Origin of the sequence: Mycobacterium sp. 050272, assembly GCF_039023525.1 — a bacterium.
Taxonomy (GTDB): Bacteria; Actinomycetota; Actinomycetes; order Mycobacteriales; family Mycobacteriaceae; genus Mycobacterium.
In genome coordinates, this window is record NZ_JBCHKV010000025.1 from 1 (window position 1) to 55,902 (window position 55,902).

At 65.1% G+C, this 55,902-nt stretch carries 56 protein-coding genes and 2 pseudogenes; 22 read left to right on the top strand and 36 right to left on the bottom strand.

Features of this window, described 5'->3' with window-relative positions; all coding sequences use genetic code 11:
- On the top strand, positions 1 to 404 hold a 404-nt coding region (locus AAHS21_RS29200), incomplete at its 5' end, for a metallophosphoesterase (RefSeq protein WP_342930864.1).
- A gap of 464 nt (positions 405 to 868) precedes the next feature.
- On the opposite strand, the gene AAHS21_RS29205 is transcribed toward AAHS21_RS29200, so the two are convergent.
- Together AAHS21_RS29205 and AAHS21_RS29210 are read right to left on the bottom strand one after the other, a co-directional pair.
- Positions 869 to 1,765: a pyridoxamine 5'-phosphate oxidase family protein gene (locus AAHS21_RS29205; protein WP_342930865.1), complete on the bottom strand. Its 897-nt coding sequence runs from the start codon at positions 1,763 to 1,765 to the stop codon at positions 869 to 871.
- Positions 1,766 to 1,773: 8 nt separating this feature from the next.
- The gene (locus tag AAHS21_RS29210; protein ID WP_342930866.1) at positions 1,774 to 2,343 is read right to left on the bottom strand and encodes a TIGR03086 family metal-binding protein; all 570 of its coding nucleotides are present in this window, start codon (positions 2,341 to 2,343) and stop codon (positions 1,774 to 1,776) included.
- A 100-nt stretch (positions 2,344 to 2,443) separates the two neighbouring features.
- Between AAHS21_RS29210 and AAHS21_RS29215 the strand changes: the two genes are divergently transcribed.
- A complete protein-coding gene (locus AAHS21_RS29215; RefSeq protein ID WP_342930867.1) occupies positions 2,444 to 3,040 on the top strand; it encodes an ABATE domain-containing protein in 597 nt (198 codons plus the stop codon).
- Positions 3,041 to 3,127: 87 nt separating this feature from the next.
- Here AAHS21_RS29215 and AAHS21_RS29220 read toward each other — a convergent pair whose 3' ends face one another.
- Positions 3,128 to 3,721, bottom strand: a complete 594-nt coding sequence (locus AAHS21_RS29220) for a helix-turn-helix domain-containing protein (protein ID WP_342930868.1) — start codon at positions 3,719 to 3,721, stop codon at positions 3,128 to 3,130.
- An 81-nt stretch (positions 3,722 to 3,802) separates the two neighbouring features.
- On the opposite strand from AAHS21_RS29220, the gene AAHS21_RS29225 reads away from it, so the two are divergent.
- Positions 3,803 to 4,234, top strand: coding sequence for a nuclear transport factor 2 family protein (locus AAHS21_RS29225; protein ID WP_342930869.1), 432 nt, complete (start codon positions 3,803 to 3,805; stop codon positions 4,232 to 4,234).
- Positions 4,235 to 4,544: 310 nt separating this feature from the next.
- Here the strand turns inward: AAHS21_RS29225 and AAHS21_RS29230 are convergent, their stop codons facing one another.
- From AAHS21_RS29230 to AAHS21_RS29240, 3 genes are all read right to left on the bottom strand, one after another.
- Positions 4,545 to 5,726, bottom strand: coding sequence for an oxygenase MpaB family protein (locus tag AAHS21_RS29230; RefSeq protein WP_342930918.1), 1,182 nt, complete (start codon positions 5,724 to 5,726; stop codon positions 4,545 to 4,547).
- Between the two features lie 174 nt (positions 5,727 to 5,900).
- Complete coding sequence (locus AAHS21_RS29235) at positions 5,901 to 6,224, bottom strand: hypothetical protein (RefSeq protein WP_342930870.1); 324 nt, start codon at positions 6,222 to 6,224, stop codon at positions 5,901 to 5,903.
- Positions 6,225 to 6,722: 498 nt separating this feature from the next.
- Positions 6,723 to 6,935, bottom strand: a complete 213-nt coding sequence (locus AAHS21_RS29240; RefSeq protein WP_342930871.1) for a hypothetical protein — start codon at positions 6,933 to 6,935, stop codon at positions 6,723 to 6,725.
- 78 nt (positions 6,936 to 7,013) lie between these two features.
- Between AAHS21_RS29240 and AAHS21_RS29245 the strand changes: the two genes are divergently transcribed.
- The gene (locus AAHS21_RS29245) at positions 7,014 to 7,331 is read left to right on the top strand and encodes a hypothetical protein (RefSeq protein ID WP_342930872.1); all 318 of its coding nucleotides are present in this window, start codon (positions 7,014 to 7,016) and stop codon (positions 7,329 to 7,331) included.
- Between the two features lie 215 nt (positions 7,332 to 7,546).
- Here AAHS21_RS29245 and AAHS21_RS29250 read toward each other — a convergent pair whose 3' ends face one another.
- From AAHS21_RS29250 to AAHS21_RS29270, 5 genes are all read right to left on the bottom strand, one after another.
- Positions 7,547 to 8,179 (bottom strand): class I SAM-dependent methyltransferase, encoded by a 633-nt coding sequence (locus AAHS21_RS29250; protein WP_342930873.1) that lies wholly within the window; start codon positions 8,177 to 8,179, stop codon positions 7,547 to 7,549.
- Between the two features lie 212 nt (positions 8,180 to 8,391).
- Positions 8,392 to 11,367 carry an arabinosyltransferase domain-containing protein gene (locus AAHS21_RS29255; RefSeq protein WP_342930874.1) on the bottom strand — a complete coding sequence of 992 codons (2,976 nt, stop codon included), beginning with the start codon at positions 11,365 to 11,367 and terminating at the stop codon, positions 8,392 to 8,394.
- Positions 11,368 to 11,722: 355 nt separating this feature from the next.
- Positions 11,723 to 12,799, bottom strand: a complete 1,077-nt coding sequence (locus tag AAHS21_RS29260; protein WP_342930875.1) for a hypothetical protein — start codon at positions 12,797 to 12,799, stop codon at positions 11,723 to 11,725.
- A 17-nt stretch (positions 12,800 to 12,816) separates the two neighbouring features.
- Positions 12,817 to 13,731: a cytochrome c biogenesis CcdA family protein gene (locus AAHS21_RS29265; RefSeq protein WP_342930876.1), complete on the bottom strand. Its 915-nt coding sequence runs from the start codon at positions 13,729 to 13,731 to the stop codon at positions 12,817 to 12,819.
- A gap of 1 nt (position 13,732) precedes the next feature.
- Complete coding sequence (locus AAHS21_RS29270) at positions 13,733 to 14,512, bottom strand: thioredoxin domain-containing protein (protein WP_342930877.1); 780 nt, start codon at positions 14,510 to 14,512, stop codon at positions 13,733 to 13,735.
- 335 nt (positions 14,513 to 14,847) lie between these two features.
- On the opposite strand from AAHS21_RS29270, the gene AAHS21_RS29275 reads away from it, so the two are divergent.
- The 5 genes from AAHS21_RS29275 to AAHS21_RS29295 all read left to right on the top strand — a co-directional run bounded on the left by AAHS21_RS29275 (position 14,848) and on the right by AAHS21_RS29295 (position 18,282).
- Entirely contained in the window at positions 14,848 to 15,096 is a 249-nt protein-coding gene (locus tag AAHS21_RS29275; RefSeq protein WP_342930878.1) for a hypothetical protein, read from the top strand.
- A 103-nt stretch (positions 15,097 to 15,199) separates the two neighbouring features.
- Positions 15,200 to 16,090 carry an alpha/beta fold hydrolase gene (locus AAHS21_RS29280; RefSeq protein WP_342930879.1) on the top strand — a complete coding sequence of 297 codons (891 nt, stop codon included), beginning with the start codon at positions 15,200 to 15,202 and terminating at the stop codon, positions 16,088 to 16,090.
- Positions 16,091 to 16,253: 163 nt separating this feature from the next.
- A complete protein-coding gene (locus AAHS21_RS29285) occupies positions 16,254 to 16,742 on the top strand; it encodes a DUF417 family protein (protein WP_342930880.1) in 489 nt (162 codons plus the stop codon).
- 238 nt (positions 16,743 to 16,980) lie between these two features.
- Positions 16,981 to 17,544 (top strand): peroxiredoxin-like family protein, encoded by a 564-nt coding sequence (locus tag AAHS21_RS29290; protein ID WP_342930881.1) that lies wholly within the window; start codon positions 16,981 to 16,983, stop codon positions 17,542 to 17,544.
- A gap of 57 nt (positions 17,545 to 17,601) precedes the next feature.
- Positions 17,602 to 18,282, top strand: coding sequence for a TetR/AcrR family transcriptional regulator (locus tag AAHS21_RS29295; RefSeq protein ID WP_342930882.1), 681 nt, complete (start codon positions 17,602 to 17,604; stop codon positions 18,280 to 18,282).
- 4 nt (positions 18,283 to 18,286) lie between these two features.
- Here AAHS21_RS29295 and AAHS21_RS29300 read toward each other — a convergent pair whose 3' ends face one another.
- From AAHS21_RS29300 to AAHS21_RS29310, 3 genes are all read right to left on the bottom strand, one after another.
- Positions 18,287 to 18,922, bottom strand: coding sequence for an RNA polymerase sigma factor (locus AAHS21_RS29300; protein WP_342930883.1), 636 nt, complete (start codon positions 18,920 to 18,922; stop codon positions 18,287 to 18,289).
- The gene (locus AAHS21_RS29305) at positions 18,916 to 19,218 is read right to left on the bottom strand and encodes a zf-HC2 domain-containing protein (protein WP_342930884.1); all 303 of its coding nucleotides are present in this window, start codon (positions 19,216 to 19,218) and stop codon (positions 18,916 to 18,918) included. The genes AAHS21_RS29300 and AAHS21_RS29305 overlap by 7 nt, the downstream gene beginning before the upstream one ends.
- Before the next feature lie 111 nt (positions 19,219 to 19,329).
- The gene (locus AAHS21_RS29310; RefSeq protein ID WP_342930885.1) at positions 19,330 to 20,232 is read right to left on the bottom strand and encodes a haloalkane dehalogenase; all 903 of its coding nucleotides are present in this window, start codon (positions 20,230 to 20,232) and stop codon (positions 19,330 to 19,332) included.
- An 86-nt stretch (positions 20,233 to 20,318) separates the two neighbouring features.
- On the opposite strand from AAHS21_RS29310, the gene AAHS21_RS29315 reads away from it, so the two are divergent.
- Positions 20,319 to 21,263 carry an SDR family NAD(P)-dependent oxidoreductase gene (locus AAHS21_RS29315; protein WP_342930886.1) on the top strand — a complete coding sequence of 315 codons (945 nt, stop codon included), beginning with the start codon at positions 20,319 to 20,321 and terminating at the stop codon, positions 21,261 to 21,263.
- Here the strand turns inward: AAHS21_RS29315 and AAHS21_RS29320 are convergent, their stop codons facing one another.
- The 3 genes from AAHS21_RS29320 to AAHS21_RS29330 all read right to left on the bottom strand — a co-directional run bounded on the left by AAHS21_RS29320 (position 21,264) and on the right by AAHS21_RS29330 (position 23,530).
- The gene (locus AAHS21_RS29320; protein WP_342930887.1) at positions 21,264 to 22,433 is read right to left on the bottom strand and encodes a redoxin domain-containing protein; all 1,170 of its coding nucleotides are present in this window, start codon (positions 22,431 to 22,433) and stop codon (positions 21,264 to 21,266) included.
- A 181-nt stretch (positions 22,434 to 22,614) separates the two neighbouring features.
- Positions 22,615 to 22,887 (bottom strand): zf-HC2 domain-containing protein, encoded by a 273-nt coding sequence (locus tag AAHS21_RS29325; protein WP_342930888.1) that lies wholly within the window; start codon positions 22,885 to 22,887, stop codon positions 22,615 to 22,617.
- A complete protein-coding gene (locus AAHS21_RS29330; RefSeq protein ID WP_342930889.1) occupies positions 22,880 to 23,530 on the bottom strand; it encodes a sigma-70 family RNA polymerase sigma factor in 651 nt (216 codons plus the stop codon). Before AAHS21_RS29330 ends, AAHS21_RS29325 begins: the two co-directional genes overlap by 8 nt.
- A 128-nt stretch (positions 23,531 to 23,658) precedes the next feature.
- Between AAHS21_RS29330 and AAHS21_RS29335 the strand changes: the two genes are divergently transcribed.
- Complete coding sequence (locus AAHS21_RS29335) at positions 23,659 to 24,201, top strand: peroxidase-related enzyme (protein ID WP_342930890.1); 543 nt, start codon at positions 23,659 to 23,661, stop codon at positions 24,199 to 24,201.
- A 314-nt stretch (positions 24,202 to 24,515) separates the two neighbouring features.
- Here the strand turns inward: AAHS21_RS29335 and ssuD are convergent, their stop codons facing one another.
- The 5 genes from ssuD to AAHS21_RS29360 form a co-directional block, all read right to left on the bottom strand.
- Positions 24,516 to 25,613, bottom strand: coding sequence for an FMNH2-dependent alkanesulfonate monooxygenase (gene ssuD, locus AAHS21_RS29340; RefSeq protein ID WP_342930891.1), 1,098 nt, complete (start codon positions 25,611 to 25,613; stop codon positions 24,516 to 24,518).
- Complete coding sequence (locus AAHS21_RS29345; RefSeq protein ID WP_342930892.1) at positions 25,537 to 26,385, bottom strand: ABC transporter ATP-binding protein; 849 nt, start codon at positions 26,383 to 26,385, stop codon at positions 25,537 to 25,539. Before AAHS21_RS29345 ends, ssuD begins: the two co-directional genes overlap by 77 nt.
- Positions 26,378 to 27,196, bottom strand: coding sequence for an ABC transporter permease (locus tag AAHS21_RS29350; protein WP_342930893.1), 819 nt, complete (start codon positions 27,194 to 27,196; stop codon positions 26,378 to 26,380). Before AAHS21_RS29350 ends, AAHS21_RS29345 begins: the two co-directional genes overlap by 8 nt.
- Entirely contained in the window at positions 27,193 to 28,167 is a 975-nt protein-coding gene (locus AAHS21_RS29355) for an aliphatic sulfonate ABC transporter substrate-binding protein (RefSeq protein ID WP_342930894.1), read from the bottom strand. Before AAHS21_RS29355 ends, AAHS21_RS29350 begins: the two co-directional genes overlap by 4 nt.
- Positions 28,168 to 28,758: 591 nt before the next feature.
- Positions 28,759 to 29,397, bottom strand: coding sequence for a TetR family transcriptional regulator (locus AAHS21_RS29360; protein WP_342930895.1), 639 nt, complete (start codon positions 29,395 to 29,397; stop codon positions 28,759 to 28,761).
- Positions 29,398 to 29,486: 89 nt separating this feature from the next.
- On the opposite strand from AAHS21_RS29360, the gene AAHS21_RS29365 reads away from it, so the two are divergent.
- The 4 genes from AAHS21_RS29365 (at position 29,487) to AAHS21_RS29380 (ending at position 32,473) form a co-directional block, all read left to right on the top strand.
- Positions 29,487 to 29,972 carry a peroxiredoxin family protein gene (locus AAHS21_RS29365; RefSeq protein WP_342930896.1) on the top strand — a complete coding sequence of 162 codons (486 nt, stop codon included), beginning with the start codon at positions 29,487 to 29,489 and terminating at the stop codon, positions 29,970 to 29,972.
- A 103-nt stretch (positions 29,973 to 30,075) separates the two neighbouring features.
- Positions 30,076 to 30,405, top strand: coding sequence for a pyridoxamine 5'-phosphate oxidase family protein (locus tag AAHS21_RS29370; protein ID WP_342930919.1), 330 nt, complete (start codon positions 30,076 to 30,078; stop codon positions 30,403 to 30,405).
- 242 nt (positions 30,406 to 30,647) lie between these two features.
- Positions 30,648 to 31,235, top strand: a complete 588-nt coding sequence (locus AAHS21_RS29375; protein WP_342930897.1) for a peroxiredoxin-like family protein — start codon at positions 30,648 to 30,650, stop codon at positions 31,233 to 31,235.
- Between the two features lie 62 nt (positions 31,236 to 31,297).
- Positions 31,298 to 32,473, top strand: a complete 1,176-nt coding sequence (locus AAHS21_RS29380; protein WP_342930898.1) for an enoyl-CoA hydratase/isomerase family protein — start codon at positions 31,298 to 31,300, stop codon at positions 32,471 to 32,473.
- Positions 32,474 to 33,426: 953 nt separating this feature from the next.
- Here AAHS21_RS29380 and AAHS21_RS29385 read toward each other — a convergent pair.
- From AAHS21_RS29385 to AAHS21_RS29430, 10 genes and pseudogenes are all read right to left on the bottom strand, one after another.
- Positions 33,427 to 34,215 carry an SDR family oxidoreductase gene (locus AAHS21_RS29385; protein WP_342930899.1) on the bottom strand — a complete coding sequence of 263 codons (789 nt, stop codon included), beginning with the start codon at positions 34,213 to 34,215 and terminating at the stop codon, positions 33,427 to 33,429.
- 340 nt (positions 34,216 to 34,555) lie between these two features.
- Positions 34,556 to 34,921: a DUF732 domain-containing protein gene (locus AAHS21_RS29390; protein ID WP_342930900.1), complete on the bottom strand. Its 366-nt coding sequence runs from the start codon at positions 34,919 to 34,921 to the stop codon at positions 34,556 to 34,558.
- 537 nt (positions 34,922 to 35,458) lie between these two features.
- Positions 35,459 to 36,350 (bottom strand): annotated as a pseudogene (locus AAHS21_RS29395) (ATP-binding cassette domain-containing protein).
- A 288-nt stretch (positions 36,351 to 36,638) separates the two neighbouring features.
- Positions 36,639 to 37,523 (bottom strand): alpha/beta hydrolase family protein, encoded by an 885-nt coding sequence (locus tag AAHS21_RS29400; protein ID WP_342930901.1) that lies wholly within the window; start codon positions 37,521 to 37,523, stop codon positions 36,639 to 36,641.
- Between the two features lie 181 nt (positions 37,524 to 37,704).
- The gene (locus tag AAHS21_RS29405; protein ID WP_342930902.1) at positions 37,705 to 37,926 is read right to left on the bottom strand and encodes a hypothetical protein; all 222 of its coding nucleotides are present in this window, start codon (positions 37,924 to 37,926) and stop codon (positions 37,705 to 37,707) included.
- Between the two features lie 1,322 nt (positions 37,927 to 39,248).
- Positions 39,249 to 40,076, bottom strand: a complete 828-nt coding sequence (gene fdhD / locus AAHS21_RS29410) for a formate dehydrogenase accessory sulfurtransferase FdhD (RefSeq protein WP_342930903.1) — start codon at positions 40,074 to 40,076, stop codon at positions 39,249 to 39,251.
- A complete protein-coding gene (locus AAHS21_RS29415) occupies positions 40,064 to 42,412 on the bottom strand; it encodes an FdhF/YdeP family oxidoreductase (protein WP_342930904.1) in 2,349 nt (782 codons plus the stop codon). The genes fdhD and AAHS21_RS29415 overlap by 13 nt, the downstream gene beginning before the upstream one ends.
- A gap of 700 nt (positions 42,413 to 43,112) precedes the next feature.
- A complete protein-coding gene (lpdA, locus tag AAHS21_RS29420) occupies positions 43,113 to 44,510 on the bottom strand; it encodes a dihydrolipoyl dehydrogenase (protein ID WP_342930905.1) in 1,398 nt (465 codons plus the stop codon).
- A gap of 80 nt (positions 44,511 to 44,590) precedes the next feature.
- Complete coding sequence (locus AAHS21_RS29425; protein ID WP_342930906.1) at positions 44,591 to 45,889, bottom strand: 2-oxo acid dehydrogenase subunit E2; 1,299 nt, start codon at positions 45,887 to 45,889, stop codon at positions 44,591 to 44,593.
- Position 45,890: 1 nt separating this feature from the next.
- Positions 45,891 to 48,068: a thiamine pyrophosphate-dependent enzyme gene (locus AAHS21_RS29430; RefSeq protein WP_342930907.1), complete on the bottom strand. Its 2,178-nt coding sequence runs from the start codon at positions 48,066 to 48,068 to the stop codon at positions 45,891 to 45,893.
- 139 nt (positions 48,069 to 48,207) lie between these two features.
- On the opposite strand from AAHS21_RS29430, the gene AAHS21_RS29435 reads away from it, so the two are divergent.
- The gene (locus tag AAHS21_RS29435; protein ID WP_342930908.1) at positions 48,208 to 48,720 is read left to right on the top strand and encodes a VOC family protein; all 513 of its coding nucleotides are present in this window, start codon (positions 48,208 to 48,210) and stop codon (positions 48,718 to 48,720) included.
- Between the two features lie 168 nt (positions 48,721 to 48,888).
- On the opposite strand, the gene AAHS21_RS29440 is transcribed toward AAHS21_RS29435, so the two are convergent.
- The 4 genes from AAHS21_RS29440 to AAHS21_RS29455 form a co-directional block, all read right to left on the bottom strand.
- Positions 48,889 to 50,259 carry a Xaa-Pro peptidase family protein gene (locus AAHS21_RS29440; RefSeq protein ID WP_342930909.1) on the bottom strand — a complete coding sequence of 457 codons (1,371 nt, stop codon included), beginning with the start codon at positions 50,257 to 50,259 and terminating at the stop codon, positions 48,889 to 48,891.
- 73 nt (positions 50,260 to 50,332) lie between these two features.
- A complete protein-coding gene (locus tag AAHS21_RS29445) occupies positions 50,333 to 50,581 on the bottom strand; it encodes a cupin domain-containing protein (RefSeq protein WP_342930910.1) in 249 nt (82 codons plus the stop codon).
- Between the two features lie 2 nt (positions 50,582 to 50,583).
- A complete protein-coding gene (locus tag AAHS21_RS29450; protein ID WP_342930911.1) occupies positions 50,584 to 50,781 on the bottom strand; it encodes a hypothetical protein in 198 nt (65 codons plus the stop codon).
- Positions 50,782 to 50,871: 90 nt separating this feature from the next.
- The gene (locus AAHS21_RS29455; RefSeq protein ID WP_342930912.1) at positions 50,872 to 51,786 is read right to left on the bottom strand and encodes a cupin domain-containing protein; all 915 of its coding nucleotides are present in this window, start codon (positions 51,784 to 51,786) and stop codon (positions 50,872 to 50,874) included.
- A gap of 137 nt (positions 51,787 to 51,923) precedes the next feature.
- On the opposite strand from AAHS21_RS29455, the gene AAHS21_RS29460 reads away from it, so the two are divergent.
- The 6 genes and pseudogenes from AAHS21_RS29460 to AAHS21_RS29485 all read left to right on the top strand — a co-directional run.
- On the top strand, positions 51,924 to 52,802 hold the full coding sequence (locus AAHS21_RS29460) for an NAD(P)-dependent oxidoreductase (protein ID WP_342930913.1): 879 nt from the start codon (positions 51,924 to 51,926) through the stop codon (positions 52,800 to 52,802).
- Positions 52,803 to 52,881: 79 nt separating this feature from the next.
- Positions 52,882 to 53,466: a carboxymuconolactone decarboxylase family protein gene (locus AAHS21_RS29465; protein ID WP_342930914.1), complete on the top strand. Its 585-nt coding sequence runs from the start codon at positions 52,882 to 52,884 to the stop codon at positions 53,464 to 53,466.
- A 554-nt stretch (positions 53,467 to 54,020) separates the two neighbouring features.
- A complete protein-coding gene (locus tag AAHS21_RS29470; RefSeq protein ID WP_342930915.1) occupies positions 54,021 to 54,566 on the top strand; it encodes an Mce protein in 546 nt (181 codons plus the stop codon).
- A complete protein-coding gene (locus AAHS21_RS29475) occupies positions 54,563 to 55,204 on the top strand; it encodes a hypothetical protein (RefSeq protein ID WP_342930916.1) in 642 nt (213 codons plus the stop codon). Before AAHS21_RS29470 ends, AAHS21_RS29475 begins: the two co-directional genes overlap by 4 nt.
- Before the next feature lie 31 nt (positions 55,205 to 55,235).
- Positions 55,236 to 55,511, top strand: a complete 276-nt coding sequence (locus AAHS21_RS29480) for a hypothetical protein (protein ID WP_342930917.1) — start codon at positions 55,236 to 55,238, stop codon at positions 55,509 to 55,511.
- Positions 55,512 to 55,569: 58 nt separating this feature from the next.
- A pseudogene (locus AAHS21_RS29485) lies at positions 55,570 to 55,812 on the top strand (hypothetical protein); the annotation flags it as partial.
- Positions 55,813 to 55,902: the final 90 nt, after the last annotated feature.

Here is a 55,902-nt window from a genome sequence, read left to right on the forward strand (position 1 = left end):
TCGGCATCTACGGCAACCACGACAACGGCACCTACCTCACCACCCTGGACATCACCAACCTCCACCTCACCCCCACCACCATCAACAACACAACGTTCATCGGTCTGGAAGGCTGCGTGCGATACAAACGCCGCGGCCGCGACATTCTCTACACCCAGCAGGAATATGCGGCGATCATTGCCGACATGCCCGCCGCTGACGTACTCGTCACCCACTGCCCGCCAGCGGGCATCAACGACCACTCCGACCCAGCCCACGTCGGCATCACCGCCCTTCGCGACTGGATCGACACGCACAAACCGGCACTACTGATCCACGGTCACACCTACCCAGAAAGCCCTGTGCGCCAGTACCGGTCTACTCGGGTGGAATATGTCCGTGGCGCCGCGATCGTGTCGCTCTAGGCCCCACTGACGCCTTCAGACCAGGATCTCGCCCTCTGCTGGCAACATGGGCCCTGACGAAAACCACTCGGCACCTGGTCTGTGGTGGTGCGCTCGAAGGGTCGGGAACGTGACTTAGCAGATTTGGGAACGTGCAGACTGTCGGCTTGGGAATCAGCCCGCGGTTGGTGCAACCTTTGGCTACCAGTTCGCGCAGCGCCCGGCGGCGGGCACGGCTGGCTGCTGGTGCTCACGCAATCGGCGTTACCCGGGCCAGCAGTCACGCACGTTCAAGCAGCGTGCGGTCGTGATTGATGATCCCGCCAGCGATAGGGCAGATCAGGTGTTCTCCAATGCGGCCGCTACTAATCATTGGTTCGGCGCCCGCAAGGCACGGCTGTGTTTTGGGTGGCGTCCCGCCACTCAGCCGATTTGGAGAGTTCGTCGGGTCGGTCCCCTATTGAACGGATAGTGCGCGCCGGTCGTCAGAACTCGGCACGCAACCCCGGAATGCCCGTCACGACAACGCGCTGAGGCGTGAAGGTGACTCGCCGTCCGGTCTGGCTTTCGTCTCGGGGCATATCGTCGTCCCACACTAACGTGGCTGTGCCGGTTAGTTGCAGCGTTGTCCCCGTGGGGAAGTCGATGAAGAGCAGGGCAGTGGTCGGGTCGACCGCGACATTGCCCAGGCTGTTGAACAGGTTGTTGCCCCGGTAGTCCGGCCACCAGAGGCGATCGTGCTCGATGTGGACGAAGCCGGTCGGCCCGCCTCGATGGGAGGCGTCGTTGCCCGACGTCGGATGGCTCGTGCCCAGGAAGAATGTGTCGGCGCGTTCGATCAGCTGACGGTCCTCCGGGCGCAAGAGTTCGCCAGTGAAAACCGGTGTGCGGTCTGGGCCGGAAGCGTTGGCGGAGAGGCGCAGGTGGCGGTTCCGGATAAATTTCGGGCAGTTGCCGTATGCCTGGTCGACATCGATTGCCAGACCGCCGGAATCAGCCTGGGCCAGAACGCCGTTGATGCGCACTCGGCGTCGGGCGGCGAAGTCGATCACGATCAGCCCAGCGGGCTGGCCGGCCGGTAGGTCGTGCAGCGGGTCGGCGTCGGGAAAGGGGTTCTCGATATGCAGTGTGGTCGGCGTTGCCGCCCGAAGGAACCCGGGTTGTCCCAGCAGCGGTGAGGTCCACAGTCGGCCTGCGGCGTCGCGCGCGGTCAGGACCGCCAGCTGCGCCGCCGCCACGAAGTCAGCCGTGGCTGTGCGGAGCTGGCCGCGGGTCGCCATCGGGGCCAGCCGCTCGGCGCGTGAGCGCACTCCGGCGCGTGTCTGGACGGCCAGCTCGCCGCTGTGGAACCCCACAGCAGCTGGCCGGTTTTCGTTCGTCATCTGCAGGGTCACAGGGGGTTACGACCGGCGAAGGCGACTACTCGCTGGGTGGGGGTCGCGTTCGCACTCGCCTCGACCTCCGGACCGAAGAGATCTTGGGGACGCAGCGCCGGGACGAGCTGCGATCCGACCGCTTCTGCCAGGGCAGCCTCGGCCTCGTCGAAGTCGACCGGCTTGCCGATGGCCACCGCCAGGTCCCAGCTGTGGATCAGCGTCGAGTAGGTGATGATGCCGATGGCCTGGCGGGCCGGCATCTCCCCGATGACGGTCAGGATGGGACGCTCCCAGTCGGTGATTGTGGTCCACGCTTGCTGTGAGCGGTCGACGGACTTCTCGACGACCGTGAGCGGGGCTGAACCGAGGATGTCCGCCCCGCTGAAAAGTTCCTGCTCGGTCGGGCCGCCCTGTCCGTCGAGGGCCGCTGCAAAGGCGTCGATCGTGGCGACGGTGTGGCTGAGCAGCGACCGCACGCTCCACCCTGAGCACGGACTGGGGGCGTCCAGATTCGACACGCTCAGAGTGGAGACCAGGTCGACCAGGCGCTTATCGGCCTGTTGCAGCAGGTCCAACGAGTTCATCCGAGTTCCTTTCGTTAACTAACGTTTGACAGCAATGTTTACCGTTAGATTTTGTACCCGCGCTGCCTAACGTTGTCAACATCTTGATAGCATTAGTTAAATGAATACCGGGTCACGGCTCCAAAGGGCGCAGGCGGCGGGATTCGTCGTGGCGGGAGAGCCCTTGGCTGTGGACCTGGCCGACACGATCATCACCAGTCGGGATCCAGTCGTCGATCTACTTGCCGACGAGGCGGCTTGTCGGTTCTGGTGGGGCCTGCAGCAGGATCGACTACCCGACGGGACGCCGGCGCCGTCACGTGCGCTCACCATTGAGCTGCGTCAAGCAGTTCGCGAGATACTCGACGCACACATCGCCGGGATCACTCCCAGCGCAGCGGTCGTCGATCGTGTCAACGACATCGCAGCAAGCGTGGCCTGCACACGCCAGCTGGTGCAGACCCCAGCCGGGTGGGCCGCCCTGACCACTCGCCATCCACCCGCCGACCGGCTCTACGAACTCGCGCGAGCCGCCGTCGCCGAAAGCCTTATCGATCTGCTGGTCGGACCCGCACGCAACCGCCTGCGCAGATGTGAGAACCCGACGTGCAGCATGCTCTTCGTCGCCTCCGACCCCCGCCGCAAGTTCTGCACCCAGAACATCTGCGCCAACCGGACACGAGTGGCCCGGCACTACCACCGCCACCACCGCACCTGACCCGGGCACCCAACCGCGCGTCGGGCATGTGCCGCACGTGTTGATGCTTGACAGTTACCAACATCGGAGGTCCGTGAAGCACGTTCTTTACGCCGGAGGCCGTCTCCCAGGTGTTGTCGGCCGCTCGCCTGTTCGGGTATACGGCGAATTTGCTGTTCTCGGGTGTCCGTTTCCAGAGTTCGTGATCACGTCGTCCGTGGTCAAGTATTCGCCGATGATCGCGGTGCCTGGGCCTGGATGGGCGCCAGGCCCGGCGACCGCGGCCGTGTTTGCGGCGGTCAAGTTCCCGCCACATTCCGCGCACACGATTTTCGCAGCGGTCACCTTCCCGCAGTCGTAGTGCACGGTGAGCACCGGCGCCGCGGTTGAGAGCCACTTGTCTCCCCACGCGATCAAAGTGGCGATCACCGGGTACAGCTCGAGTCCTTTCGCGGTGAGCCGGTATTCGTGGCGCACCGGCGAGCTTTGATATTGCCGCCGCTCGACGATGGTGTGACGCTCGAGCATCGCCAACCTCTCCGCAAGCACGTTTGACGCGATGCCCAGGTCACGCCGAATGTCCTCGAACCGCGACATGCCGACGAACAGATCCCGAAGGATCAGCGGAGTCCAGCGCCCACCGACCACGTCAAGCGAGCGCGCGATCGAGCAAGCGACGTTTGCGAACGACTGCCTCGGCATGTCATCACGATAGTCTCTTGCATTCTAAAATGCCCGCCTGCTAGGTTACTTGCAAATCACAATCGACGAGAGGACGGCGCAATGAGTGTGACCGAAACCGCCGACTCTGTTGCTGCCTTCTGCTCGGCGGCACAAGCCAACGACATTGACGGCATGGCCTGCGCGCTCGCGCCGGATGCCGAGTTGATATCGCCGCTGTCGGGCCGGATGGTCTTTCGCGGACACGACGACCTCCGCGTACTGCTGGGCGCCGCGTTCGGCAGCCTGCGCGACCTGCGTTGGCGCGAGTTCGCAGGCAAAGACCAACTCCATGTTGCGGTCAGCGAAGCGCGCGTCGCTGGTCTTGGCATAAACGACGCCATGGTAATCGAACTCGACGACGACGGCCGCATACGGAGGATCCGCCCACATCTGCGGCCCTGGGCACCGCTAACCGTGTTCGCCTTACAGCTCGGCCTCAAACTCGCCCGGCATCCCGGCCTCATCCGTCGGGCACTACAACAGAATCAGTAAACGCATGAGTTTGCGAATGCGGGAAGGGAAACGGTCGCGCCGCGTGGAAGGTGGCATACCGCCCGTCGGCAAGTACAAGCGCGATCGGGCGCGGACGTTGACGCGGCTCGTCGTGCAACCGCCCCTGGGCCTGACCGGCTCCGAGCGGCCGGGAAACTGGAGTAGATCCAGTTGCGGAGCTGGACGACAAGGGGCGGGCATGCGGTAGATGGGATCTGACGACGGCTCTTGGACGCCCGTCTGGCCTGGTGAGACCGAGTGGCCGAGAACGCGATTCGGTGGATGGGGGCGCACCTCGCCGACGTCGAGATCAGCGTCGTAGCGGGATCGCGGCGTCGAATTCGGCGGCCTTGCCTGCGGACTGCCACCGCAGCCAGCGCTCCCATCGGCCGAGCGAGACCTGTTGCCAGCGTTGGTCGACGGCGGGAGACACCCGCCGGGCGATCTCCATGCCCGCGATGACCGGGGCACGCATCAGCAGCAGCGCGATGCCCAGTCGCGGGGATGGCGGGGCGTAGCGGCGGCGGTTCCACGGCAACATGTACAGACCGGCGTATCCGGCCTGCACACGGTAGTGGTACTGGGCTCGCAGTCGATCCATGCCCCGCTGTGCGGCCGTGGGCGAGAATGCCGGAACGAACGACTCGACGAGTTCCTTGCCGGTGTCCCCGGAGTCGTAGCTGCGGGCGGCGTCGGCCATGAACAGGATGCGCCAGGCATCCAGGGCCGTGGTCGGGAAGTATTGGGCGCAGCGCACGCCGACCAGGTGACCGCAGTACCGGTTGAAGTGCAACACCGCGCGCACCTCCTGTGCAGAGGTCAGGTGCCCGAGCAGAAACAGCCCCGCAGCCGGTGCCACACTGCCGCCCAGCAGGGTCAGCAGCATCGCGGACTGGCTGATCGGAAGCCCCCAGCGCTGCGCGTCCCATTCGCGGTGTGCGTTGACGCGGGCGCGGATGCTGACGTGCATAAGGCGCACGTGCAGCGAGATGTTGCGCGCGGTCGAACCGGGATCAAGCACCGCGCCGGGCTTGCTCACCTCGATCCACCAGCGCGAGGTCTCCAGGTAGCGGTGCAGCGCCCGCGCCCCGGCGTAACCCCCGGACAGCGAAAGCGGTTGGGCCAGCCAGCCTTCGGTGTAGGTGTCCATGGTGCCAGCGTTGCCCACCGCCCCGAGCGCGTAGGCCCAGCGCCGCCACACCGCCGCGCCCTGCTCGACCATGTCGGCATCGACCCAGTCCGGAACCTTTTCGAACTCGTCGAACAGCGCCCGCATCGACTCCGGCGCCCCTGCGACGTTGTCGATACCCACCCGCTGTGCTTCCTCGACCAGGTCGCGGGCCCGCCGGGCGCCCAACGGACCGTGATAGGTGTCGGCGACGAACCGCTCGGCCACCGGATCCCCTTCGGACAACCCGGCGATGAACGCCTTGGCGATCTCGTCGGGTGGGAACAAATCCATTCCGGTCCACCGCAATACCCGATCGCGCACCTTCGCGTGCGCAGTGCCGGTCCGGCTCTCGGGGTAACGAAACGCAGCGGGAACGGCCGGCCAGGATCCTGCGGCGTCGGACACCATATCGCCCTTCTTCTGCCATCGTTCGCGCGGCGATGTGCCGTTGATGGTATCGGGCCGGGCTGTCCGGGACCGCTGCGGTCGGCCGCGTCAGGACGACGCCGACAATTCGTACACCAGGGGTTTAACCCGGGCGGTGCGGCGGCGGTATTCGAAGGTGTAGCCGGGCCAGTTGGTCGGGTCTCGGCCCTGGTCGTCGACGTACCAGCTGGCGCAGCCTCCGGTGGCCCACACGGTGCGCTGCTGGCGTTCACGCAGTTCGGCCATGAACCTGGCGTGGGCGGTCGGGCGGACTTCGATGGTGTCCGCGCCACCGACATGGCGGGCCTGGCTTTCGAGCATGTAGATCGCCGAGCCCGAACTGCCGAATGTGTTGGGCCCGTACATGAGGAAGAAGTTCGGGAACCCGGGCACCGACAACCCGTGCCAGGCATGCGGGATATCGGCCCACTCCTGAGCGAGCGTGCGCCCACCGCGTCCCGTTACCCCAACTAGCCAGCGCCGTGCGGGCGTCGCCGAAAACCACGATTGCCGCGTCGTGGCGAACGGGAGTCATTGGTGCGCAGGGTGACTGACGTTGACGTCAGGTCGCGGCCTGCCAATCATCGGTCGCCAGCAGGACCACGTTGTTGTGGCTCGTCAGGTGTGCGGTGTACGCCGAGCGGCTGTGGATCGTTCACAGCAGCGCCGAGGATGAACGAACAACGGCTAGCTGCCGCAACGACATTGGGCACCACAAACCGAGACCGCAGCGGCGCCAACCGAATTCCGCCGCCATGCACAGAATCACTCGCGCATATGAGCGGAGCCTACGTCGATCGCCGCCACCCCATTGAGGCGCGGCTCCGGGTACGCGTGCACAGCCTCTGTTCGTGTGCGCAACAACCCGGCGCCGCGATCATCGAGGCGTTGTTACGCGCTGATCTGGATGGGTCGCAGGGTGAGCGCTTGGCGGGCGCGCTTTTCGACGAATAGCGGTATGAAGTCGCGGATCGGGCAGGATGCGAACCTCGCGTGGGCGTGGTGGACGGCGGCGCTGACGTCTTCAGGCCGGGCCTGGGGAAATGCCGTCATCAGGCGACGCACGACCTCGGCGATAAGGGTCTGCTCGCTGGTCTGTTTCATAACCTGAAGCGTCGCGTCCAGTGGGGCGTGGCGTCAACCGGTGCCCTTGGGGAGCGCCGTTCGGGATCGGGTGTCACGATGACCGTTGTGACTGACCCGGATATCGCTCAGGCCGTCCAGCTGCTCGACGCGCTGCACGAGCACCTCGCTGTGATGGTCCCACGACTCGCACAGGCTCAACGCGAAGGGGCGGCCGGGCAGACCAGCCGCGCTCGGGCGATGCGACGGCAGGCCGCGACACTGCACCGCGACATCACGCACGCGCGTTTCCTCATCGAGCGGCTGCACCGTCGCTTCCCCAACATCACGACCGAACCGACGGCTCCCGCCGGCGAACCCCGCAGGAGGTTGGGGTCTCAACGGCAACCGAAAACCGATCAGGTATTCGCAAGGTGAGTCCCAGCGGTCGTTACACCTGACGATTGACGATGGCGCCACAGGTGTGGCCGCAACTCGACAACAGATGCCGATACGCCGCCCTTAACTCCACTTGCGCTCAACCCGACGTTTCCGATGACTTATCGGGGCGGCTCAGCGGCTACCCCGTGAGTAACGGCGATGGGGGTTGGCGACGGGCGCTGGGGACCGTCTGTCGCAGGTTTGCGGGCCGATCATTGCGGCTTGGACACCTGCGCCACCCATCGTGCGCCCACGCGGTGGGTACGGGTCAAGGTCAAGCCGGCCCGCTCGGTCACCTCGGAGGCGCTGTCGACTCCGACCGACGCCCAGTCAAACCAGCGCCCCGTCCCAGTATCGGATTCCAGGCGAACCCGTCGCTGTTTGACACCCGGTGTCGCCGGGTCGAACTCGACAAGGCATTGCCCGCCGGGAGCCAGCAGCCGCGCGGCGCGGGCCAACACCCGCACGGGATCGCCACCGATGCCGACGTTGCCGTCGACGAGCAGCACGGTCCCCCAACCACCCTCACCCGGCAACGCACCGAACACGTCGCCGCGCACGGCAGACGCGCCGCGCTGGTTGGCGATCCGCACGGCGGTCGCGGATTGATCGATTCCCAGTGCGGGTAGTCCACGCCGAATCAGTTGTGCGACCAGACGTCCCGGTCCGCAACCGAGGTCGATCGTCGGACCCTCGCACAAAGACACCACCGTTTCGTCAAACGAGTGGTCCGCGCCGTGATGGCCAAGCCAGAGATGCACTGGCAGCTCTACGCGTTCCCCGTCGTCGTGGCGCAGCCAGCAGCGCTCCCCCAGAAGCGCGCGCTCGTACTGCGGTCCCAGCATCCGCCCTCCAGCTACGAGTAGAGGGCGTGGCACGCCCGTTGGGTTGAATCGCCGATCGGTCGTCGGCTCCGAAGCGTGTGCACCCGTCCGCGGCGCCTGACGCGTACGGTCATTCTTATATCCGGGTGACGTCGACTACCTGGCGAGCGCAGGACACGTAAGGATTCCGTCAGCAACGACTGGTATCGCGCGTGGGCGGCGGATGTCTGCGCTCAGCGTTGGGGCCGTTGACGCATCACACCACCGCTGCCGGGAACCGTCACCTCTGCGACGGTACGTTGGTAGGCGTCGCGGCTGGCGGTGTCCCCTGAAACCTTGACCGTTCCCCAGTCGAGCTCTGGGTGCCCGATCAGGCGGCTGGGGATCTCGTAGAGGTTTCCGAACTGGGCGAGCTCAGCGAAGGTGCCCCCGACTTCGGGGTCTCGGTCCTCGGTGAGCCAGGGCCGTGGTGACTCGATCACCACGCCGGGTGTCTGGGCGACGCCGCCGGAGACCGTGGCGATGTCGCGCACGCACGGAAACACGAACGACTGCGGCCAGCTGAGCAGGACCGGTCGGTGGGCGGCAAGAAACCGGTTCAACGGCACGACCGAACGCAGCCGCGGTCCGGTGAAAGCCAGCCAACCGAAGGCGTCGGTGCGGGTGTCGACCGCCTGGATCCGTACCCGGTCGGCGCCCGGGGGCACATCGGTGGCATCGACACCGATCGTGCGCCACAGCGGATGGTCGGGATCCTCGCCGGCGGCCGGACGGTCGGGCGGGCCGCGGTCGCTGAGCACACTCACCTGTGTGCCCGCGCTGTGGCCGAATTCGAAGGCGAGCGTGTTGCCGCCGTCGGTGCGGCCCGACACCGACACGGCGATGCCGGCGTCGGGCGAGAGCACCGGCAACACGAACCAGGGGCTGGTCATGGTTGCCGTGGCTGCGACGCCGGCCGCGCGGCTACCCCACAGGAAAGTGGACGTGCCACTCCCCGGCGGGTCGGGCGGCGGCGCGCTTGGCAGAAAACCACCGTGGGCGATGAACCCGGCGATCGCGCCGCCCGAGTCGGCCGCCACGTCCAGGACCGCGCCGTCGGGCAACACCTCGACGTCATCGGCCAACCCACACAACGGACCGCCGCTGATCCGGTGCATGTTCATCAGGGCCAGTGAACCCGCCGGACGGCGGATGGGAGCCGCGACAAACGAGCCAACCAGCAGGGCCAGCCCTACACCGACAGCGGTCACCGCAATCACCGCGGGACCCGCGGACACCACCCACAGGGCGCCCCGCCGCCGTGCGGCAATCCCCGCCGCCGCCGACAGCACCGCCACCAGTCCGATCCACAGCAGCGGATGAGCCAGCGGCAGGCCGAGCGGTCGGGGTGCCGCATCGGCCCACGGGACGTCATAGACCGCTGGCAGCCACCACGCGTTCGGTCCGGCGAAGGCCAGCGCCACCGCGCCGGCGGCCAGTATCGATCCGGCGACCCCGGCAAGAACGCCGTAACGATCGGCCGTCGCGACGCGCCGGCAGAGCATCACGACGCCCACGGTGAGCAGCGCAGCGAACAGTCCCGCCACCGACCCCAAGTGATAGGACCACTTCGACGGCGACAGCGCCAGCAGCAGCAGCGCCATCGCCACGACCCCGGCGAGCCGAACACCGACTCGGCCGATCCGATCGCCGCGGCGCCGCCCCGCCAGGACGGTGATCGGCACCATCGCGATCGACAGCAATACGGGCAGCCGCTTGGCGAAGCTGCCCTGCTGATCGGAGCGCAACAAGTAGCGATAGCGCAGCGGCTCGTCGTACCACCGCAGCGATGGCCCGAAGAAGTTGTGCCAGTCGGTCGCCACCACCACGCCATCCCAGGTCTGATCGGCGAAGACGACGGTCAGAGCCACAGCCGCGACGCAGCCCAGCATCGCGACAACCGCCACCGTTTGAATGCGAGTGGATGCCGAACGCACTGCCGCGATAAGCCGCGGGGCGAACACCACGATCGGGGCCACGACCAGAACGCCGTTGGCGCTGATCGGCACCGTGACGGCGACGACCAGCAGCAGCCAGCCCACACCGACCGGACTGCGGGCGCGCATTGCCAGCGCAAGACCTGCCGTAACACCCAGCGCCACATAGGGTTCCGGGCGGGTGCCGAGGTTGAACGGCAGCCAGGTGGCCAGTAGGAACAGCGCCGCCAACCCTCGGACCCGTATGCTCGCCGCGACATCGGGCAATGCCGCGCGCAGTACGCCGCGCGTCAACACAAACCAGGTCGCGACCGCCAACACCGTGCTGGGCCCCCGCAGCCACAACGGCGCCACACTCACCCCCGTCATCGGTGCGAGCAGCTGCTGACTCAACGCGAACGGCGTCTCGGCGGCGTTCCACCAACGGTAGTAATTTCCCGGGTTGCCCGTCGCTCCTTGGTTGCGCGCAATCATGGTGGCCCAACCGTCGTCGACGGCCAGCGGACCGATCACTGCCCACCCGGCCAGCACCATCACCACCGCGGCGTCGACCCACCACACACGATCCCACCGCCGCCACCGCCACCGTCGACGCCGCGGGGCGGGTCGCGGCAACAACCACAGCGCCGCCGCGGCCGCGGCCACCTGCACCCCGATCAGGGCGCTTTTCAAGGGGCCCGGGGACGTGGTGAAGGAATCGCCGACCTCGACGCGCACCTGCATCCCGGTCGCAACGGCCGCGTCCAGGCCCGTACGGAACCCGAACACCTCCGGAACCGGTTGTCCAGGCAGCTCGATGGCGCGCCCGGAGTCGGCGCCGCGCACCGACATCCCGTTCGGTCCGGCCTCGACGTGCACGTCACACCCCACGTCGCGGCGCGGAACCGGCAAATGCACGCTGCGCCCGTCGGCGCCAACATTGATCCCTGTGCGATCACCGCCGACGGTCAGGCCCGCGGCCCCACTGCCGGTGCTCAGTGCGATGACACGCGCGTCGGATGCGGTCGTGGCCCGCAGCGCCGGGCACGGGATCGTCGCCTGCAGGTGCAGCGGTCGGTAGGGCACCACGATCGCGCTGCTGGAGACGACCGCCTGGCCGGGCACCGGCCAGGTCAGCGTCGTCGTTTGGGCCCGCACCGGACAAAACGGCAGCGCGAGGCCGGCAACGATGCCGACGAGACCGACAAGCAGGGCCAACCACGCGGGAGGCGCATCGCGTGCACGCTGTGACACCAAGTCTGCACATACCTTCGGGTCCGGGCCGACAGGGTTCGCACCCAACGTTGCCGGTCCGTCGTCGTGGCTCGCTCGCAAACCGCTCCGACGTCACGATGCCGTCACCTTCAGCGTCACGCCTGCCATCGGTCCGCTACCATAAACGCCTGCACCCGGCGCGGCGGCCGATGCCAACCCGCTACCACGACATTTCTGTCCATCGGCGACGTAGGACCGCGGCAGCAAATCCTCTGCCGACAACGAAATCCTCTGCCGACAACGGCGAAACTCGATGAACGAGCCAGCGCGTCGGTCATGGCACCGCGATACGGCCACCTGGTGACCGGCTCTCGACCTGCCGACAATCGGTCGGCTAGCCGGCTGGCAACCGGTCTGGCGACACGATCTGCAAGCTGTTCTGGCCGCCGGGGCTGCTGCCGGTGATCAGCACGGTGCCCGATGCCGGATCCACCGCAACAGAATTGGGCTGTTGGACGGTGGGGACGTCGGCAACGATGCGCGGCGTCGCGGCGTCGGTGGTGTCGATCACCCGCATCAGGTTCGACGCGGTCAGGGTGACATACAGGCGCGCACGGCGCGCGTCGTAGGCCAGCCCGTATGGGTTGCCGGGGGCCTCGATCCTGGACACCTGCGAGAGCTGCGGTTCGATTCGCTCGATGAGTACCGCGCCGCCCTCGGTGTCGGCGAGCGCAACCAGATCGGTGGACAACCCCACCACGTGGGTCAGTTTCACCCCGACGGGGCCGTGCGCGACGAGCCGCTGCGCGGAGGCGTCGTAGACCCATAATCCGTTTCCCCGCACGTCGGCGACGGCCGCGTACTTGCCCACGGCCGCAACGCCTCCCGGCTGCACCGGGCCGGCGGGAGCCGAACCGATGACCTGGCCGTCGCGGACGAAAACGACCCCACCACCGAGTTCGTTGGTGACCACAGTGGTTCCATCCGCGGCCTGGGCAGCGTCGTGCGGCTGGTGACCAACTCCGGTCGTCGCGGCAACAACCGCGCCCTGCGAAAGCGACAACTGCAGTAGCTCGTTGGAGCCCTCCAACGGCACCAGGACGGGCCCGTCGGGTCCGGCCAGACTCAGGTGCCGCGCCGCTGCGGTGGTCGAGATCCGTCGATGCAGCGCACCTGTCGCAGCGGTGAACAACACCACGCCGTCGGGATTGCGCACCGCGACCGCCCCGACTCCGGACCGTCCGACAACGATTCCTTCCGGCGCAGATCCGATCGACACCACCCTGCCCGCGGGCGCAGTGCGCGGCGCACCCGCGATGGCGGGTTCGGCCGGCCGCACCGCGCCCGATGTGGGAGCCGAGCTCGAGGTGGACACCGGCAAGCCGTCATCACGGCCACACCCGACCGTCACGACGCCGACGGCCAGGCCGACGATCAGTGCGATGGATGCAACGTCCCGCGAAACCCGCATTCGTCGAGCCCGTGGCCTCAGTCGACATCTGCAATCGCAGTGTGCCGGACCGAGTGGTCGACACCATCGACGATCGCGGGCCTGCCCTCCGGCGGCATCGCCGATTCGCCGAACCCGGCCCGCGCGTGTCGCCACCGCCACCGCACCGTGAGCACGACGACTACCAACAGGGCCAGCACCACGACGGTGTCGGGAACATGAGCGGCCAGAGCCGCCGCCGCCGTCTCGGCACGCAGCGCGATGCGGGGATCGACGGTCGGGATGCCGGTGCTGCCACCGAAGAAGACGAACGCCGCTCCGGTGGCGACAAACAGCAGCCCACCGATGGCCGACGTGGTGTGAAGCTGTAGTCGGCCAACCTGGAATTCCCTCCCCCGCAACCATTTTCGATGCCCGATGTCGAACCGTTGCCACGCCGCTGTCAAGATCAACAGCGGCGCGGTCATGCCGGCGGCATAGACGGCGAGCAGCACGGCACCACGCAGTGGGGCCGCACCGGCGGCGGCGACGGTGAGTACCGCGCCCAGGATCGGGCCGGAACAAAACCCGGCCAGGCCGTACGCGGCGCCCAGGCCGGCGGTCGACACCCAGGTGCTGCGCTGGGCCATGCGCGCCTGAAAGCGCGCTACCGGCGCCAGAGTCCACCCGCCGCCGAGAATCTGAACCAGGCCGAAAGCGATGACCACCGTCCCGGCCGCGACGATCAATAACATCCGATGCTCGGTGAGGATGGCCGCCAATCCGCCTGTGCCCGCACCCAACGGGACAAGGACGGCGGCCAGGCCGAAGTAGAAGACACCGGTGCGCGCCACCATCATCGTCGGACCGGAAAAGGCGTAGGCGAAGAAGGAGGGCAATAGCAGCGCGTTGCACGGGTTGAGCAGGGCCAGCACTCCACCCAGAAACGCGGCCAGGTAGCCGATGTCCAGCACGTCAAGACGCCTTCACCAGGGCGGCATCGATGACCTGACGAAGCGTGTCCAAGGATTGCGCCCCGATGAGCAGCTCGTCGTTGACCAGGAAGGAGGGCACGTGGGTGATGCCGAGCTGTCGTGCGTCGCTGCGGTCGCGTTCGACCGCGTCAGCGACGGCGGGGTCACCCATGTCGGCGACGAACCTGTCGACGTCCAGTCCCGCGCCGCGCGCCATTGCGATCAGCGACTGCTCGGTTACCGCCCCGCTGTTTTCCGGGGCCTGATCGCGGTAGAACGCGTCGTGAAACACCCAGAACGCCCCTTGGCGCGCCGCTGCGCGCGCGCCGCGCGCGGCCAGCACCGACTCCGGACCCAACTTGGCCAGGTCATGCCATTCGAAGCGCACCTTGCCGGTCTGCACATAATCGGCGATTAGCACCGGCTCGCTGTCCAGAGCGAACGCTCGGCAAAACGGGCACTGGAAATCACCCCACTCCGCCACCACGACCGGCGCCGACACCGAACCCATCGCGAGAGGATCGGTGGCAGAGGGCTGATGCGCGGCCCGCCACGCCTGAATCGCCGAGGACGCGGCGGCGGGTCCTGACCGACCGGGCTGCGTCTGCGGTTCGGACGAATGGTTGACGCCGGCCACAGCAAGCACCACCACAACCGCGATCGCACCTGCGCCCAGCCACCACCGTGCACGCCCGGCCACCAGGCGCCCAAGGGTTCCCGACGCTCTCGGGTGTCGGGTGGTGGAAACCTCCGTCGAGTCGTTCAACATCACATCATCCATGGTTCACTCATATGTCAATGTTGGATGCCACATGAGGCAGAACCTCTTTCGGGCCGCCTGGTGCGTTCCGTAGTCGAAACAAGCGGTGCTGACGCGAGGGTGTGCATGCCCGTAACTCCTTGCAGCCGAAGGAATCTGATTAACTCCCGGATTCGACGACCGTATTGTCCTGGACCGAAGCCTACGCGCTCACCATCGGGTCAGGACTTGGCGGTCACCGTTCCGTCACAATTGGCGCGATCCAATTGCTTTGCCGCGGTGCGACAATCAGTACAGCCGCCGAAGGCGCCGGCCCCAGCGCATCGCCAGCGCAGGTCAACCACGGAGGTTCCATCATGAATCGAATCGCATTGTCCATCGTCGGCGCGAGCCTGCTGGCCGTGGCCGGCGTCGCCACAGCCGGACCCGCCGCGGCGACGGCCGACGACACCGTCAACTCGTTGAAATCCGAGGGCTACAGCGTGCAAATCAACGGGACCCCGAGCGCCAACCTGTCGGCGTGCACCGTCACCGGCGTCAAGAAGGACCCAGGGGGCGCCAACCCGACCGCCTACGTCGACATTTCGTGCCCGACCGGCTGCTGACCAGGCCGGCAACCGCACCGGGCGTTACGTCCGACGGTGCGCAGCGCGCCACAATGTACTGTCCAGTACGGGAGAGGCTGAGGTGAACGGATCCGCAGGATAAATGTCGCTTGCCGTCGAGCAGCTGTTGGCCCGGTACCGGGCATCGGGCAGAGAGTTCACCGCCGCCGGGGTGCGCTCCTTCGCACTCGATGCCGGTGCCGCGGATGCCGAGCCGGTGGTGTGCGTGCACGGGGTACCCGCGTCGGCCTATCTTTACCGCAAGGTGGTGGCTGCCGTGGCGCGCCGGGGTCTGCGCGGCATTGCCGTGGACCTGCCTGGGCTGGGTTTCGCCGAGCGTCCGGCGGACTTCGACTACACCTGGAGCGGACTGGGCCGCTGGCTTCTGGCGGCCGTAGACGCGTTGCAGCTCGATCGTTTCCACCTGCTCGTGCACGACATCGGAGGGCCGATCGGCTTCGAAGTCGCCGCGGCGCAGCCAGGCCGGATCCGGTCGTTGACCCTGCTGAACACGACCGTGGCCGTCGAGACCTTCCATCGTCCGTGGATGATGGAGCCTTTCGCCCATCGTGGCCTGGGTGATGCGTGGTTGGCGTCGGTGCAAATACCGGGCGTGTTTGTGTCCCTGATGCGTTACACCGGCGTCAGCCGCAAGATTCCGGCGGCCGACATCGCCGCGTATGTCCCGCTGTTGCTCGGCGATGACGGCGGGCGGGCGTTCCTGAAGATCATGCGGGGTTTCGAGTTGACCGCCGACAAGCAACAGCGCTACCTGTCCGCGGTACGGGACACGCCGTATCCGGTGCAGATCGTCTGGGGGGTCCGCGACCACGCCCTGACATGGCACCACGACGGCGTCCACGCGCAACTGGCCGCAGGCATCGACGACCCGATCTTGTTGCCCGCCAAGCATTTCCTGCAAGAGGACTGCCCAGACGAGATCGCCGACGCCGTCTCCCGTCTCGCTGAGGCCATTGGCGGACAGCGCCAGTAATCCCTGTCGCCACCGTTGCGAACGTCGCAGTTGCCACCAATGGCCGGATAGGCGCCTCGCGCCGAGTCGTAGTTGACCATTCGGTCAACTGGGAGCCGAAAGCCTGGTCTGTGTAACGGCTGCCGGGTGTGGCGACACCACACCAGCGACAGTCGACACCCGTATGGAGGTTAATCTCGTGGCTACCAACAATGTTCTGGCCAAACCGCGCATCCGCGCGAGGCTCGAAGGCCTCGCGTCCTTCGTCGCCCGCTACGGCCTGGTCGTCGTGATCGCCTGGATCGGCGCGCTGAAGTTCACCGCCTACGAGGCCGACGGCATCCAGCCACTGGTCGCCAACAGCCCGCTGATGAGCTGGCTGTACAACCTGTTCTCGGTGCAGACCTTCTCCAATGTGCTGGGGGTTTTCGAGATCCTCACCGCGATCCTGCTGGCCGTCAGACCCGTCGCGCCCAAACTCTCGGTGCTCGGCAGCGTCCTGGCGACGTTGTTGTTCCTTGCGACGATCAGTTTCCTGTTCACCACCCCCGGCGTCGCCGAGGCGGCCGGGGGCGGATTCCCCGCGCTGTCGTCAACCGGTCAGTTCCTGCTCAAGGATGTCGTCCTGCTCGGGGTGTCGCTGTGGACCCTGGCCGATGCCCTGCGTGCGTGACCCACACACGGCGTCGACGATGGGCGCCATGGCCGATGCCGGCACGGCACGCCACCACCGCAGTGCGATTCAGCCCTTGGGCGGCAGGCATTGCCGTACGCCGTCCGGTCGTGGTGACGAGACGCTGACAGCCTCGAATTCGCCCGTTGCTCACCCGTGCCTAGACTATACTGTTTAGTACAGTTTCGTTTGTCACACGTGCGGGCCCGCCACGAACTTCTGAAAGGCAGTACTTCTCATGAGCAAAGCCAACGTCGTCAGCCCGGGCACTGTCGTGGCGCCCCGGGAACTGGTCACCATATCCGGAGAGACGGTGCGGATCCCCGATCCCGACCATCTTGTCCATCTGCAGCTGCGTCGGTTCGCGGGCTGCCCGATCTGCAATGTGCACCTTCAGTCGATGGCGCGGCGCTACGACGAGATCGCCGCGGCCGGCATCCGTGAGGTCGTGGTGTTCCACTCCAGCGATGACGAACTGCGCCGCCACGGGGTCGAGCTGCCGTTCGCGGTCATCGGCGATCCGGCCAAGCTGCTCTACGACGAGTTCGGTGTGGGCTCCTCGCGACGGGCCATCCTCGACCCCCGCGCCCTCGCCCCGGTCGTGGCCCAGCGGATCCGCCAAGTCGTCAGGCGGGGCGCACCAATCCCGACGCCGGTCTACAACGACGACCCCATCGGTGGCACGCTGGGGCTGCCGGGAGACTTCCTGATCGACTCGGACGGCAAAGTGGTCGCCGCCAAGCGCGGAATCCACGCCTACGATCAGTGGTCGGTCGACGAACTACTGGCCCAGGTGCGGTGACACTCGCCGCGGTCGCGACGTGCCGGTCGGCCGCGGTTGCTTCTATATCCTTTCGGGATGTCCGCATTGCGACCGACCGGCACGGCGCGCCCGCTCCCGGCGACCGCACGCGGTCAGCGCGCTCGCGCGCAGATCGTGGATGCCGCGGCCACGTTGATGTATCACAACGGCGTGAGTACCACCAGCCTCGATGACGTGCTCGCGGCCGCGGGCGCCGGCAAGGGCCAGATGTATCACTATTTCGACGGCAAGGCCGACCTGGTGGCCGCGGTGATCGAGCGGCAACTGGAGTTGGTGCTCGCCGCTCAGCAACCCGAGCTCGACCACACCGACTCCTGGCAGGGCATCAAGGCCTGGATGGCCCGCATCCTGCGCGAGCAATCCCGCGCGGGCGGGCCGTTCGGCTGCCCGCTGGGCACGATCGCGGCCGAGCTGAAAAACGACGAGACGTTTCGCCCCAGCCTGGATGCCGCGTTCGCCCGGTGGGAGGCGCCTCTGGCCCGCGGGCTGAAGGCGATGAAGAATCGCGGCGAACTGGGGCGCGCCGCCAAACCGGCCCGGCTCGCAGCGATGGCCGTCGCAGCCCTACAGGGCGGGATGTTGCTCGCCCGCGTGCGCGGCGACGTCACGGTGCTGCGCGACACGCTCGACGGCGTGATGACCGAACTGCGCCGCTGGGCCGCCACCCCCGCACCCGTCGAGCCTGGGGCAGCTCGCCGCGGGCGGCAGACGCGTTGAGCCATCAGCGTTCTCGCTGGCTGCTCCTGACATAGTCTTCGAGGCTCTGACGGATCGCCGCGCGTCCGCGATGCAGCAGCACCCGCTGATTGCCCGGGCTGATGTCGAGCACGTCGCACACCTCTGCGGCGTCGAATCCGAGCATGTCGCGCAGGGTGACGACGGTGCGCTGCCCTTCGGGCAGCTTGTCCAGCTCGCACCGGGCGAGCTCGAGTAACTCGCCATGCAGAACCGAGCCCTCCGGGCTGTCCGGGAACGGCGTCGGCGGCTCTTTCCACGAGCCGACGCCGCGTTCGCCCGGACCGTGAAAGCGGGCCGGATCCACGGTGGCCGCACCGAAGTCCGTCAGGGTCTCCTTGCGTCGATGATCGCGAACGCCACGCTGCTTGGCGATGTTGGTCAACACCGCGAAAAGCCAAGTCTTGAGCGAGGATCGGCCCTCGAAACCGCCGATCCCCTTCACCACGGCGATCCAGGTCTCTTGCACCACATCCTCGGCCGCGGGGGCATCGGCGACATAGGTGCGTGCGACACGCAGCAGGGCGGGGCTGTACTCATCGACCAGTTGGGCAAACGCACGCTGATCACCGGATCGCAGCGCTGCCAGCAGCGCGCTCTCGTCGGCTGTCCGGGTCACCACGAGCCCGCCGTGTCGGCGAAGGCCGCCAGCAGCCGGGCGCGGTAGACCGGATCGAGGTGCTCCTCGCGAATGGCGCCCAGCGTGCCGATGGTGACGCGCAGCTGGTCCAGATAGGCTGTGCAGCCCTCACATCCGCGCAGATGCGTCTCGAAGCGCGCCCGGTCATCGACGTCGAGCGTGTCCTCCAGGTACGCCGTGACGAGTTCGACCATCTCCCGGCACTGCAGCGGGCGCGTACCCGCGGCCTTGCGCACTCGGCGACGCCACCAACCCGCCCAACCAGTTCGTGCCGTCATCGTCCACCCTCGATGGTCATCGCGGTTCCTCCCCGGGTCGGCTGGCTTCGCGGCAGCTCATCGCAGCTACCCATCCAGGGTGACACGACATCGGCTTGGTGGGGCGAACCGTCACGGTTTCGTCATGGCCACCTTGAGCACCTCGTGGGCGAGGAGCTCGCCGCGATCCTCCTGCAGGAAGTGCGCGGCACCTTCGATGCGCACCTGATCGCCCGCGCCGGGGATGAGATCGCAAAACAGTTGACCGGCTTGGGGGTAGGGGAAGACGGGGTCCTGGTCGGAGAACGCCACCAGGGCGGGCTTCTGCCACCGCGACAGCTCGTCGATGACCGCGCGCATCTCGTTGGCGCCGACGTCGTCGCCCGTGATGGGGACAAGCAGCGGGAAGCGCGCGGCCCCGGCTTTGGACTCGGGTGTGGGGAAGGGCGCGTCGTAGGCGGCGACCACGTCGTCGGCCAGCTCGGTGGCCGTCGCACCCTGGATCACCATTCCGACCGGAAGGTCGGGATTCTTCTCGGCGAAATCCCGCCAGGACAGAAAGCCTTTGGATACCCGCCCCGTGAACAGGCCGGTGTTGAAGATCGCCAGTGCCGCCACGCGATCGGAGTGCTCGACGGCCCACCGCAGCCCGATCGGGCCGCCCCAGTCCTGCACCACCGCCGTCGCCTGCTGCACGTCGAGGCGATCGAGCACCGCGCTGACGATCTGCACGTGCCGGTCGAAGGTGTACCAGTTCGGGTCGGTCGGTTTGTCCGAGCGCCCGAAGCCGGCGTAGTCCGGCGCGATGACACGGTGGCCCGCGGCCATCAGAGGGCCGATCATCTTGCGGTACAGGTAGGCCCAGCTCGGCTCGCCGTGAAAACACACGATCGGGGTGCCGTCGCGCGGGCCCTCGTCGAGGTAGTGGATCCGCAGACCGTCGATGTCGACGTAGTGCGGCGCGAAGTCATAGCCGGGCAGGTGCTCGAATCGGCTCTCCGGTGTCCGAAAAACTTCAGGCAGGCCAACGCTCATCGGGGCAGCTCCAGGGTGTGAGGCAGGTGATCGTGATGTAGTGTACCGAACAGTAAAGTCGGGGTTTAGGAGCGGTCGGAGCGGCGATGACACAGACGGATCGGGCCATCCTCATCACGGGCGCGAACTCCGGGATCGGCAAGGAGATCGCACGGCAACTGGCACTTCGCGGCGCATTTTCGACAATCTTGCTCGCGTGTCGCAACCTCACGCGAGCCGAGTCGGCACGATCCGACCTCGAGCGCGCGACGAACACCTCGCTGTTCGAAATCCTCCACATGGACGTCGCCGATCCCGGATCTGTGCAGTCGGCCGTCGACACGATCACCAAACCGCTGCACACCGTCGTCTTGAACGCCGGCGGTCTCGGCGGGCCAAAACCGTTGGCGCTCAACGACCATGGTGTCACCGAGATCTTCGCCGCAAACCTGCTGGGACACGTGATGCTGCTGGAGGCGCTGATCGCGCGTGAAGCGTTGACCACAGCTGCGGTGCTGACCGGCAGCGAGGCTGCCCGCGGTGTCGCGCAATTGCGCATCCCACCCCCGACCTTCACATACCATTCCGTCGACGAGTTCGCCGGCGTCATCGACGGATCGGCCTACGTCGGCAGGCGCGCCACACCGATGCTGGCCTATGCCCAGGTGAAATACCTTGGCGCACTGTGGATATCGGCGCTGGCGCGACGCCACCCCGACCTACGTCTGCTCACCGTGAGCCCGGGCAACACCGCAGGCACCAACGCGTTCGAGCACACCAGCCCGATACTGCGGACGGTCATGAGCCGTGTCGTGATGCCCCACATCGCACCGCTGTTCGGTCTTGCGCACAAGCTCGACGTCGGCGCGCGACGCCTGGTTGACGCGATCGTGGATGACTCGTACCGCAGCGCAGTGTTCTACGCCAGTGGCGCCGGGGCCCTCACCGGGCCCGTCGTCGACCAGACGACGATCCTGGCAGACTTCGCCGACCCCACGATCCAGGATCGCGCCGACGAAGCCATCCACCGATTTGTCGCCGCCGCCCGCTGACTACCGATCATCGGTGACAAGCGCCGACGGGTCGGCCGCCACGATCGCCTCCACCTCGGCGCGCAGCGCGTCGAGACGGTCGCGGGCGGCCCCGTCATAGTCGCGTGCGTGGTCGTCAAGAACACAAACCGTCCCCACGACGTGCCCGCCGGCGTCTCGGACCGGCATCCCGAGGTAATTGCTCAAGCCGAACTCGGCCTCATCCTCGTTGCCCGCGAAGGTGTCATCGAGGCGGGAGTCACGCACGAAGATCGCCTCCCCGCCGTCGACCACCCGTTCGCAATACAGCGGCACTCGATCCGGTGCGGCGCCTGCCTTGGAGCCGGCGGCGCCCACCCGATAGACGGCTGTGGCCGGGCCCGCCGTCGCCGCGACGACCATGGAATCGGGGTCCGAGCGCATGACCAGAACGGACTTGACACCGAGTTCGTCGGCCAGTTCTTGCAGGCGGGGCGCCACCGGGGCAAGGGGGGGCGTGGTCGCCGCCCACGTGGCCGCGCGGCCAAGAACACGGTCGACCGCGGCCAAGATGTCTGCAGGCTCGGTGCGCGTGGCGTAGTTCGGATGCACGTCGATCCACCGCAATACCGACTCGGCATCGACGATCGCCACCGTGGGCATCGGCAGTGCAACGGTGCCGTCGGCGTTCACCGCGGCAAGATCAAGCCCCAGTCGCTTCTGCGCGGCCTGCGCTTCGTCACTTGGCGCGGCAACGATGCCCAGCGCGGTAGCGATGCGATTTCCCGGATCGGACAGGACGCCGAAGGTCAGCTCGTTGGCATCACGTGTCGACAGCGAACCGTCTGGGGTCTGCGGACTGATCGCCACCAACTTGACACCACGGGCTCGCAGAGCCGGCACCACATGCCGCTGGTAGGTGCGCAGCGCGATATTGCAGTACGGGCACCACGCCCCCCGATAGAACACCACGACCGTGGGCGCGCCAGCCAACTCGGTGGCCGACGACACCCGCGTCCCATCCGGCCTCACCAGCTCGGCAGTCGGGAATCGCGTCCCGGGGACGACCACCGATGCCGGCACACCAGCCGACTCGAGGCCACGCTGCTCGGCCGCGAACACCCCCAGCACGTCGGCGGGTGCCTGTCCGGCCATCCGCTGCTGCAACTCCGCGACGCTGTCAGCGATCGTGTCGAACTCGGCTCTTGTCATGGCGCGCCTTCCCGGGTCGATTTTGTTGCGCTGCAGACGGTGACATCACTGTCTGTACCAGATGGTACACTCTGTGCACACGCCGAGTAGAGCCGCGGCCGCTCACTGGCTCACCTCGTCGGTAGCTCGACCTCGAAACTTCAAGGGAACCAACAGGGATTGGCCGAACGCACGGGATGGCCTACTGGTTGCTTCGCAGTCGCAGCTCGGCCACCAAAGCCTCGAAGTTCGCCGGGCGCACCTGCACCGCGTCGTCGCGCGCGGCTGCAGCGATCTTTATGGTGTGACGAATCTGGTCGATGTAGACACGGCAGGCTTCGCAGCCGCCGCGGTGTTGTTCGAACCTGCGCAGGTCTGTCTCGCTCAGCGCGTCATCGAGGTATGCCGTGACCAGTTCGATCACGTCGCTGCACGCCAGTCGCAGTTCGTTGGTGATGAATTCGTCGTCAGTCATCGAGGTACTCTTCCAGAGCGGTTCGCAGGGCTGCACGTCCGCGATGCAGCAGCACGCGTTGATTGACGGCCGAGATCCCCAACGCGTCGCAGATTTCCTCGCTCGTCCAGCCCTCGACATCGCGCATCGAGACCACCTCGCGTTGCCCGTCCGGCAGTTTGGCCATGGCCTCCGATATCACGGTGCGCACTTCGCCGGACAACAGTCGTTGCTCCGGCAGCAGATCCCACCTTGCGGGCACGTCGGACCAGTGGTGTGCACCCAGCTCGGGGTGAACCATCCGGCTTGGATCTACCGACGGGTGCGAATCCGCCTCTGGACCCGCGGTGGCGAACGGCACCGTACGCCCCTGCGTCCGCGCGAGTGCCCGAACTCGGTTGAGCATGATGCGGAACACCCAGGTCTTGACGGTGGAACGGCCTTCGAACACACCGATAGTGCGCACCACCGACGTCCACGTGTCCTGTACCGCGTCTTCCGCAATGGATGCCGGCAGGTATATCCGGGCCATACGGACCAGGGGTGCGTGCATCGTGGCGACCAGCAGGCGGAATGCTTCGCCATCTCCGCCCTGCAACGCGCCGATGAACTCGTCCTCGCTGGCCCACCGGTCATCGACGACGGTGCGGGTCCGTTCGCGCACTCCGCACCACCTCTCCCCTGACGAAATCGCGGCCCCTGTAACAGTTCAGCTGCGCGCGCGTCTAAACAGTGGCCTCGTCGATCTGGTGCGCGGGGCCGGGCAACTCAAACCATACTGGAGGAGAACCAATGACAATCAGCGCGCTGTCCCTTGTCGCCGACACCGACGCAACCAGCGATCAGGCCGAGGTGTTGGCCGCCGTGCAGCAGGCACTCGGCACGATTCCCAACCTCACCCGCGCGATGGTGCACAGTCCGGCGCTGCTGCGCGGATATCTGGGTTTGGCCGGTGGTCTCGACGGCGGGACGCTGCCCAGATCCACGCGCGAACGCCTCGCCATCGCCATCGCACAGGCCAACGGCTGCTCGTATTGCCTTTCCGCGCACAGCTATCTGGGCGAAAAGGCCGCGGGACTTTCTGCCGATCAAGTCGGTTCGGCGCGCAAAGCCGACGCAGACGACCCCAAGACCGCCGCCATCCTCGCATTCGCGGTAGCCGTCAACGAACACCGCGGCCACGTCGATGACGCCGATCTGGAAAAGGCGCGCCGCGCAGGACTAACCGATGCCGAGATCGCCGAAGTCATTGGCCACGTGGGCCTTAACGTGCTGACGAACTACTTCAACAACGTCGCGCACACCGAAATCGACTTCCCGATCGTGCAAGCGTGAGCCTCACGGCCTGGCGGGTCGCGCGACCGCGGCTCGCCAGGCCGGCCCTCGCACCACACGCGCCGTGCCCGGGGCCGTATTCGAAGACCGCGACGAGACGGCCGCGCCGATGCGAGTGGGGCCACCAGGATCCGCGCCGAGTCCGACATTTTGTGCTGCGACGACCATTACGCCCGCGTCGTCAGACGTCGATCGAATAGCGGCGGGTGCGCTTGAAGGCCCGTCCCATAACGGAAGTGACCGCAGCTGAGGCGGTTTCCGGCCAACCTGAGGGGCGCCGCCATCGAGGCCAACACCGTTGTCCCGACCATCGATCACCAGCCGCCCGGGATGACCTTCGGCTGCAGGCTGTTCACCTTGGGTTCGAAGGGCAGGTGGGGGAACAGCGTCTCGGCGACCCGGTAGCACTCCTCGAGGTGCGGATACCCGGACAGGATGAACGTGTCGATACCGATGTCGTGGTATTCCATGATCCGGTCGCGGACCTCCTCGACGCTGCCGACCAGTGCGGTGCCGGCCCCGCCTGTGACCAGGCCGACGCCTGCCCACAGGTTGGGGCTCACCTCGAGGTGTTCGCGTGACCCGCGGTGCAGGGCCACCATCCGTCGTTGGCCCTCCGACTCGGAGCGGGCCAGGGCTGCCTGGGAGGCGGCGACGTCTTCGTCGCGGACGTAGCGGATCAAGTCGTCGGCGGCCGCCCACGCTTCTTTGCTGGTTTCCCGCACGATGGTGTGCAGCCGGATGCCGAAGTTGACTCGTCGCCCGGCCGCGCGTGCCTTGGTTCGCATCTCGTCGAGTTTCGGCTGTACCTGCTCCGGTGGTTCGCCCCACGTCAACACGGTGTCAATCCAGTTCGCGGCAAACGCTTGCCCGGCGCCAGAGGAGGCGCCACACATCAGCGGAGGATATGGTTCTTGCAGGGGAAGGTAATGCAGGTGTCCCCCTTCGATGTGGATGTAGCGACCGTTCATGTCGACGGTCTTGCCCTGCAGCAACTCCGTCCACGCCTGGATGTATTCGTCGGCTTGCTCGTATCGTTGGCCGTGCGACAGAAACACACCGTCGCCGGCGAGTTCGACCGGATCGCCCCCACATACCACGTTGACCGTGAGCCGACCCCCGCTGTAGCGGTCGAAGGCCGCGGCCATTCGAGCCGTCATTGACGGGGTGGACTGACCGGGCCGCACAGCCACGATGAACCGCAGGCCGGTGGTCACCGGGGCCAGAAACGACGCGGTGATCCACGCGTCTTCGCACACCGAGCCCGTCGGGACCAATACCCCGACATAGCCCAGATCATCTGCGGCCTGAGCGATTTGGGTGATGTAGCGCAGGTTAGCGGCCCGCGCTCGGTGCATCGTCGACAGGTGCGGTCCGTCGGTGTGGGTGGGGATGTACCAGTAGACGTCCATTTTTGCCTCCTTGATGAAGAACGGCGAGGATCTGGGCGCGCAGGGCCTGAAGCGCCGGGTCCGCGATGTCACGTGGGCGGGGCAGGGGAATCGAGAATTCGGTGACGACCCGGCCCGGGGGGCCGGCCATGACGAGCACCCGGTCAGCGAGTATCACGGCTTCGTCGACGTCGTGGGTCACCAGGATGGCGGTGAGCGCCTCGGCGCGGACGATCCGCTCGAGTTCGGTCTGCATTTGACTGCGCAGCAGGCTGTCCAGCGCGCCGAGCGGTTCGTCGAGCAGCAGGATCTCGGGGGTGGTGGCCAGGGCGCGGGCAAGGGAGGCACGTTGGGCCATGCCTCCGGAGAGCTGATTGGGCCAGGCCTTGCCGAAGCCGGCGAGCCCGACCAACTCCAGGACATGGGCGACTCGCTGTTCGACTTGGGCGGCCGGTCGGCGGGACGGCAGGGCGTAGGCGACGTTGTCGGCCACCGACATCCATGGCATCAGCCGGTGTTCCTGAAACACCAGGCCCCGGTCCCGGCCCGGGCCCTGGATCGGTCGGCCGAAGGCCCGGATTTCTCCTGCGAATGCGGTGTCTAGACCCGCGATGGCGCGCAGCAGTGACGTCTTGCCGGCGCCGCTGCCACCGACGACGGCGACGATCTCCCGCCGGTCAACGTCGACGTCAACCTCACTCAGCACGTCGAAGGGCCGCTTGTCGACCATGACGCGCTTGCCTCGGATTCTCACCTGCAGCGCCGGTGCGCCCGCTCTGTTGCGGTCAGCCACGGTAGGAACGGTCCCATCGGGTGAGGTACCGACCGAGGCGGGCGATCAGCGCGTCGGTGCTCTTTCCGAGAAGGCCGATCGCGAGCATTCCGGCGATCATGGCCGCCGGCCGTGCGAAGTTGCGCGAGTCCCAGATGAGCCATCCCAGCCCGTTGGCCGACGCGATGACCTCCGCGGCTACCAACAGCGTCCACGACAGCGCCAGCCCAACGCGCGCCGACGCGACGATCGAGGGGATCGCCGACGGCAGTAGCACCGTGCGCAATATTGTCCAGCGCGATTTCTCGTAGAGCTGGGCGACCTCCACCAGATCCTGGGAGGCGGACCGAATACCCGCCGCGGTCGCCAGAATCAACGTGGTAGCAGACCCGATAGCCACCAGGCTGACCTTCGAGAGTTCTCCGATGCCAAGCAGGATGACCAGCAACGGGATCCATGCCACCGCCGGGACCGGAACCAACGTCAAGGCGGTGGGTTCGAAGATTTTGGCGGCCAGCCGGCTGGTGCCGATGACCGCTCCTGTCGCGATGCCGACCGTGCTGCCGATGGCGAAGCCGATCGCGATGCGACGCACGCTGACCCACGCGTGCTCTAGCAGCGTGCCGTCGACCGTCAGCCTGATGAACGCCTCAAGTGAGTCGAGCGGTCCGGCAACCAGCGTGTGAGGCAGGACCCCGCTGACCACCGCGGTCTGCCACGCCGCGACCAGCCCGATCGGCACGGCCAGCGCAAGTGCCCAGCTTGTCAGGCGGGCGACGAACTGCCGGCTTCGATCGGGCGCGAATGGCGCCGCGGTCGCGTTCATCGTCATTGCGCAGGTCCGACCAGTTCCTCGACGTTGAGCTTGTGCTGGATGAAGCGTGCATCGGCGAGGAAGTCGGCCTTCGCCTGGATGTCAGCGATGACCTGCGGAGTCAGTGTGGCGGTGAAGTCGTGGCGTGGCCAGGCCAACTCGACCACCGCTGGATCGACCCGAACTTCGGCGGCCACAATTGATTTCGCTTCTGCTGCTGATGCGCGGATGAACTCCTTGGCTTTGGCGATGGCGCCGACCAGACCGGAGTACACAGTGGGTGAATCTTCGGCCAGCCCCGGCCGTGCAACCGCGATGCTCTGGATCGCGGCATCGCCTGCCGGAAGCAGCCGGCCGGTCTTCTGGACAAGCTGTTGTTGCACGAACGGCGGCCACACCGCCCACGCATCCAGCTGTCCTGATTCGAAGGCCGCCTTCGCGTCCGGCGGGGCCATATCGATCACTTGGATCGACTTGGGATCGACGCCCGCATCCTTGGCGATCTTGATCAGGGCGTAATGTGACGATGTACCCGCTAACACACCGACCCGCGCTCCGCTCAGATCGGCCGCGCTCGCGATCTTGCTGTCGATCGGTACCACGATGTCCTGGATTAGGCTTGCGCCCAGGGCCGCAATCTTGACGTGAACTCCCGCTGCCGCGGCGATCAGCGCCGGCGGCTCGGCCATGAAGACCATGTCCACCCGGTTTGTCTCCAAGGCCTCCGTGATGGCCGGTGCTGAGTCGAATTCCACGTACTCGACTTTGGTCCCGGCGCCGACCGCGGATTCGAACAACCGCTGCTTGCGCGCGACATAGAACGGCGCGTAATCGACTGCGCTGGCGAAAGTTCCGATACGGACCGTGTCCGAGGCACCATCGTCACCGCCAGAGCCGCACCCGCCTACGAACAGCACCAGCGCTACGACCAATCCAACGCGGCCGACGAATCGGGCTGGCCAGCCACCGCGAACGTGGAGCGTCGACATTTGCAGACTCCCTTACAACCAATCTGTCGCACGATAGGTATTCCTGGTTATGGATCCGTTACATAGCTGTGGCGCACTCGTTTCGCTGAACCGGATCAGCGGGCTGGGTCCCAGGAAATCAACCCTCCCGGGACAAGCGCGTCTGGGCAATGAACTGCAGCTGCTTGCACCGCACTCCCGTCCCGCGCACAGCGCTCGATGACCTGATAGACGATCCGGCCCACGCGGACGGGGCAGGACGGTGGGGATCGCGATGTTCTCGTGCATCGTCAGCGCCATGCGCCCACCCGACAACAATCCGTGGCACCCGCACGATAAGTTTGCAGTTCCTGCTGCGACCGGCCACCGTTGCGATCACCGCGAGTCGAAAACCCGGCTTCGTCCACCCGCCCCGCGCCGCCCTACACACCCACGAGGTTCGCAACCACAAGCAACACGGATGCACATCCTGCAGGCTTCAACAATTGTCGTGCCGCGGGCCTACGGAGCGCATGATGCGGTCGGGCTGGTGTCGACGTTCACCTGTCGGCAGGGCGCACTGGCGGCGAGCTGAATTCGACTCGATCGCGGGCTGCTCACCGATCACCGCCGTCACGCCTGCGTGGGGTTGCGCCGGTAGGCACGGAGGTGCCCGAGCGCCATGTTCATGGCGAGTTCGACAGGGCGTGCGCTGCGCATGGTCTGTGCCATCAGCAGTCCGCCTTGCAGCGCACTCATCATCGTCAACGCGAGCTCGGCCGGGTCGGCCTCGGCGGCGAGTTCGCCGTTGTCGCGCATGGCAAGAAAGCCCGCGGACAGATACGACTCCCATTCGGCAAAGCACTGCGCGAGTACGTGCCGTGCCGAGTCGGACCGGTCGGCGAGTTCACCCACCAGCGAGCCAAGGGGGCAGCCTCCGACACCTTGGCGCGCGCGGGTCATGGCCACGAGGTGATCACACCAGCGCTGCAGACCCTCCCACGACGAGACGGCGGCCAGGTTGGGCTCCTGGGCGGCGATGACGCGGCCTAGCTGTGTCGTGATCACCTCGCGAATGAGCGCGTCCTTGTTGGCGAAGTAGTGATACAGCTGCGACTTGCTCGTACCGGTGGCTGCCATGACGTCGTCCAGGCTGGTGCCGGCCACCCCGTGCTGCTGCACAAGCGACGCCGCCGCCGCGACGATGCGGGTTTTGGTCGCCGCGCCGCGAGCCGTCAGCCGCGAACTTGAAGGGCCTTGCCTTGCAGCCATATTCGCAACCTACCGTCATTGGACTTGCCAGTCCACTTTTGCATCACCATGATGGACCGGGTAGTCCACTCACCCTCGGAAGGATGCCGATGACCCGACTCGAATATGGTCAGCCGTTCCCCGCGCTCGATGTTCCCGCCGTCGGCGGCGGCACGATCTCACTGCCGGGCGATCTCGCCGGGTCCTACGCGGTCATCTTGATCTACCGGGGATCCTGGTGCCCGTACTGCAACGCACAGCTCGCTGCGTTCTCACGCGCGCTCGACACGCTCATTGGACTCAACGTCAAGGTGGTCGCCTTGTCTGTCGACGACGAGGAGACCTCGGCTGCGCTGGTCGCCAAGCACAAGTTGCGTTTCCGGGTTGGCCATAGCGCTGACGCGGACAAGATCGCTACCGCGACGGGCGCGTACGTCAACGACGATCCGCATTTCCTACAATCGACCGGCTTCGTGCTGGCACCCGACGGGACGGTGCGGCTCGCGGTGTACTCGAGCGGAGCCATCGGGCGGCTGGTGGCCGACGATGTGGTCGGCTTCATCCGGTACCTGTCCGAGCACCCGGAAGCGCGATGAGCGCCACCGCACGGTGCGGCTCTACTTGCCGGACGGGAAGGATGCAGCCGACCCGCCCGCTGCCAGCCGCCTCTTCCCCGTCCAAACGGCGCGGGCGGTGAGGATGTCGATCCTGATCCCGGCCAGCATCCGGGTGCTTACTGATGGACCGAACTACGCGCACCTGTCCACACTTTCGGCCAGCGGCCATCCCCGCAATTCGGTGGTATGGGTCGCCCGCGAGGACGACAACGTCCTGATCTGCACCCATGCCGACGCCCCCAAGGCCAAGGACATGCGCCGCGACCCGCGCATCGGCCTGTCGATCACCGCGATCGACGGCCCTTACCGGATGGTCGCCCTACAGGGGCAGGGTCATCGCCGTCCGCTACGACGCCGTCTGCCGCTACATGGACCCGATTTCGATCACGGACACCGGCGTCGCCCTCCCTAGCTGTTCACCCACAACCCAGGCCACGCGCCATAGACACCGAGACCGCTGGGAAAGAGGAGACCCTGAACGCGGTCGGCCACGCGCGTGGCCTTCCGGCTCACCCAACAAAGCGCCGGCCCACCGTCTGTCCCGGGCAACCAGGCCAGCGACTGCTGGCAGTGAGCCGAAGGGCGACGGCGCGCATCTGCCCGCCTAACGATCGCCTAACGACAAGCCGTCTACGAATAGAGAACGAGGTCATCATGGCCCACAAGGCGAAAGCCAAAGCACCATCCAACCGCGTCACCGTCGGTGAGCAGTTTCCCACCCTGTTACTCGCGGGGCTCAACGACGAACCAGTTCAGATTCCCGATCCCGCGGGTGGCCTGACGCACCTGCAGTTCCGGCGTTTCGCAGGTTGCCCGGTATGCAATCTGCACCTGCGCTCAATCAGCGGACGAATCCATGAGATCAACACGGCAGGCATCCGCGAAGTGGTGGTGTTTCACTCCACCCCCGCCGAGTTGCGCAAGTACCAGGACGACATGCCCTTTCCGGTGATCGGCGACCCGCAGAAGGATCTCTACCGTCGCTTCGGGGTGGAAGCTTCGATGAAAGCCCTCAAGCTCGCGGCCTGGCGCGCGTTGCCCGGCGGGTATTGGCACGCCATCAGGAGCGCGATCACCAGACGCCGCTCACCGCTGCCGGTCTCGCCGACCAACGGCAACCTCGGCCTGCCCGCTGATCTGCTCATCGCGCCCGATGGAAGGGTACTGGCCGCCAAATACGGCAGCCACGCCTACGACCAATGGACGGTGGACGAGTTGCTCGCCACGGCACGCCAACACTGATCGTCATCAAACAACTCCCCGCGGCGCACGCTGGAATTCGCCCACACCCCAAAGGAAACGCGATGAGCACCCCGACCGACGCTTTGTCTCGATTCAGCGTGACGCGCACCACGGCTGCGCTGTGGCGCGTCGCCTTCGACAACCCGCCCATCAACCTCGTCGATCCGACAATGGTCGTGGAACTTCACCAACTCCTGACCGAAATCGAACAAGACCGCCAGGTTGCCGTCATCGTGTTCGAAAGCACCAATCCCGACTTCTTCCTCGCCCACGTCGACGTCGCCGCCGACCCCTCACCACTCACGGCGCTGCCCACCGCGCCCTCGCCGTTTCACCACTGGACCAATCTGCTGATCCGGCTCAGCAAGTTGCCCGCCGTGACGATCAGCGCCATCCGCGGCCGCGCGCGTGCCGCCGGAAGCGAGCTAGCGCTGGCCACCGACATCCGCTTCGCCAGCCGCGAACGGGCGATCCTTGGACAATTCGAAGTCGGCTTCGCCACCATCCCAGGCGGTGGCCCATCCAGCCGGCTACCCACGATAGTCGGCCGCGGACGCGCCCTGGAAATCCTCCTCGGCGGCCACGATTTCAACGGCGAGCTCGCCGAGCGCTACGGATACGTCAACAGGGCCATCCCCGATGCCGAATTCGACGCATTCGTCGACGCATTCGCACATCGGGTATCACGCTTCGACCTGCTCGCCCTCGCCGACATCAAACAGTTCGTGAACAACGCGTCACTACCCGCCGACGCGACCCCTGCTCGCCGAAATGGACGCACTCGTCGAGGCCTTTGCGCGCCCCGCCGCCGCGTCGATCATCGCCCAAGCACTCAAAGACGGCTTCCAACAGCCCGGCCCACTCGAGCTCACACTCGGCGACTACATCAGCGACGTGCGCGCCGCGCCGGGCACATCACCTACCCGCTAAGCGGCGCTCCAAACGGATCGGCGATGCCCTCGCGTGAAGCCACTAGTCTAGTGACCTGTTGCTTCGATGCATCACTATCATCAGCGAACAAGAAACCGTCGTTGACGCTCGCTTTCCCGCCGCTATCGGTAAGGGCCCGTTGGAGCCGGCATGGTCGGTTAGCAACCTCGTCAGCGAATGCTTCGATCGGATGCTCGACACAACTCCGCAAACCCGACGAGACGTCCAATCCGTGTGTTCCAGCACTTACAACATGTGCACCATCTCGGGCGCCGACGAACGATCTGGCGTTGCGATTCCCTTCGTGACAGCGGTCTTCGACACAATGGCAGCGGGATTTGGAGCACAAGTCGGTCACGACGGTGTTGACAACCGCGGCGTCCTGACGATTCCTCAGGGGCGCGCACCCGACATTGGAATGGGTGAACACCTATACCCGATCCTCTCTGTATGGCGCAGAGAGGAGCCCTATTCGGGAGTCTCCAGTCGACACCGAGGCGACGTCGCAGCGTCGGTCTGTCTGATCAGTCACGGCACGTCCGCTCCCGTCGCTGTGGGATTTGCCGGCGGCGACAGAGCAATCAACCAGAACGTCGGACTGGCGGGAGGCTATCCTCGATCATCGCAACTTGACCTCATTGCACGAGGCGCGAATGCACTAAGTGCGCTGTCATCCGCCCGGCGATATCACGGACCTCGACGCTACTATCGGGATCGCACCGGTTCACGGTGGCGGCGCGTTCCCCATGGTTGAGAACGGCTGACTCAGCAACGGGGACAGGCCAGTGCCGCTGTCCTCAATTCCGCTGACGCACTTTATCTCTCATGTCAGGGAGGAGGTAGGTACGGAGACCCGCTGCGACCCCGTCGCGGGTCCGTAACGACCTCGTCGAACTCGTGGTTTCACGCGAGACCGCCGATGCCATCTGCGGCATTGTCATCGACGACGCGGGAGGCCTCGTCCTGACCGCGACAGCTGACCGCCGCGCGGGACTGCGTGCGGCGTCGCTGCCGGATCCACAGTCGGGGAAGTACGAATCCCACATCAGCGAAGGGCAACTGATCGACGATAACCTCGCGGTTACAGTCGCCGAGTCCGAGCAGGTCGTGAGCTGCGTGCATTGCGGCCGCACTCACGGACGCGTTGGCGATGACATTCGGCAAGTGGCTCTCTCAAGTCAGCGCAACACCGAGTCAGGCATGACCGCGCGTCAACGCCGACCCGTCGGCCTACATCGACAAAAGGAGCCGTGACGAGGGGCTATGTGACGGCGAGGCCGCCGTCCACGGCGAGAACTTGACCGGTGACCCAGTCCGAACCGGGATCGGTCAGCTTGATGATCCAGGCTGCGACGTCGTCGGGGACGCCGCGCCGCCTCAACGGAATGGTTGCCGTCTCCTGGGCTTTGACTTCCTTTATCGCGTCCTCGCTGAGTCCCATCCTCTCTTTGAGAAATGCCGTTTCGACAGGTCCCGATGCGATCGCGTTCACCCGGATGCCGCTGGAGGCCAGTTCGAGCGCCCAGCAGCGCGTGAGATGCTCGACCGCAGCTTTACTTGCCGCATAGTGAGACAAGCCGGCAGCAGGTTTCGACCCATATGTACTGGACACATTGATGATGCTGCCGTGTGATCTGGCCAGATGCGGCAGGGCCGCCTTAGCCATGAGAGTAGGGCCGATCACGTTGACTCGGAATGTGTTGATTACTGCTTCGATCGAAACGTCGGCGAGCGGGGCTAGCACGCCCGCTCCGGCGTTGTTCACGATGACGTCGAGGCGCCCCCATCGCGCAATCGCGAAATCGATGGTCCGATAAGCGTCGTCAGTGTCGCCAGCATCGGCGACGAGCCCCACGATGGCCGGGCTTTCGCGTGCGATGTCGTCGAGTCTGTCCTGTCGGCGGCCGGTGATCAGAACGTTGGCCCCCTGGGCGGCGAACAGTTTGGCAGCGGCGAGACCGATGCCGGCGGCGCCACCCGTGATGATCACAGTCTTCTCAGAGAATTTCGGCAAAATACCTTCCCATACTTTCGAAAGTGCAAGTCCCACAACAGACCTAGCGCTGACCCCATGGTCGCGACCCGCGGTCGCCGAGGTGATGAATGATTCAGTGACTGCAACATTCTCGCCAGGGGTCGGCACATGCCTAACCGACCATCGGTTCCCCCATTCCGCGCCCTTGACGGATCACGCATTAAGTCGAGCATCCATGCTCGAGATGTCTTATCGAGATTGAGTTCCCCGGGTTGGGAAGCATCCTGGCGATGGGTTGTGCCGATGGACAGACCGCCGACCGGCACCACCACCGCGCGGGTCGGTACAGATCGGAAAAGCCACCCCGGCAGTGGCCAAAACCGCGATCCGTCCGTGTTCTTGCATTCCTGATCGGTCATTGAGGTGGTGGCTGATAGTCGACCCCTGAGTTGCGCAGCCTCCAGATGTGGGCCGGACAGAGGATGCCCACAGCGTTGGAGACGACATAGTTGGCGGCCTGCTCGTCGTTGGGTATGACATCGGCCTTCACGTCAGCCATGACCCTGACATAGGGCCTGCCCCGAGAGACCTTGTCGCAGATGCCATAGCCGTAGCCGATCGCATCATCGCTCGGGAATTCGAAGTGGCGTCGCACGTTGACGTCGTACGTGTACTCCACTTCGGGCGCGGGGACGGCCTGCGCTGGCGATGCGTGCACAATCGCGCCGATCGCCGTGGCGACGATGGACGCACCGATGGCGCCTCTATTGCATTGCCTCATCGGCGCCACTCTCCTGGCTGGTGATGTGCGAATTCATGAGGCTCGTTGCTAACGGCGTGCGAGCTTGCGCCGTTAGCGACGACATTTCGGTGAAAGTCGTTGTCGCGTAGCCAGTGTGCAAGTCCTGTGTGCTCAATGCGGGCTGTACGTGCTTGCGACGGCGTCCACACGGTTCCGTGTCGGACCCGTCGCGGGCGTTTCTCGAAAGGCCCCTGGCCAGCAGTCGGTTGAGGTTCGGGCGGTCGTGGTTGTTCGGGCACGCGTGAGCGCGCCATTAAGACGTGGAAGGCTGGTTCAGGGTCGCTACCGCGGTAGCCCGCTAGTCGATCCCACAACGGTGCGCGAAGTTCCTCGGGTAGCTCGACCCGACGCGCAGCAAGTATGCGCAGAAGCTCGTCGATCGCTTCGACTTGATCCCCGACCCCGATTTGTAGGCAGATCGATGTGTGCGCCTCAGGTGAGAGCACGGCCTTCGCCGCATCCACCAATGACCACGCCAGCGTCGCCTCTTCCGCTCTATTCATCGATCCCCCCTTTCTAGTTGGTGGCGGGGATTGAGACGGTCGCCGCCTGGTCAATGGAGCGGTGGCGGCCGGCGGTGGCGGTTTCGAGGTCGTCGCCGATGGCTTCCTGCGCGGCGGGTGGCAGCGTGTGCAGGATCTCGCGCACGCGGCTCTCCGGCCATCGTCGAGTCGTCCTTCTCCTCGGACATCCCGATCGGCCCGATGCGGCGGCCGTTGAGGAACTGCTTGACCACCGGCTCGTCACTGGTCAGCAGCACCTCGCGCGGGCCGAACATGACCAAGTGCTTGCGGAACAGCATGCCCATGTTGTCGGGCACGGTACGGGCGATGTTGATGTTGTGCGTGACGATCAGGATCGTGCAGTCGATCTGGGCGTTGATGTCGATCAGTAGCTGCGACAGATACGCGGTACGCACCGGATCCAGACCGGAGTCGGGCTCGTCGCACAGGATGATCTGCGGGTCCAGCACCAGCGAGCGGGCCAGCCCGGCGCGCTTGCGCATACCGCCGGAGATCTCACCGGGGAACTTGTTCTCATCCCCGCCCAAGCCGACGAGTTCAAGCTTCTCCATGACGATGTTGCGGATCTCGCTTTCCTTCTTCTTGGTGTGCTCACGCAAGGGGAAAGCGGTGTTGTCATACAGGCTCATCACGCCGAACAGCGTGCGGATCTCGTAGAGCTCCTTGGCTGAGCACTCGATGATGTTGGTGCTGTCGACGACGATTTCGCCGCGCTCGGGGCGCAGCAGACCGATCAGGGACTTCAGGAACACCGACTTGCCGGTACCTGACGGGCCCAGCAGAACACTGACTTCGCCGGCCGGCAGATCGAACGTGTCATTTCCCCAAATTCGCTGGGATCCAAACGACTTCGTAAGCCCCTCAACCGAAATACCAATACCCACCCGAGATCCCTTCGTGCATGGTGCCTATCGTCTACGGCCTCACCGTCAATTGCTGCGTGTGCTCACCCTGAGTCACCTGGCGAGGCCGACGGTGTTGCCGATCCAGTTCCGGAGCGATCGGTATGAACCGGCACAAGAACGTCGCTGCCAACGAACACGGACTATCGGTGTCGGCGCGTGCCGTAGGCGGCGCCGCGCATGTGAGAATCGTGGCGAGCGCATCTGCGGTAGTAGCGGCCAGAGTTCGTCCACGCCGGAGTACTTGGGCCGCCCGGTTGCGATCGATCGTCATCGGATGGTAGCGGTCATGTCGGGGGCCATGGCTGCCAGCTGGGGAGCCCAGCTGTTCCAGTCGTGTTGCCCACCCCGGGCAATGTCAAAGTGCCCGTTGCGTCCGCCTGCGCTGCGGTAGTGGTTATAGAAGGATCGATTCGAGCCCTGCACCTGATCGCAATGGCCGATCATCGCCGTCGGATCACTGCATGTCAGAGTGGATGAGCTGTAGACCCACAACCGGGTGTCATTGTCGACAAGCAGCGGTACGTGCACGTCAGGGTCATGCCACTTCCAACGACCCAACTGCGCGGCCCCCCACATGGCCTGGGTGTTCACCCCACCGAATTCCGCCATACCCGCGGTGATCGCCCCGTTGAAGGTAGTCGCCGAGGGCGTCAAGAATCCCGATATCGACCCGGCGTAACGGTATCGGTCTGGATGAAACTCGGCCATCATCAACGCACCGGTGCCGCCCTGAGCCGCGCCGACGATGGCGTGGCCGCCGGGGGCCAAACCCTTGTTGGCAGTTAACCAATCAGGTAGCTCCTGGGATAAGAACGTCTCCCATTGGCGACCACCGTCCGCTTCCCAGTCGGTGTAAAAGCTGTAGGCCCCCCCAGCCGGGGCCACCACTGAGACCCCCTTACCGGCCAAGGTGTTCATGGCATGACCCGCACCCACCCAGTTACTTACGTCGGGTGCGGCGTCGAAAGCATCGAGCAACATCACCGCATGCGGGCCGCCACCCTGAAAGGCGACTGGAATGTCGCGACCCATCGCTGCCGAAGGCACCTGCAGAAACTCCACCGCAGCGGCCCTGGCTTGCACCGCTGACCACAGACACAATGCCGACACGACCACCAAACCAACACGCAACCATTGAATGCCAATCCTCACCTACGACTCCCCAGTCGCGGTCGATGCATTACACCGGCGGGGACGGCGGTGCCGGATAAACCCCGCGCAGTGCCCAGGGCAGCCGATTGAATTGAATACGTACTCGATCTCATCGCTGGCGTCGTAGCCAGGATTCGGATCCACCAATCGCTCCAATCGTCGTCTCGGTGGCTAAGTCGTATCAATGGTCACCGTCGCGGCAGTTATTGGTAGTCGAATCAGGTCGACTTCGCATAACCGCGCGGCGCACGGTGCGATCGAAGCGGATCACCGACCACTTGCCGATTCGAGCAAACGCGCAGTTTTCTTGCTGCGCAGAGGCTTTGATACCGCCGACATCGAAAATCGGCCTGTTCTCGACCGTATGCAAACCTATCCTGGTCATCATCTGGTCGCTACTCATCGACGCGTGGCTCGCTGGTGGTTGACATGCCATTGACAGCGGCTCCTTCCTGTCGGGGCCGTTACTTTTTCTCCAGGGGTTTGCGGTCACCCCCGCGGTCGAAGCGACAACATGCTCGCTTGCAGACCGTGTTTGGCGGCAACGGCGGCGCCATCGTCACGAATGCAGACGTAAGACCGACTGGAACGACCCTACGGTCGCGGACGTGGCTGACTCTAGCCACACGTCGAACGACCATTGGCCAAATTCCGAAGGCGCACGCCTGGCCCCGTTGGGCTCCCAAACAGGTGCGGGCGTCGTGGCCCCAGGCGGTGAGCAAATCCGGATTGAACAGTTCGGCCGGACCGCGAGCACAATCGTGATACGTCGCATTCATGTTGCTGCCCGAGCTCCGACCACCAAATGGCGCACCTCAAGTCGCCGCCGTCATCGATGCCCCCGTTGTCACCGGCGGGTTGGGTATGGTGGCCAAAATATCGCCGGGCTCATTGCGCGTGGCGTAGTTCGGATGCACGTCGATCTACAGCACTACCGAGCCGCCATCGACGATCGCCACCGTAGGCATCGGCAGTGCCATCGGCGTTCCTCGCTGCAAGATCAAGCCCAGCTGCTTCTGCGCGGCCTGCGCTTCATCGCTGGCGCGGCGATGATGCCCGGCGCAGCTGCGATGCGATTGCCCGGATCGGACAGGACCGTGAAGGTCAGCTCGTTGGCCTCATGTGTCGACAGCGAACCGCCGGGATTTGCGGGCTGATCGCCAACAGCTTGACACCAGGAGTTCGGAGCGCCGGGACCACATGCCGCTGGCAGGTCCGCAGCGCGATGTTGCAGTACGGGCACCGTGCTGAGCGCCGCTGCACCGAACTCCTGCCGCAAGAGGCGCGGATTGCCGAGCCCGCTAGGTGAAGGACGAGCGTCGACAGTCCTCTGCCGCTGAGAGACCGGTTACCCAAGGATCGGGATCCTGCCGACTGCAACCTTCATGTAGCCGATCGGGCGTGAACCCGAAATAGTTGCCTTAGTCGGCAACACCACCGAGTACAGCGCCAGCAGCGCTCTGCCGCAATTGGTTTCGTCACGCCGCAATCTCAGCGCATGGCTTCCACGCAGACGAGCCATCTCAGACAACGCCATCAGGTGACGAAATGAACAGCCTCCTGGCGCCGGTTCCGTCGCCAGAGGCGGTGCGCTTGTAGGTCGGCAGTGTCGCGTACGTGTAGCGTAGCCAGACCTCGCCAGTTGTCGATTTCGCCGTGCACGTCGAGCACCTTCTGCAAAAGGCCAGGCACCCTATCGATTTCGCGCCTTGGCGCGGGTCCCGGTCACGCGGCCCGGATCCGGTCGGGGCGGGTGTAGACGTTCATCGATTCACCCCGCAGGAAGGCGACCAGGGTAAGCCCGGACTGGCTCGCGAGATCCACTGCCAGAGATGACGGTGCGGACACCGCGGCCAGCACAGGAATGCCTGCCATGACGGCCTTTTGGGTGAGTTCGAACGATGCTCGCCCGCTGACCAACAGTACGGTGTTGGCCAGTGGGATGCGGTCGGCTTCCAGCGCCCAGCCGATCACTTTGTCGACGGCGTTGTGCCGGCCGATGTCCTCGCGAGCGACGAGCATGGCCCCGTCGGCGTCGAACAGCGCTGCGCCGTGCAATCCTCCAGTGCTGGCGAAAACCTTCTGCGCGGCGCGCAGCGTCTTCGGCATGGCGGATAGGGTTTGCGCGCTCACGGTCGAGGGGTCGTCTCCGGGGCAGTGGCAGCTGCTCAGTCGCACGGCGTCCAGAGACGCCTTGCCGCACACCCCGCACGACGAAGTGGTGTAGAAGTTGCGGGTGAGGTCGACATCCGGCATCTGGACGCCAGGCGCTAATGTCACGTCGAGCACGTTGTAGGTGTTGACACCGTCATTGGTGGCGCCCCTGCAATACCGCACGGTGAGCACGTCGTCGCGGCTGGCGATAACACCTTCAGTGAGCAGAAAGCCTTGCGCCAGTTCGATATCGGAACCCGGCGTGCGCATCGTGACGGTGACCGCAGTGCCGTTGACCCGGATCTCCAGCGGCTCCTCGACGACCAGGGTCTCCGGCCGCTTGACCGCCTTGCCGGCGGTGACGTGGCTAGCCGGGCGACGGGTCGTCACCCGTCCCATACTGAGCCCTTCCGCGGTTCCAGCCGGATGAGCACCGCCTTGGAAACAGGGGTGTTCGACTTGGCCGCGACATGGTCCAGCGCAACCAGCGGGTTGGTCTCCGGATAGTAGGCGGCGGCGTTACCCACGGGGGTCGGATATGCCACGATCAAGAAGTCCTCAGCCCGCCGTTCTTGTAGCCGGCCGTCACGGTCGGTGTACTCCGAGATAAGGTCGACCCGCTGGTTTTCGGTGAAACCCATCGTGGTGATGTCGTCAGGATTGACGAACACCACGCGGCGACCGCCCCGCACGCCGCGATACCGATCGTCGAGACCATAGATCGTCGTGTTGTACTGGTCATGGCTGCGCAGCGTCTGCAACACCAGACGACCCGGCGGCACCGCAACCCATTCAAGCGGCTCGATCGAGAAGTTGGCTTTGCCTGTCTGAGTAGGGAATTCACGTGAGTCGCGCGGCGGGTGTGGCAGCTGGAAGCCATCAGGCGCCCTGACGCGCCTGTTGTAGTCGGCACACCCGGGAACCACGGCGGCAATGGCATCCCGCACCCGCTCGTAGCTTTCGATGAACCGCTCCCACGGCACCGGGTGATCGGGCCCGAGCAACGTGCGGGCAAGTTGGCACACGATAGCGACCTCGCTGCGCAGCGCATCGCTGGGCGGCTTCAGACCGCCGCGGGAAAGGTGAACCATCGACATGGAGTCCTCGACGGACACCACCTGCCTGCCGCCGCTCTGCAGGTCACGATCTGTTCGCCCGAGCGTCGGCAGGATCAGCGCTATCGCTCCGTGAACCAGGTGGCTGCGATTGAGTTTGGTCGAGACCTGCACTGTGAGAGCACAGTTGCGCAGGGCGGCCTCGGTGACCGGGGTGTCCGGCGTCGCGGACACGAAGTTGCCGCCCATCCCGACGAACACGGATGCGCGGCCGTCGCGCATGGCGCGGATGGCCTCTACAGTGTCGTGGCCGGGCTTACGGGGCGTACTGATGCCGAAATGTTCGTCGAGTGCGGACAAGAACGTTTCGGGCATCTTCTCCCAGATCCCCATCGTGCGGTCGCCCTGGACGTTGGAATGTCCGCGAACCGGGCAGACGCCGGCACCCGGTTTGCCGATCATTCCTCGAACCAACAACAGATTAGTGGCCTCGCCGATCGTTGCCACAGCGTGTCGTTGTTGAGTCAGTCCCATCGCCCAGCAGAGCACAGTACGTTTCGACGCGATCAGCATCTGCGCGACCCGGTTCAGTTGCGCGAGATCAATCCCCGTCGCCGCCACGACTGTATCGAGATCGACTGCGCGGGTTTGTTGCTCGTAGTCGGCGAAGCCCGAGCAGTGCGCCTCGACGAATCCGCGGTCGACCACGGTCCCTGGCGTCCGATCCTCGGCCTCCAGCAGCAAGCGTCCCAGCCCTGCGAAGAGCGCCATGTCACCCCCGATGCGAATCTGCACGAACTCGTCGGCGATCGGCACGCCGCGTCCGACCACACCGTTGATCTTCTGCGGGTCTTTGAAGCGGATCAGACCCGCCTCGGGCAGGGGGTTGACGGCGATGACCTTGGCGCCGTTGGCTTTGGCCTTCTCCAGGATCGACAGCATCCGTGGATGATTCGTGCCCGGATTCTGGCCGGCGATGATGATCAGGTCGGACACGATGAGGTCTTCGACGGTGACCGAGCCCTTCCCGATGCCGATCGACTCGGTCAACGCGGAGCCCGAGGACTCGTGGCACATGTTGGAGCAGTCCGGCAGGTTGTTGGTGCCGAAGCTGCGCACCAGCAGCTGGTACAGAAACGCCGCCTCATTGCTAGTGCGGCCCGACGTGTAGAACAAGGCCTCATCGGGACTGTCCAGGGCGTTGAGATGCTCGGCGATCAGCCGGTACGCGTCGTCCCATTCGATGGGCACATAGTGGTCGTCGCCTTCGCGCAGCACCATCGGGTGGGTCAGACGCCCCTGTTGGGAGAGCCAGTACTCCGATTTGGCCGCCAACGCTGAGACCGAGTGACGAGCGAAGAACTCGGGCGTCACCACCCTCTTCGTCGCCTCTTCGGCGACTGCCTTGGCGCCATTCTCGCAGAACTCTGCGACCTTGCGCCCGCCGTGCTCCTCCGGCCACGCGCAACCCGGGCAGTCGAACCCGTGCCGCTGGTTGAGCCTGCGCAGCGCCGCGGCGGTGCGCGCGGGCCCCATCTGCGTCAGTGCCCGATCCATCGACACCACGACCGCTTTGACGCCCGCTGCCTCATGCTCGGGCGCGCTCACGTGCACACTGTGTTCATCGAACGTAGCGTCGATGTCGTCGGCGACGAGGCGACGCACATGTTTTTTGCGCACGGTTACCCTTCCAGGTTGACGAATCTTGCCGGCCTGCCTCGTCGTCTCACATCGCTACGTCTACCGATAATCGAAAAGACCGCTAAGCGCAGTGCTGGCATTTCACTGTCTCACCGGCCCCTCAGCGTTCCGGCCGCAGACAGGTTGAGGTTCAACGCACAACGTGTGCGAGGACCTCGGTGGTCTGGGGCGGCGGTGCCGTCCAGCGTAGGAGGTCGACCAACCACCCCGACGCCCGTGAGGCTGCCGCCGTGGACAGAGATTGGCGCCGACCCATGCCAAGTACAGCTCATGATCGTCCAAACAGTCGACCAGCCGCAATCAGCTGGAAGACGGCAGGTTCGGACCTCCGCGGCAGAATTCAAGACGGTACTCAAGCTAGACATCGAGTAGTCCTTTCCTACAACGGGATTGGCGGAACGGGGCTTACATGGGTAGTGCGCTACGAGGACGTGACCTATTGGCATCGGGATGCTTACTGCCCGCCTCGCCCGAACCGAGCCCAGATACGCTGCAGCGCAGCCGAAACCCGTCCCGGCCTCCGGTCCGCGGTGGGCGGCGGCCCGTCGTGATCCAGGATCCACATCGGTGCACCCCAAGCCAACGCGTGGGCCAGCGATGCCTCGATTGGGCGATTGCACTCATCGTCGTCCATAGGCGCATCTCCATTTCCCTTGTTAACCATCGCAATTCCGCGTGGCTAGAGATTGATCATGTGGCCGACGAGGCCGTGGAAGCACTCCTGCAGCGCTTCGGACATCGTCGGGTGGGTGTGGACGTTGCGCGCGAGTTCGTTGGCGGTCAGGTCCCACTTCTGCGCCAGCGTCAGCTCGGGCAGCAGCTCGGAGACGTCGTGTCCGATCAGGTGGCCGCCGAGCAGCTCGCCGTAGCGACCGTCGGCGATCAGCTTGACGAAGCCACTGGGGTCGCCGACGCCGTGCGCCTTGGCGTTCGCGGTGAACGGGAACTTGGCGACCTTGACGTCGTAGCCTTCGGCGCGGGCCTGCTCCTCGGTGAGCCCGAAGCTGGCCGCCTGGGGTTGGCAGAACGTCGCACGCGGCAGCATGCGGTAGTCACCGAGCGGCAAAGTCTCTGCGCCGCCAATGGTTTCGGCGGCGACGATACCCTGCGCTTCGGCCACGTGCGCCAACTGCAGCAGCCCGGTGACGTCACCGATGGCGTAGATGTGAGCCACGTTGGTGCGCATGTAGTCGTCGATACCGATGGCCTTGCGGTCGGTGAGCTTGACCCCGGCCGCCTCCAGCCCGTAGCCCTCGACGTTGGGCGCGAAACCGATGGCCTGCAACACTTTCGCGGCCTTGATCTCGTCGGTCTTGCCGTCCTTGCTGACGGTGACGACAACGTCACCGCCATTATCGACGATGGACTCCACCTTGGTTCCGGTCAGCACCTTCACGCCCAGCTTCTTGAACTGCTTCTCGATCTCCTTGGAGACCTCGGCGTCCTCGTTGGGTAGCGCGCGCGGCAGGAACTCGACGATCGTCACGTCGACGCCGTAGTTCGACAGCACGTAACCGAACTCCATGCCGATGGCGCCCGCGCCCGCGATCACGATCGACGACGGCAGTTCGCGCGACATGATCAGCTCTTCGTAGGTGACCACGTTTTCGGACAACGAGGTGCCCGGCACCAAGCGCGTGCTGCTGCCGGTGGCGATGATGATGTTGTCGAACGTGACGGTCTCGGTACCGCCCTCGTTGAGCTTGACCGACAGCGTGTGGTCGTCGGTGAACGTGCCGTAGCCGTGGATCTCGGTGATCTTGTTCTTCTTCATCAAGAAGTGCACACCGGCCACACGGCCCTCGGCGACCTTGCGGCTGCGATCGAACGCGACGCCGTAGTCGAACGTCGCCTCGCCGTTGATGCCGAACTGCTTGGCTTCCTTGGTGAAGATGTGGGCCAGCTCGGCGTTGCGCAGCAGCGCCTTGGACGGAATGCAGCCGACGTTGAGGCAGACACCGCCCCAATACTTCGGCTCGACGACTGCAGTGTTCAGCCCGAGCTGGGCGGCGCGAATGGCCGCGACATACCCGCCGGGGCCTGCTCCGAGAACGACGACGTCATAGTGGTCGGCCATCTAGAATTCCTCCGTTACTAGTCGGCGGTGCTGGTTCACAAGGCATCTCGGTGCGCGCCCGCCTGACCGTCGGGTCAAGATCAGAGCAGAATCTGCAGCGGGTTCTCGACGATGTCGACAAATGTGTGCATCCACTCCGCGGCGATCGATCCGTCGATGGGTCGGTGATCGACCGACAATGTGACCCGCATGATGGTCGCTATCGTGAGTTCGCCGTCTTGCACGACAGGCTCCTTGCGGGCCGCACCAACGGCCAGGATCGCCGACTGTGGCGGATTGATGATCGCGGAAAACTCCTGGGTGCCATACATTCCCAAGTTGGAGATGCAGAAGGCGCCCCCTTCGATTTCGCGTTGAGTGAGTCTGCCGAGCCGGGCGCGCTCGGCCAGATCACTCACGTCGGCGGATATGGCGCTGAGACTGCGCCGGGCGGCATCGCGCACCACTGGGGTGAGCAGGCCGCGATCGGTGGACACCGCAATCGCGATGTCGACGGCTCCGTAACGGCGAACCGCCTGGTCGGTCCACACGACATTCATCGCGGGAACGAGCGTGTGGGCACGCGCAGCGGCCTTGATGATCAAGTCATTGACTGACACCTTGGCTGCGCCGGCTCTCTGCGCGTCGGCGTTCAAATCGGACCGAAGCTGCATCAGCCTGTCGACACGACACGTACCGCGTAGGTAGAAGTGCGGGATGTCTCGCTTGCTCTGGGTCAACCTCGCGGCGATGGCGGCGCGGATCCGGGTGTGCGCAATGTCTTTGAAACGGCTGTCCCCCGCGCCCTGAGTCGCCGGCGGACTTACCTCTTCGGGTTTTTCGGGCGTTGGCACCGCAGCGGGCGAGGCGGCGTCGGTCAGCAGTGTTTCGATGTCGCGGCGGACGATGCGGCCGTTGGGTCCGGTTCCTGAGACGGAGGCCAGATCGAGGCTGGCGTCGCGGGCCAGCCGGCGCACCAGGGGAGTCGCGAAGATGCGGCCGCCGTGCGTCTGCGGCTCGGGTGCGGGCCTTGAGGCAGTCGCAGCAGTCGAGTCAGCCGCACCCGGAGTCGCCGGCGACGGCTGGGAACCGTTGGTCGGAGGCCGATCGGCGCTCGCGCCCAATTCGCGCAGTGCGCCATCGATGTCATCGACTATTTCCCCTGGTGTGCCGGTTAGCGCGATCGCCGCGCCGACCTCGACCTGCGCGCCGGAGTCCACGAGGAACCGAAGGATGACTCCGGGCTCTTCGGCCTCCACATCCACCATGGCTTTGTCGGTCTCAACGGTGGCGATCGCATCGGACTTCTTGAACGCAACGCCCTCTTCTACTTGCCATTCGGATAGCACCGCAGTCTCGGCACCGGCGGCGACGGCAGGCATCCGCAGCAATGTCGGCATGTCAGGCCTCCAGGATCTCGGTCAGCTTGGCGGCGATTTCTTCGGTCTTGGCGATGGCGGCCCGCTCGAGCACCCTGCTGATGCTCGGAGAAGCCTCACCGCCCGTCACCCGCTCGACGGGGTGGTCTAGCCAGTCGAAATACCGGCGCTGAATTTCGTCGGCCAGCCAGCCGCCATAGGAGGTGCCGCGCGCACCCTGTTCGGCGATGACCACGCGGTTGGTCTTCTTGACGCTCTCCTCGATGGTGTCCCAGTCGAGAGTGGCGCGGTCCAACCAGCGCAGGTCGATCACGTCGGCGTCGAGGTGGCCGGCATCGACCGCCTCTAGGCAGTAGTTCACCATCGCCAGGTAGGAAATGACTGTTACGGCCGAGCCGGAGCGGCGAACCGCGGCCTTGCCGACTGGCAGTACGTAGTCCAGGTCTTCGGCTGGAGCGTCACCGGTGCTGGCGTAGAGATCGACATGCTCCAGCACGACGACGGGATCTTTGCACATAAGCGCGGCGTTCATCAGGCCGACGTAGTCAAACGGCGTCGAGGGCGCCACGATGCGCCAACCCGCCGAGGTGGCGAAGATGCCGGCAGGGTCCATGGAGTGCTGCGAGCCGTAGCCGGTGCCCATGGCCACCTTGCTGCGCAGGACGACCGGTACTGGGTTGTCGCCGCCAAACATGTGGCGCGCCTTGCCAATCTGGTTGAACAGCTGGTCTGCGGCGACCCACATGAAGTCTGCGTACATGAACTCCACGATCGGCTTGTACCGCCCGTCGAGGGCGATCCCGCCGGCTAGGCCGGTGAACGCGTTCTCACTGATCGGTGTACCCAGCACGCGGTCTGCGAACTTGTCGGTCAAGCCGCGGGTTGCCCCGTTGGTGCCACCGTTGAGCCGGTGAATGTCCTCACCTAGAACCACGACAGATGGATCCTCTTCCATCCGGCGGTACAGAACCGCTGCGATGGCATCGACGAATTTGCGCTCCTCCAGAGAACCGGTGTAGGTATCGGTATCGATGAACTGAACATCGTCGAATTCGGAGAGGTCACCGCGCACCCCCACATCGCGGAAGTTGAGATCTGGCCATTCGGCCGGTTTGATCCGGCGCTGTCCGGGTTTGCCCCCTGGCAGCGGCTCGAGGATCTCCGCGGCAACATCGGTCATGATCGCCTTGGACTGTGCAGTGAAGGCCTCTACCTGGTCGCTGGTGAGGATCTTGCGCCGGATCAACTGTGAGCTGATCTGGCTGATCGGATCGCGCTCACGCCACGACCGCTCTTCGTCTTTCGAGCGATAGCCGAAGGCGCTGCCGGGGAAGGGACCGTTCTGATGGAAGTAGCGATAAGTGTCGGCTTCGATCATGGTGGGGCCCAGACCACTGCGCATGTGCTCGACGGCCTCGGTCATCGCCAAATGCACTGCCAGAACATCCATTCCGTCGACTTTCCAGCTGGGGATGTTGAAGCCCAAGCCCCGCGCCGACAGTCGCGGTTCGGCGGTGACCTCCTCGATGGTCGTGGCGACCGCGTATCGGTTGTTCTCGATGAAGAAGCAGACCGGCAGCTTCCAGGCGGCGGCCAGATTGAACGACTCCAGTGTGGAGCCGATGTTGGTGGCCCCGTCGCCGAAGTAGGTGACGGCCACCGTGTCAGAACCTGAGAAGCGGTTGGCCCATGCCTGACCGACCGCTAGCGGCACACCCCCGCCGACGATCGCGTTGGTGCCGATCGCGCCGGCTTCACGCCACTGCAGGTGCATGGATCCACCGCGGCCCCGACAGTAGCCGCGCGACAATCCGCAGATCTCCGCCAGACTGCGCAGAAGCACCGTCCGCACTTGATCAGATACCTCCGCCGTGGGGTCGATGCCCTTAGGGGCGACGTGACTCAGCGCCTTTGACAAGAACTGGTGATGCCCGCGGTGGGATCCGTTGACTGAGTCTTCATTGGTGAGTGACAAAACTGACCCGACGGCCGCCCCCTCCTGGCCGATGCTCGAGTGCGCCGGGCCGTGAACCAAGCCCTCACCGGCCAACGCGAGCACGAACTCTTCGAATGCCCTGATCAAGCTGAGCTGGCTGAACATGTTCGTCAGCAGGTCGGCGTCGGCGCCGTCCCAGTCCTTGGTCGTCGCGGTTATCTGGACCCACGGTGAGGCGGGTTGCAAGTCGGTGCGCGTGCTCATAACGGTCTCCGGTCAGTCGGCTGTCAGACACACTGTAATCAGAGATTGGATCCAAAACAACGACCATTTGATGGATTACATGCATCGATAGCTTAAGATAAGGAGATATTGGCGCCATATAGAGGAGGAGATATTGTCTGTGAACGGGCTTCCCGGTCTCCGCCGCCTTGATCACATCGGCATCACCGTGCCGGATCTGCACGAGGCCACGAAATTCTTCATCGACGTCCTGGGATGCGAGTACATGTACAGCCTCGGCCCGTTCCGTGACGACAGCGGCGACTGGATGCGCGTGCACCTCAACGTCGATCCCCGCGCGGTGATGCAACAGCTGCATTTCTTCCGGTGTGGGGACCAGGCGGTCTTCGAGGTGTTCGAATACGACGCGGTCGACCAAAGCTCCAAGCCACCGCGCAACAGCGACGTCGGCGGACACCACGTCGCGCTCTACGTTGATGACCTCGATGCCGCGGTGAGCTTCCTGCGCGAACGCGGCGTCGAAGTGCTCGGCGAACCCACCGCCAGCAAGGGCCCAAGCGCGGGTCAGCGCTGGGTCTATTTCCTTGCACCCTGGGGCATGCAATTCGAGCTGGTGTCCTACCCCGGCGGCAAAGCATTCGATCGCTGGCCACAGTCGGCTACGGGCGGATAGGCCACCGATCATTTGGGTGCGGACCGCTTTCCGAATCCGTTGCATAGCAGGCCGATTCGGTGCACCCAGCACAGTGTTGGCTCCGTGGCGGGATGCAGCCAGTGTGGGGGCCGGCGGATACCGCTACACGATGTGGCGCAGCGGCAGGGCCCGCAGCGAGCCTGCTCGTCAGCCGCTCAGCGGGACAGTATTGCGGTGAGATTGCGAATCCCGTTGGGTGGCCAAGGGGCCGGAGACCGTGTAGTAGCGCTGGCCCGCCACCAGGAGCTCTTCGGCCGGAAACTTGGTGATGACCTCGCACCCGTCCTTGGTGACAACTAGCTCCTCCTCGATTCTTGCCGCGCCCCATCCGTCACTGGCGGGCCAGTACGTTTCCAGCGCGAAAACCATTCCCTCTTCGAGGACTTCGGGATGGTCGAGGGAAACGAGCCGGGAGAACACCGGCTTCTCCCAGATCGACAGCCCCACACCGTGCCCGTACTGAAGCGCAAAGGCCGCTTCCTCGTCGGGAAAGCCGAATTGCTGGGCGGTCGGCCACACCGAGACGATGTCGGCGGTAGTCGCGCCGGGCCGCACGAGCCGTATCGCCTCGTCCATGTACTCGCGGCAGCGGGTATAGGCGTCGCGCTGCGCGGACGACGCACTGCCCACCGCGAATGTGCGGTAGTAGCAGGTGCGGTAGCCGTTATAGCTGTGCAGGATGTCGAAAAATGCTGGATCACCCGGGCGAACGATCCGGTCGGAGAACACGTGCGGGTGTGGGGCGCACCGCTCCCCCGAGATGGCGTTGACTCCCTCCACGAACTCCGAGCCCAGGTCGTAGAGGGTCTTGGCCACCACACCCACGCACTCGTTCTCCCGGACCCCGGGGCGAAGGAACTCATAGAGGTTCTCGTAGGCGGCATCGACCATCGAGCAGGCGTGGGTCAGCAGCCTGATCTCGTCGGTGGTCTTGGTACGCCGCGCTTCGAGGAACACCTGTTGACCGTCTACCACTGTGATGCCGGCAGCTTGCAACGCCGCCAGCACAGGCAGCTCGATCACATCGACCCCGAGCGGCTCCCCGAGCAGGCCGTAGAGTTCCAGCTCCCGTTTGATCTTGGCAGCAACGCTTTCGCCCATGCCGGCTTGAGGGCTGATGGCGCCGCGCAGAGTCGAAATGCCCGCGCGCGCACCACTGGGATTGCGGGAGTCCGCGCCATGATGCGCCGCATGAGGGTCCCCGTCGGGATGCGCGTTGGAGTAGTCGAGCCACGGGTTGTAGAGCTGGTGGTGCTTGGCCGCAGAGCCGAAGTCCCAAATGATCGGTTCGCCGCCCCGGACCAGCAACGCGAACCGGATCATTTTGTCAATGGCCCACGTCCCGATGTGCGTCGACGTCATGTAGCGAATGTTGCTGAAATCGAAGGCCAGCACAGCGCCGAGTTCGGAGCGCTCCAGCTGCTCACGCAGCCGTGTGAGGCGCTCGGCGCGCAGCCGGTCCATGTCGACGCGCTGCTCCCAATCGACGGTGTTCGGGCCAAAAGTCGGGATTGCCATCAAGCGTTCCTTTCGTCGCGACACTGGCCGGTCGCCGCAGAGACAGGTACACACCACGCCACTGCGTTAACTATTACTTAACACCGCTGGTGTCCGGTCCGTCAACTAATCCGTTGGGCCCCTTCGCGTCGATGCCGTCGGACGGCCAGCCTGAACGGGCAGCCGATGAATCCTGCTGCGCCGGTGGCACATTGCGACCCACGACGTGCCACAGTCCGCGAGCAGCCTCGGTGCCCTCATTGACGTAGGCGTGCGGAATCGCGGAGTCGAAACTGACCGACGAACCCGCCTCGAGGACGAACGTCTCGAACCCCAGATGCACGGTCAGCCGCCCGGACAGCAGGAAGCCATATTCGTGACCCGCGTGACTCCGGTATCTATGACGAGGGTCACGCGGTCCTTGGCAGTGACTACCGGCGCCATCAGGCGACGGCCACCAGACGGATGCCCGGTCAGCAGCCCGTGCGACGACAGCGACAGCATCGATACCAGCGCATACAGGGTTGCCACCGACGACTGCACGCGTCAGGGTCTACGCTGCCAGTCCTTCCCCGGCCCGCGCAGCGAATGCGGAAACCACCAGTCGCGAGATCGTCGAATGCGGGCGTCGAGTCAGCCGATATTGGTGTGGCCGGCCCAGTCGTTGTGAAAAGTGAAGCCAGCACTGGCGGGAGGAAGCGGTGACTGGACCTCCAGCCAGCACAGCGGCTCCGTGCCGACCGGCGCGAATCCGTGCGACGCGCCGACCGGAGCGAAGATGAGGTCACCGGTAGCGGCGTGATCGGTGTCGCCGTCACAAAAGCTCTGCGTTTCCCCGGAAAGCAGGTAGTAGATCTCCTCGAAGGGGTGGAAGTGTTCCTTGGCGGTCTTGGACACCACGCCGGGATTCGGCTTGAACTGGACGATGAACATCACATGGTGACGGGCACCCAACAACTCGTCGACCATCATGCGGATCTGCACGTTCTGCACGTTGGCGCCGTGATAGCCGGGCATCGAGATCGACCCCGGCGGGGCCATGTCGGACTGCTCGAAATGGCCCGCGAAGGGATTGCCGGGGTCTAGCTCGTCGACAGTCAGACCGTCGCAGGGAACCCCCGTCTCCGGTGCACTGAACACGCCCCAGTTGCCGCGCCCGCCGATCGGCCGGGGCTGCGGAGCGTGGACTCGCAATAGCAGCGCCCGCGACTCCGACGGATTGCTCCAGGCGTGCCCAGCAGCGAAAGGCACCAAGCCGAAGTCGTGAGGCCGCAGCGCGTAACGCTTGTCGGCGATCGCGACCAAGGGGTTGCCCTCGAGGACGAAAAACGACTCCTCGAAGGGGTGCCGGTGACCCGTTACTTGCGCGCCGGGGTGAAGCTCCACCAGCGCGATCGTCAGATTGACCGCGTCGTGCTCGGGCGACAGGTACGGCGCGACCCGCACGCCCTGCCCAGGCTCGCTGGGGTGTTCGACGAATTGGCGGTCCCGGCTTCGAAAAATGCTCAACGAGCGCGGCGCGCGGGGGTTCTCGCCAAATTGGGTCATGGTTTCACCTTGACTTATCCCACCCCCGTTAATCAATACTGAACATGGGAGTCGAGGTGCTCGCCGGTCAGTCCGACCGGCGCCGGCAGCGTCACCGATGCTGCGGCTGCGCCCCGACACAACGAAGGAGACCGTCGGTGAAAGTCAGCGTGCTCGGGCTCGGCCAAATGGGGACCGCCATTGCCGAAAGGCTCATCGACGCCGGGCACTCCGTGAGCGTGTGGAACCGAAGCGCAGGCAAGGCGGCAGATCTGATCGACAGGGGGGCAACCGAACTGGACTCTCTGAACGAGGCGTGGGCGTCCGAAGTCTGTATCACCATGCTTGCAGACTCGGCGGCCCTCACCCAGGTGATGCTGGGACCCGGCGGCCTCGCGGTCGCAGACGCGGGATACGACAAGTTCCTCATCGACATGAGCACCGTGTCCCCCGAATCATCAACTCAGGTCGCAGAAGCTGCCGCCGCCAACGGCATCAAATATCTTCGCGCCCCGGTCAGCGGCAATCCCGGTGTGGTGCGGGCCGGAACCCTCACGATCGTCGTGTCGGGCGATCAGACCGACTGTGTGGCCGCCGAGGATCTCTTGCGCGACATCGGACCTCACGTCTTTCGCGCCGGCAACGGGGAGTCAGCGCGAATCGTCAAGTTGGCGCTGAACCTGATGATCGCCGGCACTTCTCAATTGCTCTCCGAAGCCCTCGTACTGGCAGCGGCGCACGGCATCGATCGGGCGAAAATGCTGCAAATCATCGGCGCTTCGGCGGTCGGCTCGCCGTTCGTCAAGTACAAGACACAGCCGCTCCTGGCCGACGACTACTCCTCGACCTTCAGTACCCGCTTGATGCGCAAGGATCTCGACCTGATCCTGGCTGCCGGAGCGACGGGCGGTGTCCCGCTTCCCGTCTGCGCCGTTGTTTCCCAACTGCTGCAGGCGTGCATTTCGACTGGCTTGGGTGAACTGGATTTCATGTCACTGCTGATCCGGCTTGAGCGTGAGGCCGGCCAGAAGGCGTAGTAGCTCGATCGGTGGCGCTGGTGGAGATCCCGCAGCCGCCGCAAGCACATCAACGAAATTGGCATTGGAAGGAATACTCATGGCGCTGGTACCGCTGCTGGCTGGTAGCGAATTCTCCGAGGTCGACAAAGACGTCTTGGCCGCGGGCGAGAAGGCGTACGGGAAGGTCCTCAACACTTGGGCCGCGATCGGCCACAGCCCAGGGTTATTCGCCGCCTACCTACCGTTTCTGCGTCAAGTCAACGGGCCCGGTCAGCTGGAAACCCGGATCAAAGAATTGACCGCGCTGCGCATCGCCGTCCTCAATCACTGCAGCTATACGACCAGTCACCGCAGTACCGCCGCCTTGGCGAACGGTGCGACAGAGCAGGAACTCGCCGCGATCGCCCGCGGCGAGTTCAGCGACTTCACCGAGCGGGAGCGGCTCGCCCTCCTGCTGGCCGACGAGATGACGAGGGACCTGCCCAGGCTGAGCCGCGAGCAGTCCGCCACGGGGACATCGGATTTCGTCCGTGACGCAGCCAAAGAGGTCTTCGATCCCCGAGAGCTGGTCGAGCTCACCATGAGCATCGGCCTGTGGAATGCACTGTCGCGTTTTCATCGCGTCATGGATTTCGACCTCGACATGCCCGAAGCGCCACCTGCGATACAGGCTGCGCTCTAACAGCGCGACGCAACCTCGATGCGGCGAGATATCCGAGGCCAGCCGAACTGATCACGTTGCCGCCGCACCGTTGTCGGGACGAGGATCGCGTGTTTATGTCCGCACCCGTAAACCAGTCGCAGCACTGGTTTCTCGGGTGATCCCATCGGCAGCTCGCTGTCGCTCTGTTCGGCGCGTGCTCGGCGACTCAGCAAGCGTCGAGATCCTAGCCGAGGCAGACGAATTCAGGACCGATGGCGGCCCCAGGCAACGACAGCGAGCAATCCCAGGCGTCGAACCACCCCACACGGGATACTGTCTGACAGCCAGCTGTATGACGAAAATTGACCCGTGCGGCTTCGACTTTTGACTAGGAGCAAACCCTGAGCCGCCGATAGCGTGGCACCGTCTTGGTGTGGTCTTCGCCGCACTGCGACCCCGGACATCGCCGATGAGGGGACAGTTGGATGCGAGCCACATGGATTACCGCAATCCGCCCGTTGCGACGAGGCCCTTCCGAGTGCGCGCCGGCCGCAGAATTTGCCCCACCCGACGACGAAAAGCCGTCCGTGCCAGTGGATCAGATCGCCGACGAAAGCGTCGAGTTGCAGGCAGCTGGGAGCCGACGCCACCGAAGGATACGAAAGCCAAGCACGGCGCTAACCGCAATCGTGTTGATTCTGATCGTCCTGTCATGCCTCACCATCTGGTTGGCATACCAAACCTACGAAACGCGACGAACCCATCAGCAGCGGGAGCTGTTCCTCCAGGTCGGCCGACAAGGAGCCATAAACCTCACCACCATCAGTGCAGCCGAGGCCGATGCCGACATCAAACGGATCCTCGATTCGTCCACCGGCGCTTTCTATGACCAGGTCAAACAGGGGTCGAAAGAATTCATGGCAGTGCTTCAACGAGCGCAGACGAAGTCTGAGGGAACCATCGCAGAGGCGGGCGTCGAATCCGCGCAGGACCACCAGGCCCAAGTGCTCGTCGCGGTGAACGTCAAGCCCACTTCGACAGGTGGGCCGGACCAACCGACGAGAACATGGCGCATGCGACTCACCGTGCAGCAGGTCGATGGCGACGCCAAGATCTCGAATGTCGAGTTCGTGCCATGAGTTCACCGACCGACCTGTCTACTTCTGACGTTGGTGATGCCGATGACACCGGCTACCTCGAAGACACCGACGGAGAGTCCGCGCACCACAGCGAGCAGACCCCGGCCCGGAACAAATCCGAGCAGGCGTCTCAGCCGGGAGCTGCAGTCCGCCGCATCAAATCGAAAACCATTGTGACCTATGGGCTTTTACCGGCGCTGGCCCTGATCATGGCCGTCGCAGCGGGCTATCTGAAGTATCTCGACGTCTCATCGCGTAACCTCGAGATAGCGCGGAGTCGATCGATAAACGCAGCGACCGATGGCACCATCGCAATGCTGTCCTACCGTCCCGATACCGCCGAGAGAGACCTCACGGGTGCCCAAGACCGCCTTACCGGCAGCTTCCGTGACTCCTACGCGCGGCTGACACGCGACGTCGTCATCCCCGGTGCCAAGGAGAAACAGATATCAGCCCAGGCGACGGCACCGGCCGCCGCCTCAGTAACCGCCGACCGCAACCATGCCGTCGTATTGATATTCGTCAACCAGACGATCACCATCGGCACCGACGCGCCAACCAACACCAGCTCCACCGTTCGCGTGGCTCTCGACAATGTCGACGGCCGCTGGCTGATCTCAGCATTCGACCCGATCTGAACCCACGCAAAGAGTAATGGGAAACGGCTCAGTGAGTCAGAGATCGCCGATCGTCATCGTCGACCTGGCATGCGTCGGGCTCTCCGGACCATCAATGTCGGGACCGGCTTGCAGCGTAAACGCCGATGCCGCCGCGTATCTGGTCAGCGTGACCATGCCGCTCAGATATCACTTCGCCAACTCCCAGGACGCGCTGAACCATGGACAGGATGTGTGCGCCGTTGTCGCACAGGACAATGGGCTGTGCCCGTCGCCGATCTGGCACCTACGAGACTTCGCCGCAAACTATCGCCGGTCGAGTGCCTGAACGCGTGGGGAAACGAGGGACGAAACACATGCCGACTTACCGAGCACTTGCGCCGCTGATGACGCTGCAATACGTCCTCGCTTCAGTAGTCGCGCCCGCTGCGCACGCGGACAATACCCGGTTCAACAATAGCGTGGTTGCCGACGTCTACTCCATCCAGCGCCGAGCCGGCTGCACCAATAGCGTCAAGATGGATCCGCAGCTTCAGTTGGCCGCCCGATGGCATACCGTCGACGTGTTCAACAACCGCAGCCTCGACGGCGACATCGGATCAGACGGCTCGATCCCGCAAGATCGAGCAATGATCAGAACCTGTGGATGAGCCTCGGCGAGGGGGCGTGAAAGTGGGCGCACCTTCCCGAGGATGATCTGAAGTCCAGTAGCTCTGATC

Excerpts from the sequence above, each read along its gene's own strand:
- AAHS21_RS29205 (WP_342930865.1), bottom strand. The coding sequence starts at position 1,765 with ATGACGAACGAAAACCGGCCAGCTGCTGTGGGGTTCCACAGCGGCGAG.
- AAHS21_RS29210 (WP_342930866.1), bottom strand. The coding sequence starts at position 2,343 with ATGAACTCGTTGGACCTGCTGCAACAGGCCGATAAGCGCCTGGTCGAC.
- AAHS21_RS29215 (WP_342930867.1), top strand. The coding sequence starts at position 2,444 with ATGAATACCGGGTCACGGCTCCAAAGGGCGCAGGCGGCGGGATTCGTC.
- AAHS21_RS29220 (WP_342930868.1), bottom strand. The coding sequence starts at position 3,721 with ATGCCGAGGCAGTCGTTCGCAAACGTCGCTTGCTCGATCGCGCGCTCG.
- AAHS21_RS29225 (WP_342930869.1), top strand. The coding sequence starts at position 3,803 with ATGAGTGTGACCGAAACCGCCGACTCTGTTGCTGCCTTCTGCTCGGCG.
- AAHS21_RS29240 (WP_342930871.1), bottom strand. The coding sequence starts at position 6,935 with ATGAAACAGACCAGCGAGCAGACCCTTATCGCCGAGGTCGTGCGTCGC.
- AAHS21_RS29245 (WP_342930872.1), top strand. The coding sequence starts at position 7,014 with ATGACCGTTGTGACTGACCCGGATATCGCTCAGGCCGTCCAGCTGCTC.
- AAHS21_RS29250 (WP_342930873.1), bottom strand. The coding sequence starts at position 8,179 with ATGCTGGGACCGCAGTACGAGCGCGCGCTTCTGGGGGAGCGCTGCTGG.
- AAHS21_RS29260 (WP_342930875.1), bottom strand. The coding sequence starts at position 12,799 with ATGCGGGTTTCGCGGGACGTTGCATCCATCGCACTGATCGTCGGCCTG.
- AAHS21_RS29270 (WP_342930877.1), bottom strand. The coding sequence starts at position 14,512 with ATGGATGATGTGATGTTGAACGACTCGACGGAGGTTTCCACCACCCGA.
- AAHS21_RS29275 (WP_342930878.1), top strand. The coding sequence starts at position 14,848 with ATGAATCGAATCGCATTGTCCATCGTCGGCGCGAGCCTGCTGGCCGTG.
- AAHS21_RS29280 (WP_342930879.1), top strand. The coding sequence starts at position 15,200 with ATGTCGCTTGCCGTCGAGCAGCTGTTGGCCCGGTACCGGGCATCGGGC.
- AAHS21_RS29285 (WP_342930880.1), top strand. The coding sequence starts at position 16,254 with ATGGAGGTTAATCTCGTGGCTACCAACAATGTTCTGGCCAAACCGCGC.
- AAHS21_RS29290 (WP_342930881.1), top strand. The coding sequence starts at position 16,981 with ATGAGCAAAGCCAACGTCGTCAGCCCGGGCACTGTCGTGGCGCCCCGG.
- AAHS21_RS29295 (WP_342930882.1), top strand. The coding sequence starts at position 17,602 with ATGTCCGCATTGCGACCGACCGGCACGGCGCGCCCGCTCCCGGCGACC.
- AAHS21_RS29305 (WP_342930884.1), bottom strand. The coding sequence starts at position 19,218 with ATGACGGCACGAACTGGTTGGGCGGGTTGGTGGCGTCGCCGAGTGCGC.
- AAHS21_RS29310 (WP_342930885.1), bottom strand. The coding sequence starts at position 20,232 with ATGAGCGTTGGCCTGCCTGAAGTTTTTCGGACACCGGAGAGCCGATTC.
- AAHS21_RS29315 (WP_342930886.1), top strand. The coding sequence starts at position 20,319 with ATGACACAGACGGATCGGGCCATCCTCATCACGGGCGCGAACTCCGGG.
- AAHS21_RS29320 (WP_342930887.1), bottom strand. The coding sequence starts at position 22,433 with ATGACAAGAGCCGAGTTCGACACGATCGCTGACAGCGTCGCGGAGTTG.
- AAHS21_RS29325 (WP_342930888.1), bottom strand. The coding sequence starts at position 22,887 with ATGACTGACGACGAATTCATCACCAACGAACTGCGACTGGCGTGCAGC.
- AAHS21_RS29335 (WP_342930890.1), top strand. The coding sequence starts at position 23,659 with ATGACAATCAGCGCGCTGTCCCTTGTCGCCGACACCGACGCAACCAGC.
- ssuD (WP_342930891.1), bottom strand. The coding sequence starts at position 25,613 with ATGGACGTCTACTGGTACATCCCCACCCACACCGACGGACCGCACCTG.
- AAHS21_RS29350 (WP_342930893.1), bottom strand. The coding sequence starts at position 27,196 with ATGACGATGAACGCGACCGCGGCGCCATTCGCGCCCGATCGAAGCCGG.
- AAHS21_RS29355 (WP_342930894.1), bottom strand. The coding sequence starts at position 28,167 with ATGTCGACGCTCCACGTTCGCGGTGGCTGGCCAGCCCGATTCGTCGGC.
- AAHS21_RS29360 (WP_342930895.1), bottom strand. The coding sequence starts at position 29,397 with ATGGCTGCAAGGCAAGGCCCTTCAAGTTCGCGGCTGACGGCTCGCGGC.
- AAHS21_RS29365 (WP_342930896.1), top strand. The coding sequence starts at position 29,487 with ATGACCCGACTCGAATATGGTCAGCCGTTCCCCGCGCTCGATGTTCCC.
- AAHS21_RS29370 (WP_342930919.1), top strand. The coding sequence starts at position 30,076 with ATGTCGATCCTGATCCCGGCCAGCATCCGGGTGCTTACTGATGGACCG.
- AAHS21_RS29375 (WP_342930897.1), top strand. The coding sequence starts at position 30,648 with ATGGCCCACAAGGCGAAAGCCAAAGCACCATCCAACCGCGTCACCGTC.
- AAHS21_RS29380 (WP_342930898.1), top strand. The coding sequence starts at position 31,298 with ATGAGCACCCCGACCGACGCTTTGTCTCGATTCAGCGTGACGCGCACC.
- AAHS21_RS29390 (WP_342930900.1), bottom strand. The coding sequence starts at position 34,921 with ATGAGGCAATGCAATAGAGGCGCCATCGGTGCGTCCATCGTCGCCACG.
- AAHS21_RS29405 (WP_342930902.1), bottom strand. The coding sequence starts at position 37,926 with ATGAGTAGCGACCAGATGATGACCAGGATAGGTTTGCATACGGTCGAG.
- fdhD (WP_342930903.1), bottom strand. The coding sequence starts at position 40,076 with ATGGGACGGGTGACGACCCGTCGCCCGGCTAGCCACGTCACCGCCGGC.
- lpdA (WP_342930905.1), bottom strand. The coding sequence starts at position 44,510 with ATGGCCGACCACTATGACGTCGTCGTTCTCGGAGCAGGCCCCGGCGGG.
- AAHS21_RS29425 (WP_342930906.1), bottom strand. The coding sequence starts at position 45,889 with ATGCCGACATTGCTGCGGATGCCTGCCGTCGCCGCCGGTGCCGAGACT.
- AAHS21_RS29430 (WP_342930907.1), bottom strand. The coding sequence starts at position 48,068 with ATGAGCACGCGCACCGACTTGCAACCCGCCTCACCGTGGGTCCAGATA.
- AAHS21_RS29440 (WP_342930909.1), bottom strand. The coding sequence starts at position 50,259 with ATGGCAATCCCGACTTTTGGCCCGAACACCGTCGATTGGGAGCAGCGC.
- AAHS21_RS29455 (WP_342930912.1), bottom strand. The coding sequence starts at position 51,786 with ATGACCCAATTTGGCGAGAACCCCCGCGCGCCGCGCTCGTTGAGCATT.
- AAHS21_RS29465 (WP_342930914.1), top strand. The coding sequence starts at position 52,882 with ATGGCGCTGGTACCGCTGCTGGCTGGTAGCGAATTCTCCGAGGTCGAC.
- AAHS21_RS29475 (WP_342930916.1), top strand. The coding sequence starts at position 54,563 with ATGAGTTCACCGACCGACCTGTCTACTTCTGACGTTGGTGATGCCGAT.